The organism is Marinovum sp. E3, assembly GCF_055755275.1.
In genome coordinates this window covers 1-55,518 of record NZ_JBVTQV010000002.1, presented here as the reverse complement: position 1 = coordinate 55,518, position 55,518 = coordinate 1, and the positions used below count along the sequence as shown (strand labels likewise).

At 65.1% G+C, this 55,518-nt stretch carries 55 protein-coding genes and 1 riboswitch (1 of these 56 only partly in view); of the genes, 24 read left to right on the top strand and 31 right to left on the bottom strand.

The genetic code is table 11. From position 1 onward, the window contains the following. The 13 genes from AC0J5K_RS17745 to xylB all read right to left on the bottom strand — a co-directional run. Positions 1-7: the 5' portion of a carbohydrate ABC transporter permease gene (locus AC0J5K_RS17745; RefSeq protein WP_274565361.1), read on the bottom strand. The gene continues 887 nt to the left of window position 1, outside the view; 7 of the gene's 894 nt are visible here — the first part of the coding sequence; the start codon lies at positions 5-7; its stop codon lies off the left edge, out of view. A 2-nt stretch (positions 8-9) separates the two neighbouring features. Continuing rightward, on the bottom strand, positions 10-915 hold the full coding sequence (locus AC0J5K_RS17740; RefSeq protein WP_420398589.1) for a carbohydrate ABC transporter permease: 906 nt from the start codon (positions 913-915) through the stop codon (positions 10-12). 63 nt (positions 916-978) lie between these two features. Continuing rightward, positions 979-2,298: an extracellular solute-binding protein gene (locus AC0J5K_RS17735; protein WP_074839243.1), complete on the bottom strand. Its 1,320-nt coding sequence runs from the start codon at positions 2,296-2,298 to the stop codon at positions 979-981. A gap of 564 nt (positions 2,299-2,862) precedes the next feature. Further along, positions 2,863-4,164, bottom strand: a complete 1,302-nt coding sequence (xylA, locus tag AC0J5K_RS17730) for a xylose isomerase (RefSeq protein WP_074839328.1) — start codon at positions 4,162-4,164, stop codon at positions 2,863-2,865. Positions 4,165-4,178: 14 nt separating this feature from the next. Beyond that, positions 4,179-4,850: a ThuA domain-containing protein gene (locus AC0J5K_RS17725; RefSeq protein WP_074839247.1), complete on the bottom strand. Its 672-nt coding sequence runs from the start codon at positions 4,848-4,850 to the stop codon at positions 4,179-4,181. Beyond that, complete coding sequence (locus AC0J5K_RS17720; RefSeq protein WP_274565364.1) at positions 4,847-5,962, bottom strand: Gfo/Idh/MocA family protein; 1,116 nt, start codon at positions 5,960-5,962, stop codon at positions 4,847-4,849. The genes AC0J5K_RS17725 and AC0J5K_RS17720 overlap by 4 nt, the downstream gene beginning before the upstream one ends. Next, positions 5,959-6,966, bottom strand: a complete 1,008-nt coding sequence (locus tag AC0J5K_RS17715; RefSeq protein ID WP_048534348.1) for an ABC transporter ATP-binding protein — start codon at positions 6,964-6,966, stop codon at positions 5,959-5,961. The genes AC0J5K_RS17720 and AC0J5K_RS17715 overlap by 4 nt, the downstream gene beginning before the upstream one ends. 27 nt (positions 6,967-6,993) lie before the next feature. Then, the gene (locus AC0J5K_RS17710; RefSeq protein WP_274565365.1) at positions 6,994-8,640 is read right to left on the bottom strand and encodes a glycoside hydrolase family 43 protein; all 1,647 of its coding nucleotides are present in this window, start codon (positions 8,638-8,640) and stop codon (positions 6,994-6,996) included. Between the two features lie 4 nt (positions 8,641-8,644). Beyond that, complete coding sequence (locus tag AC0J5K_RS17705) at positions 8,645-9,475, bottom strand: carbohydrate ABC transporter permease (RefSeq protein ID WP_048534345.1); 831 nt, start codon at positions 9,473-9,475, stop codon at positions 8,645-8,647. Continuing rightward, positions 9,472-10,404: a carbohydrate ABC transporter permease gene (locus AC0J5K_RS17700; RefSeq protein WP_274565366.1), complete on the bottom strand. Its 933-nt coding sequence runs from the start codon at positions 10,402-10,404 to the stop codon at positions 9,472-9,474. Before AC0J5K_RS17700 ends, AC0J5K_RS17705 begins: the two co-directional genes overlap by 4 nt. 79 nt (positions 10,405-10,483) lie before the next feature. Then, positions 10,484-11,740, bottom strand: a complete 1,257-nt coding sequence (locus AC0J5K_RS17695) for an ABC transporter substrate-binding protein (RefSeq protein ID WP_274565367.1) — start codon at positions 11,738-11,740, stop codon at positions 10,484-10,486. Positions 11,741-11,857: 117 nt separating this feature from the next. After that, entirely contained in the window at positions 11,858-12,886 is a 1,029-nt protein-coding gene (locus AC0J5K_RS17690) for a LacI family DNA-binding transcriptional regulator (RefSeq protein WP_274565368.1), read from the bottom strand. Between the two features lie 119 nt (positions 12,887-13,005). Beyond that, on the bottom strand, positions 13,006-14,451 hold the full coding sequence (gene xylB, locus AC0J5K_RS17685) for a xylulokinase (RefSeq protein WP_274565387.1): 1,446 nt from the start codon (positions 14,449-14,451) through the stop codon (positions 13,006-13,008). Here xylB and AC0J5K_RS17680 point away from each other — a divergent pair. Next, the gene (locus AC0J5K_RS17680; protein ID WP_274565369.1) at positions 14,417-14,902 is read left to right on the top strand and encodes a hypothetical protein; all 486 of its coding nucleotides are present in this window, start codon (positions 14,417-14,419) and stop codon (positions 14,900-14,902) included. The genes xylB and AC0J5K_RS17680 overlap by 35 nt on opposite strands. A 138-nt stretch (positions 14,903-15,040) precedes the next feature. Here the strand turns inward: AC0J5K_RS17680 and AC0J5K_RS17675 are convergent, their stop codons facing one another. Then, on the bottom strand, positions 15,041-16,183 hold the full coding sequence (locus AC0J5K_RS17675; protein WP_048534341.1) for an alpha-hydroxy acid oxidase: 1,143 nt from the start codon (positions 16,181-16,183) through the stop codon (positions 15,041-15,043). Positions 16,184-16,400: 217 nt separating this feature from the next. On the opposite strand from AC0J5K_RS17675, the gene AC0J5K_RS17670 reads away from it, so the two are divergent. The 6 genes from AC0J5K_RS17670 to thiD all read left to right on the top strand — a co-directional run bounded on the left by AC0J5K_RS17670 (position 16,401) and on the right by thiD (position 22,659). Next, positions 16,401-17,531, top strand: coding sequence for a sugar ABC transporter substrate-binding protein (locus AC0J5K_RS17670; protein ID WP_083416151.1), 1,131 nt, complete (start codon positions 16,401-16,403; stop codon positions 17,529-17,531). Positions 17,532-17,578: 47 nt separating this feature from the next. After that, entirely contained in the window at positions 17,579-19,135 is a 1,557-nt protein-coding gene (locus AC0J5K_RS17665) for a sugar ABC transporter ATP-binding protein (protein ID WP_423135771.1), read from the top strand. Beyond that, positions 19,132-20,136: an ABC transporter permease gene (locus AC0J5K_RS17660; RefSeq protein WP_083416152.1), complete on the top strand. Its 1,005-nt coding sequence runs from the start codon at positions 19,132-19,134 to the stop codon at positions 20,134-20,136. Before AC0J5K_RS17665 ends, AC0J5K_RS17660 begins: the two co-directional genes overlap by 4 nt. 2 nt (positions 20,137-20,138) lie before the next feature. Beyond that, complete coding sequence (locus AC0J5K_RS17655) at positions 20,139-20,909, top strand: SDR family NAD(P)-dependent oxidoreductase (protein WP_074839271.1); 771 nt, start codon at positions 20,139-20,141, stop codon at positions 20,907-20,909. Between the two features lie 13 nt (positions 20,910-20,922). Then, positions 20,923-21,645 (top strand): FadR/GntR family transcriptional regulator, encoded by a 723-nt coding sequence (locus tag AC0J5K_RS17650; RefSeq protein WP_048534332.1) that lies wholly within the window; start codon positions 20,923-20,925, stop codon positions 21,643-21,645. 46 nt (positions 21,646-21,691) lie between these two features. Further along, a riboswitch (TPP riboswitch) is annotated at positions 21,692-21,784 on the top strand. A gap of 59 nt (positions 21,785-21,843) precedes the next feature. Then, entirely contained in the window at positions 21,844-22,659 is an 816-nt protein-coding gene (thiD, locus tag AC0J5K_RS17645; protein WP_274565371.1) for a bifunctional hydroxymethylpyrimidine kinase/phosphomethylpyrimidine kinase, read from the top strand. Positions 22,660-22,694: 35 nt separating this feature from the next. On the opposite strand, the gene AC0J5K_RS17640 is transcribed toward thiD, so the two are convergent. The 4 genes from AC0J5K_RS17640 to AC0J5K_RS17625 all read right to left on the bottom strand — a co-directional run bounded on the left by AC0J5K_RS17640 (position 22,695) and on the right by AC0J5K_RS17625 (position 28,862). Then, the gene (locus AC0J5K_RS17640) at positions 22,695-23,450 is read right to left on the bottom strand and encodes a sulfite exporter TauE/SafE family protein (RefSeq protein ID WP_274565372.1); all 756 of its coding nucleotides are present in this window, start codon (positions 23,448-23,450) and stop codon (positions 22,695-22,697) included. Between the two features lie 96 nt (positions 23,451-23,546). Continuing rightward, entirely contained in the window at positions 23,547-25,553 is a 2,007-nt protein-coding gene (locus AC0J5K_RS17635; RefSeq protein ID WP_274565373.1) for a sensor histidine kinase, read from the bottom strand. Between the two features lie 256 nt (positions 25,554-25,809). Next, positions 25,810-26,334: a hypothetical protein gene (locus tag AC0J5K_RS17630; RefSeq protein ID WP_048534325.1), complete on the bottom strand. Its 525-nt coding sequence runs from the start codon at positions 26,332-26,334 to the stop codon at positions 25,810-25,812. A 137-nt stretch (positions 26,335-26,471) separates the two neighbouring features. Beyond that, positions 26,472-28,862: a GcvT family protein gene (locus AC0J5K_RS17625; protein ID WP_274565374.1), complete on the bottom strand. Its 2,391-nt coding sequence runs from the start codon at positions 28,860-28,862 to the stop codon at positions 26,472-26,474. Positions 28,863-28,973: 111 nt separating this feature from the next. On the opposite strand from AC0J5K_RS17625, the gene AC0J5K_RS17620 reads away from it, so the two are divergent. The 5 genes from AC0J5K_RS17620 (at position 28,974) to AC0J5K_RS17600 (ending at position 35,075) form a co-directional block, all read left to right on the top strand. After that, positions 28,974-29,825 (top strand): MurR/RpiR family transcriptional regulator, encoded by an 852-nt coding sequence (locus AC0J5K_RS17620; RefSeq protein ID WP_274565375.1) that lies wholly within the window; start codon positions 28,974-28,976, stop codon positions 29,823-29,825. Positions 29,826-29,858: 33 nt separating this feature from the next. Further along, positions 29,859-30,827 (top strand): TAXI family TRAP transporter solute-binding subunit, encoded by a 969-nt coding sequence (locus AC0J5K_RS17615; protein WP_048534322.1) that lies wholly within the window; start codon positions 29,859-29,861, stop codon positions 30,825-30,827. Positions 30,828-30,953: 126 nt separating this feature from the next. Beyond that, on the top strand, positions 30,954-33,554 hold the full coding sequence (locus AC0J5K_RS17610; protein WP_274565376.1) for a TRAP transporter permease: 2,601 nt from the start codon (positions 30,954-30,956) through the stop codon (positions 33,552-33,554). Further along, positions 33,551-33,979 (top strand): universal stress protein, encoded by a 429-nt coding sequence (locus tag AC0J5K_RS17605; protein ID WP_048534318.1) that lies wholly within the window; start codon positions 33,551-33,553, stop codon positions 33,977-33,979. The genes AC0J5K_RS17610 and AC0J5K_RS17605 overlap by 4 nt, the downstream gene beginning before the upstream one ends. A gap of 112 nt (positions 33,980-34,091) precedes the next feature. Next, positions 34,092-35,075: an MBL fold metallo-hydrolase gene (locus AC0J5K_RS17600; protein ID WP_274565377.1), complete on the top strand. Its 984-nt coding sequence runs from the start codon at positions 34,092-34,094 to the stop codon at positions 35,073-35,075. Between the two features lie 8 nt (positions 35,076-35,083). Here the strand turns inward: AC0J5K_RS17600 and gspD are convergent, their stop codons facing one another. The 5 genes from gspD to gspG are packed head-to-tail and all read right to left on the bottom strand — an operon-like array spanning position 35,084 to position 39,228. Further along, positions 35,084-37,015 carry a type II secretion system secretin GspD gene (gspD, locus tag AC0J5K_RS17595; RefSeq protein ID WP_048534315.1) on the bottom strand — a complete coding sequence of 644 codons (1,932 nt, stop codon included), beginning with the start codon at positions 37,013-37,015 and terminating at the stop codon, positions 35,084-35,086. 9 nt (positions 37,016-37,024) lie between these two features. Then, on the bottom strand, positions 37,025-37,933 hold the full coding sequence (locus AC0J5K_RS17590; protein WP_074839293.1) for a type II secretion system protein N: 909 nt from the start codon (positions 37,931-37,933) through the stop codon (positions 37,025-37,027). A 13-nt stretch (positions 37,934-37,946) separates the two neighbouring features. Beyond that, a complete protein-coding gene (gene gspI, locus AC0J5K_RS17585; protein WP_053083396.1) occupies positions 37,947-38,279 on the bottom strand; it encodes a type II secretion system minor pseudopilin GspI in 333 nt (110 codons plus the stop codon). Next, entirely contained in the window at positions 38,276-38,746 is a 471-nt protein-coding gene (locus tag AC0J5K_RS17580) for a type II secretion system protein (RefSeq protein WP_048534313.1), read from the bottom strand. Before AC0J5K_RS17580 ends, gspI begins: the two co-directional genes overlap by 4 nt. Then, the gene (gspG, locus tag AC0J5K_RS17575; RefSeq protein ID WP_083416155.1) at positions 38,743-39,228 is read right to left on the bottom strand and encodes a type II secretion system major pseudopilin GspG; all 486 of its coding nucleotides are present in this window, start codon (positions 39,226-39,228) and stop codon (positions 38,743-38,745) included. The genes AC0J5K_RS17580 and gspG overlap by 4 nt, the downstream gene beginning before the upstream one ends. A 106-nt stretch (positions 39,229-39,334) precedes the next feature. Here gspG and gspL point away from each other — a divergent pair, with 106 nt between their 5' ends. The 7 genes from gspL to AC0J5K_RS17540 all read left to right on the top strand — a co-directional run bounded on the left by gspL (position 39,335) and on the right by AC0J5K_RS17540 (position 46,124). Then, on the top strand, positions 39,335-40,480 hold the full coding sequence (gene gspL / locus AC0J5K_RS17570) for a type II secretion system protein GspL (RefSeq protein ID WP_473009889.1): 1,146 nt from the start codon (positions 39,335-39,337) through the stop codon (positions 40,478-40,480). Next, the gene (gene gspM / locus AC0J5K_RS17565) at positions 40,477-40,935 is read left to right on the top strand and encodes a type II secretion system protein GspM (RefSeq protein WP_074839298.1); all 459 of its coding nucleotides are present in this window, start codon (positions 40,477-40,479) and stop codon (positions 40,933-40,935) included. The genes gspL and gspM overlap by 4 nt, the downstream gene beginning before the upstream one ends. Continuing rightward, positions 40,932-42,398, top strand: a complete 1,467-nt coding sequence (locus tag AC0J5K_RS17560; RefSeq protein ID WP_048534308.1) for a GspE/PulE family protein — start codon at positions 40,932-40,934, stop codon at positions 42,396-42,398. Before gspM ends, AC0J5K_RS17560 begins: the two co-directional genes overlap by 4 nt. 3 nt (positions 42,399-42,401) lie before the next feature. Continuing rightward, positions 42,402-43,610 (top strand): type II secretion system F family protein, encoded by a 1,209-nt coding sequence (locus AC0J5K_RS17555; protein ID WP_074839304.1) that lies wholly within the window; start codon positions 42,402-42,404, stop codon positions 43,608-43,610. Between the two features lie 65 nt (positions 43,611-43,675). Further along, on the top strand, positions 43,676-44,743 hold the full coding sequence (locus tag AC0J5K_RS17550) for an ABC transporter substrate-binding protein (RefSeq protein ID WP_274565378.1): 1,068 nt from the start codon (positions 43,676-43,678) through the stop codon (positions 44,741-44,743). Next, on the top strand, positions 44,740-45,270 hold the full coding sequence (locus AC0J5K_RS17545) for a type II secretion system protein GspJ (protein WP_274565379.1): 531 nt from the start codon (positions 44,740-44,742) through the stop codon (positions 45,268-45,270). The genes AC0J5K_RS17550 and AC0J5K_RS17545 overlap by 4 nt, the downstream gene beginning before the upstream one ends. After that, a complete protein-coding gene (locus AC0J5K_RS17540) occupies positions 45,267-46,124 on the top strand; it encodes a type II secretion system minor pseudopilin (RefSeq protein ID WP_274565380.1) in 858 nt (285 codons plus the stop codon). Before AC0J5K_RS17545 ends, AC0J5K_RS17540 begins: the two co-directional genes overlap by 4 nt. A 60-nt stretch (positions 46,125-46,184) precedes the next feature. Here AC0J5K_RS17540 and AC0J5K_RS17535 read toward each other — a convergent pair whose 3' ends face one another. Both AC0J5K_RS17535 and AC0J5K_RS17530 read right to left on the bottom strand, forming a co-directional pair. Continuing rightward, on the bottom strand, positions 46,185-46,397 hold the full coding sequence (locus tag AC0J5K_RS17535) for a hypothetical protein (RefSeq protein WP_139211515.1): 213 nt from the start codon (positions 46,395-46,397) through the stop codon (positions 46,185-46,187). A gap of 15 nt (positions 46,398-46,412) precedes the next feature. Further along, positions 46,413-47,957 (bottom strand): DUF4331 domain-containing protein, encoded by a 1,545-nt coding sequence (locus AC0J5K_RS17530; protein WP_048534300.1) that lies wholly within the window; start codon positions 47,955-47,957, stop codon positions 46,413-46,415. Positions 47,958-48,103: 146 nt separating this feature from the next. Here AC0J5K_RS17530 and AC0J5K_RS17525 point away from each other — a divergent pair, with 146 nt between their 5' ends. Continuing rightward, positions 48,104-48,550, top strand: a complete 447-nt coding sequence (locus AC0J5K_RS17525; protein ID WP_074839313.1) for a prepilin peptidase — start codon at positions 48,104-48,106, stop codon at positions 48,548-48,550. Positions 48,551-48,566: 16 nt separating this feature from the next. Here the strand turns inward: AC0J5K_RS17525 and AC0J5K_RS17520 are convergent, their stop codons facing one another. The 3 genes from AC0J5K_RS17520 to AC0J5K_RS17510 all read right to left on the bottom strand — a co-directional run bounded on the left by AC0J5K_RS17520 (position 48,567) and on the right by AC0J5K_RS17510 (position 50,350). Then, on the bottom strand, positions 48,567-48,953 hold the full coding sequence (locus AC0J5K_RS17520) for a nuclear transport factor 2 family protein (protein WP_274565381.1): 387 nt from the start codon (positions 48,951-48,953) through the stop codon (positions 48,567-48,569). A gap of 78 nt (positions 48,954-49,031) precedes the next feature. Next, on the bottom strand, positions 49,032-49,865 hold the full coding sequence (gene ygiD, locus AC0J5K_RS17515) for a 4,5-DOPA-extradiol-dioxygenase (protein ID WP_274565382.1): 834 nt from the start codon (positions 49,863-49,865) through the stop codon (positions 49,032-49,034). A 59-nt stretch (positions 49,866-49,924) separates the two neighbouring features. Next, a complete protein-coding gene (locus AC0J5K_RS17510) occupies positions 49,925-50,350 on the bottom strand; it encodes a DoxX family protein (protein ID WP_274565383.1) in 426 nt (141 codons plus the stop codon). A gap of 165 nt (positions 50,351-50,515) precedes the next feature. On the opposite strand from AC0J5K_RS17510, the gene AC0J5K_RS17505 reads away from it, so the two are divergent. From AC0J5K_RS17505 to AC0J5K_RS17490, 4 genes are all read left to right on the top strand, one after another. Then, a complete protein-coding gene (locus AC0J5K_RS17505) occupies positions 50,516-51,412 on the top strand; it encodes a LysR family transcriptional regulator (RefSeq protein WP_274565384.1) in 897 nt (298 codons plus the stop codon). A gap of 136 nt (positions 51,413-51,548) precedes the next feature. Further along, entirely contained in the window at positions 51,549-52,235 is a 687-nt protein-coding gene (locus AC0J5K_RS17500; RefSeq protein ID WP_274565385.1) for a phosphatidylserine decarboxylase, read from the top strand. Next, the gene (pssA, locus tag AC0J5K_RS17495; RefSeq protein ID WP_048534292.1) at positions 52,232-53,005 is read left to right on the top strand and encodes a CDP-diacylglycerol--serine O-phosphatidyltransferase; all 774 of its coding nucleotides are present in this window, start codon (positions 52,232-52,234) and stop codon (positions 53,003-53,005) included. Before AC0J5K_RS17500 ends, pssA begins: the two co-directional genes overlap by 4 nt. Next, entirely contained in the window at positions 53,006-53,629 is a 624-nt protein-coding gene (locus tag AC0J5K_RS17490; protein WP_274565386.1) for a class I SAM-dependent methyltransferase, read from the top strand. 21 nt (positions 53,630-53,650) lie between these two features. Here the strand turns inward: AC0J5K_RS17490 and AC0J5K_RS17485 are convergent, their stop codons facing one another. The 3 genes from AC0J5K_RS17485 to AC0J5K_RS17475 form a co-directional block, all read right to left on the bottom strand. Beyond that, positions 53,651-54,352 carry an RES family NAD+ phosphorylase gene (locus AC0J5K_RS17485; protein WP_074839324.1) on the bottom strand — a complete coding sequence of 234 codons (702 nt, stop codon included), beginning with the start codon at positions 54,350-54,352 and terminating at the stop codon, positions 53,651-53,653. Continuing rightward, positions 54,349-54,738, bottom strand: a complete 390-nt coding sequence (locus AC0J5K_RS17480; RefSeq protein WP_048534288.1) for an MbcA/ParS/Xre antitoxin family protein — start codon at positions 54,736-54,738, stop codon at positions 54,349-54,351. The genes AC0J5K_RS17485 and AC0J5K_RS17480 overlap by 4 nt, the downstream gene beginning before the upstream one ends. Positions 54,739-54,822: 84 nt before the next feature. Next, complete coding sequence (locus tag AC0J5K_RS17475) at positions 54,823-55,518, bottom strand: GntR family transcriptional regulator (protein ID WP_420398590.1); 696 nt, start codon at positions 55,516-55,518, stop codon at positions 54,823-54,825.

The window sequence follows — 55,518 nt, the reverse complement described above, 5'->3', positions numbered from 1 at the left end:
CATCCATGGTTATTTGTCTTTCCTGATTTGCGCGCGGATATAGAAGATGCAGATCACGCTGGTCATCAGAAAGACCACACCGCTTGCCGCAGACGCATAATCGAAGCGGAAGAAGTTGAAGGCCTGCTGATAGGCGTATACCGCCGCGACATTGGTCATGTCCTGCGGGCCACCGCCGGTCATGATGAAGTTGATTTCGAAGTGTCCGAAACCGGTGATCAGCAACAGCATCACGATGACACCAAGAACCGGCTTCAGCAAAGGCAGGGTGATATACCTGAAACGCCCGATCAGGCTTGCCCCGTCGATCGAGGCCGCTTCGTACAAGCTGCGCGATATCGACTGCATGCCCGCCAGCAGAAAGATCACCACAAACGGCAGCCCGTTCCACACCCGCACCGCCACAACGGACGCCAACGGCAGCGAAAGCGGTCCGGCTTCAGTGGTATCGGTCAGAAACCGCAGGTTGCCGTCAATCAGCCCCCAATCCATGAGCAAGGCGTTGATCGGACTGCGATCGGTGTCCAGCATCCACACCCAGATGGCTGCGGCCACGACGGGCGGCACGAACCACGGGGCGCAGATCAGGGTTCTGACAATGGCGCGCCCGCGATATTTCGCATTCATGACATGCGCCAGCAGCAGCCCGAGCGCCACGACCAGAGCCATGACCATGACGGTCATCACCACGGTATTGACCAGCGAGGTCACGAACCGTTGGTCAGACAAGACTACCTGATAATTGCGCCATCCCACGAACGTCTCGCCGGCGGTTTCCGCCTGAATCAGATCGTAGTCCAGAAAGCTCCACCATAGCGACGTGACCATCGGCACGATGCCAAGGGCCAACGTAATCAGAAGCGCCGGTGCAACCATCAGATAGCAAAAGAGATTCTTGCGCAGTTCCATCGCCATCACGTCCTGTTTGTCTGGAAATGCGGCGCGAGACCCGGCCAGCCGGGCCCCGCACCAGGGAGGTTACTTGTTGAACGCCCGATCCATTTCGGCCTGCATCCGCTCTTCGGCCCGCTTGATCGTTTCGTCCATGTCGGCCTGCCGGATCACCACGTCATAAACCATGTCGTAGATCACGGCGCCGGCCTCATCCGCGGCAAGCGCATTCCACACCGGCGACGGGTGCTGCGACGTATGGGCGAATTCGAGACTTTCGGTCAGGACCGACTTCCATTCGGTATCGCTCCAGAATTCGGAATTCATCACACCGCGGTGCGGGCTGACATTGCCGCTCGCCTCGCTGAGCACCTGCATGTTTTCTTCTCGGCTCAGGAACTCGATCCATTTGACGCAGGACTCGACGTTTTCGCTGCCGCGCAGGACGCCAAAATATCCTGACCCCGAATAGGCATCGCGCCCCTCCGGGCCGGCCGCAGGCACGGCCAGGGCCCATTTGTCGTTCAGCTCGGGATATTCCACCGTCCAGTTCGAGGGCCAGCCGCCGGGTACGCTGCCGACGATCGACACCTTGCCCGCCAGAAAGGCCTCGCCGGTGTCGTTCCCCTTTTCCATGAAGTCAGGATCAAGAACCTCATGCGTCCAGACAAGGTCTTTCAGGAATTGCAGGGCGGTGCGCATGGCTTCGTTGTCGATGGTCGCGGTGCGGCCGTCTTCGGTCATCATTTCACCGCCGGCCTGCCAGTATAGCGGCGGAAACGATTGTCCGATGTTGTTGTTGCCAAGCCCGAAGCCCCATTGCGTCACGTTGCCGTTTTCGTCGCGCAAGGTCAGCTTCTTGGCATGCTCAACCAATTCGTCCCAGGTATCGGGGGGCGCGGTCAGGCCGGCCACCTCGAAATGATCGGTGCGATACATCATCGGACGCACGTCGCCACGCCAAGGGATGCCGTAGAAATCACCGCTCCACGTCACGTCCTGAAGGCTGCCCGTGAAAAAGTCTGTGTCGAGCGCAGGCCAGGTGCTGTCACGGTATTCATTGAGCGGCAGCGGCCCATGCTCGGTTCCGCCGATGGCGGAAAATGAATGCAGGAAGAACATGTCGGCGCAGTCCGGGGCCGGCCCGCCCTGAGCCACTGTAAGCCACCGCCGAAAGGCGACGCTCCAGTTGATCGGCTCGTAATTGACGGTGATGCCCGACTCGGCCTCGAATTCGTCGGCCAAGGCTTCGATTGACTGTTTCCAAGCAATGAGGTCGCCGTACGGCTGCGTCCAGAACTCGACCTCCTGAGCTTGCGCGGCCACATGAAGCGATCCGATGATCGCACCCAGCGCAACGCTCCGCGCCAATTTTCCCTGCATTTGATGTCCTCCCTGAGTCGCCATTCCACCACCCAAACTATGTGAGCGATGCTTGTGCGTGAGTTAACGTATGCACTAATTTCAACATAGTCAATGACTGATTTGGATCATCCCAAGGCTGTAATGCGTCACGTCCCGTGCGCGAAGCCACGCCGAAGGGCGCGATGAAGATCGCGCGCCACACCAAAGTTAAAAGGATTTTTCCAATCGGCATTGCGCTCACGCGCCTGCTCGCCGCCCTGTCACAGCGGCCTGACCGAAACCGGGGAACACCACGTCTTCGAACACTATCATGAGCAGAAGCGCCCCCATGATCGGCAAACGTCCCGCCGTTCGCGCAGTAATGCGCGGGTCGCGTGGGAGCGATGCACGCGCGTCATTCAGGGTCTGGTTTGCAGACCTGCCCCATCACCGTCAGGATCAACCACGGGTGCCACCCGCTTCGCCGGCAGTTCGGGCATCAAACACTCCGATCCCGTGCCGCGTCACCCTCGGATCGCTGCGGGTCGCGCCGAGAACTTCGGCCTTCCTGATAAATCTGGCCGGAGGTGCAGCGGCGGCCCCGGTCGGGACCGCCGCTGCAAAACCTCAAACGTAACGGTTTACCAGGTTTTCGAGCCTTTCCTGCCGCCCCGAACGCGGAGTCGGGTTGAGGCCTTCGCCCTCGACACGGGCCGCGATCTCGTCCAGCCCTTCGGCGAGCATGGCCTGCACCTCGGCGCTGTCCCAGCCGGCGTAGCGGGCCTGCCGGGCTTCTTCCAGCTTGCCGTCTTCCAGCATCTTCGCCGCCGCCTTGAAGCCTGCGGCACAGGCGTCCATGCCGCCGACATGCGCGAGGATCAGATCCTCGGCATCTAGCGACTGACGCCGCAACTTGCTGTCGAAGTTGGTGCCGCCGGTGGTAAAGCCTCCGGCGCGCAGCACCTCGTAATAGGCCAGCGCCATTTCGGGCACGTTGTTCGGGAACTGGTCGGTGTCCCAGCCCGACTGGTAATCGTTGCGGTTCATGTCGATCGAGCCAAAGATCCCCAGCTCACGCGCCAGCGCCAACTCGTGCTCGAAGCTGTGACCGGCAAGGATCGCGTGGCCCTGCTCGATGTTGACCTTTACCTCCTTTTCGAGACCGAAGTCCTTGAGGAAGCCGTAGACCGTCGCGACATCGTAATCGTACTGGTGCTTGGTCGGCTCCTGCGGCTTGGGTTCGATCAGGATGGCGCCGTCAAAGCCGATCTTGCGGGCGTATTCGACGGCCTGTGTCAGGAACCGCCCGGCCTGCTGACGCTCGCGCCCCATGTCGGTGTTGAGCAGCGTCTCATAGCCTTCGCGCCCACCCCAAAGCACGTAGTTCTCGCCGCCAAGCTGATGGGTAGCGTCGATGCAGGTTTTCACCGTCGCCGCGGCAAAGGCATAGACGTCCGGATCCGGGTTGGTCGCCGCGCCGGACATGTAGCGCCGGTGCGAGAACAGGTTCGCGGTGCCCCAGAGAAGCTTTGTGCCGGTCGCCTCCATCTTGCCCTGGAAGTAATCGGTGATCTCGCGCAGGTTTCGGGTGTTCTCGGCAAAATCCGCGCCCTCGGGGCGAACGTCGACGTCGTGAAAGCAGAAATACGGTGCGCCGAGGATCTCGAACATCTCGAAGGCCACGTCGGCTTTGAGCTTGGCCTTTTCCATACCCTCGCCGAACCAAGGCCGCTCGAAGGTCTGCCCGCCGAAGGGATCGCCGCCCTCCCAGGCGAAGCTGTGCCAATAGGCGACCGAGAAGCGCAGGTGCTCCTTCAGGGTCTTGCCCATCACCACCTCGTCGGGGGCGTAATGGCGAAAGGCGAAATCATTGTTGCTGTCGGGCCCTTCGTGGCGGACCTTTGGGATGCCCTTGAAGAAATCTGTCATGCTTGTCTCGTCTTTCATGTGCCTGTCTCTCGGCTGTCTGTCGTTCGGCTGGCCCAGACCAGCCCGCGGCGAAGGATTTCGCGCATTTGGGGATTGGTGAATTCGGAGGCCTGATGGCCCAGGGCCGAGTAGAAGACCCGGCCGCGCCCATGGCGGCGGGTCCAGACTACCGGCATCACGGTGCCGGCGATCCAGGGCGCATGGCTGCCGTCGAACGTGGTCGTCGCCAGCACCTCGTTGCCGGGATCGACATGCAAGAAATACTGTTCCGAGCGATACTCGAAATCGTCGATCCCCTCCATCAGCGGGTGCTGCGGCTGGGCGATCTCGACGCGGTAGTCGAGGATGTCGCCGGGATGGGCCACCCATTGGCCGCCCGCCATGAACTGATAGGCCGGCGCATCGCGAAAGGTGTCGCCCATGCCGCCGTGAAAGCCCGCAAGCCCGGTGCCGGCCTCGATCGCCGTGCAAAGCCGCTCGAGCGGCACCTGGTCGATGCTCACCTGCGTGCACATCGGCACGATCAGGTCGAAGCGGGCCAGATCGGCCTCGCCCAAGACCGCGACGCCTGCCTCGGACCGGACGTCGAAGCCCTCGGCCTGCAACATCTCCTCGACGATGGCGGCGCAGGCTTCGGGCTCGTGCCCCTCCCAGCCGCCGTAAAATATCAGTGCCTTGGCGCTCATGCCGCCTCCTCCTGCAATGCGATTTCGCCGGTGCCGAGACCGGCTGCCAGCGGCGCGGGCCGCGCACAGCGCGTCGTGATCTCGATCGCCCTGCCCTCTTGGGCCGCACGGTGCATGGCCTCCATCACCTCGAGAGCGTGCAGCGCCAGATCGCCGCTGGCGCAATGCGGGCGCCCCGAGCCGATGGCCTCTGCCATCTGTGCCAGACCGAGCCCGCGGTAATTGCCGTCGCCATGGCCATGGTGCATCGGTTGATCCCGCCATTCGCCGGTCTCGAACAGTTCGACGGTACCGTCGAAGCGATTGGGATCGGGGATCGTCATCGATCCCTCGGTCCCGTAAAGCTCGAGCGGCCCGTGCCGGTGCGCGCGGACATCAAAGCTCGTGGCGATCTGCACCAGCGCGCCCTGGGCGAACTCCAATACCCCCGCGAGGTGTGTATCGACCTCGACCGGCACTTGCGCACCCGCGCGCGGGCCGGTGGCAATCTCGCGGCTGTCGCGGGCGCGGGTGCCCAAGGCGGTCACACGCGCAATCGGGCCAAGCAGGTTCAACAGGGCAGTGATGTAATAGGGGCCCATGTCCATCATCGGGCCGCCGCCGGGCCGGCTGTAGTAGAAATCCGGGTTCGGATGCCAGGCCTCGTGGCCGGGCAGCATCAGGGTCGCCGTGCCCGCGACGGCGCGCCCGATGCGCCCCGCATCGATCAGCACCCGCGCGGTCTGATGCGCGCCACCAAGGAAGGTGTCGGGGGCGCAACCCAACCGCAGACCCGCCGCACCCGCCGCCGCGTTGAGCGCGCGCGCCTCCTCGAAGCTCCCCGCGAGAGGCTTTTCCGAATAGACGTGCTTGCCCGCCTCCAGCGCCCGGTGACCGATCTCGGCATGGGCAGCGGGGATGGTGAGATTGAGCACGATATCGATGTCCTCGCGCGCCAAGAGCGCCTCGACCGTCATCGCCTCGCTGCCGTATTCCTCCGCCTTGGCCTGCGCCGCCTCGGCACGCAGATCCGCGACGGCGCGGATCTCGAACTGCGGGAACACGGCAGCGTTCTTCAGGTAAATGTCGCTGATGACGCCGCAGCCGACGACGCCCACTCCCAAAGCGCTCATGCCGAATGCTCCATGCGGCGTCCATCATGCCCGAAGAGATGCAGGTTCGCCGCCTCCGGGCTCAGCGCCAGCCGCTCGCCCGCCTTGAGGCGTATGTGCCCCGGCAACCGGACCGTAATCTCGCCCAGACCTTCGGCATCCATGTAGGCGATGGTGTCGGCCCCGAGGGTCTCAACAACCTTGGCCACGGCGCGCCATTGTCCCTCGCTCTCGATATGCAAGTGCTCGGGCCGGATGCCGGCGATCTTCACGTCGTCGCGCGCGATGGCACGCCCCGGCAGCAGGTTCATCTTGGGCGAACCGATGAAACCCGCCACGAACTCGGACGCCGGGCGGTCGTAAAGCTCCATCGGCGCGCCGACCTGTTCGATGTGACCGTCCTTCATCACCACGATCTGATCGGCAAGTGTCATCGCCTCGACCTGATCGTGGGTGACATAGATCATCGTCGCCCCGATCGACTGGTGCAGTTGCGCCAGCTCGACGCGCATCTGCGTCCGCAGTGCCGCGTCGAGGTTGGACAACGGTTCATCGAACAGGAACACCTCCGGGTGGCGCACGATCGAACGGCCGATTGCCACGCGCTGACGCTGCCCGCCCGAGAGCTGGCCCGGCTTGCGGTCGAGATAGGCTTCGAGCGACAGAATGCGCGCGGCCTCGCTGACGCGGGCGGCCCGTTCGGCCGCGGGCACCTTGGCAAGGCGCAGGCCGAAGTCGATGTTCTGCGCCACCGTCATGTGCGGATAGAGCGCATAGGACTGGAACACCATCGAGATGCCCCGATCAGAAGGCTCGGCATCGGTCACATCGGTGCCCCCGATGCGGATCCCGCCCGCGGTGGGGCTCTCCAGCCCGGCAATCATCCGCAGAAGCGTGGACTTGCCGCAGCCCGAAGGGCCGACCAGGACCGTGAAAGAGCCGTCGGGCACGCTGAGATTGAGATCGGGGATCACCGTCACCGCGCCGAACGTCTTGGTGATGCCCGTCAGTTGAACGTCAGCCATCAGAGGCCCTCCTTGTCAGGCCCGCCATCAGCGGGGCTCGTATTGAAAATGCAGGAAGTCGGCGTGAAGGCCGCGCCCCGAGGTGTCATGCGCCGCCATTCCGATAAAGGCGCCGGTGAAATTGTTGCCCGGCCCGTTGCCCGCCTCGTCCGAGATCGCGGATTGATCCAACGCGAGACCGAGATCGGTCCAATCGCCGCCTTCGATGGCGTAGCGAAAGCGCAGGGTCATACCGTCGACATCGCAGCCGAGCCGGACCCGGCCCGTCGCAGGCAGATCGATCGGGGCGGCAAGCGGCTGTTCCATGCGCATCATCGGCCAGTCGGCAGGACAGCTCATCACCGTGAGCTGGCGCTGCCCCGCATCGCCCGCCGTCACCGCCAGGTAGTGGAACTTGAAGCCGTTGTACCATGCGACCAGCCCGGCGAACTGCTGGCAGGTCTCGGGGGCATAGTCCAATTCGGTCTCGGCGGCATAGGCGATGTCGGTCTGGCGTCGCGCCACCAGCGCATGTTCGAACAACGATCCCGGTGCTTCGCGGCCAAAGAGCCGCAGCGCGCCGGGACGGGCGTCGAGCGAGAACAGCCGCGCGCTGTCGGGCGTGCGCAGCCATTGGAACGCGGGCGGCAGCGCGCCCGGCGCGAAGTCAGTGCGGCCTGTCTGTGGCGCAAACCGGTGCTCGGGCAGATCCGGCGCGGGGGCAGTCGGCGCCGGCACACAGCCACCATGGGCCAGGCGCGGAAACTCCCCGGCCTCCCAGATCAGCTTCTGGATCGCGGTCTCGCGGCCCAGGGGCGAGCGGCGCGCATCCTCCTCGTGGATGCCCACGACCCGGCCCGGCGCATCCCCGCGCGTCGCGTCGAGCGGGCGCGAACACAGGTGGACGAGGTAATGTTCCCCGGCCTGCGTTTCGACGATATCGGCATGGCCGGCGCGCTGAAGATAGGCTTCCGGCGCGTCCTTGGACGTCAGAAGGTGCTTTTGCGGATCGGTCTCATACGGGCCGAAGAGATCGCGGGAGCGGGCCATGGTCACCGCATGCTCGTAGCCGGTGCCGCCCTCGGCGGTCAGCAACCAGTAATAGCCGTCGCGGCGGTAGAGATGCGGACCTTCGGTGAGCTTGTGGTCGGAGCCGCGGTAGATGTTGCGCACCTCGCCCACGAGCCGCTTCTCGGCGACCGAATACTCCTGGCACAGGACGCCGCCGAACCTGTCGCCGCCCTGCTGGCGGTGGTCCCAGACCATGTTGACCAGCCACTTGCGGCCGTCCTCGTCGTGAAACAGCGACGGGTCGAAGCCCGAAGAGTTGAGGTACACCGGGTCTGACCAAGGCCCCTCGATTGCAGGTGCGGTCACAACGTAGTTGTGGCTGTCCTTCCACGCGCCGTCGCGGCGTTTCACGTCGGTGTAGACGAGCCAGAACAGCCCGTCGGCATAGGTCAGGCAGGGCGCCCAGATGCCGCCCGAATCCGGGTCGCCGCGCATGTCGAGCTGTGCCGCACGGGTTAGCGGCCGGGTGACGAGCCGCCAGTTCGCGAGATCGCGGGAATGGTGGATCTGCACGCCGGGGTACCATTCAAAGGTCGAGGTGGCGATGTAGTAGTCCTCGCCCACCCGCAGGACAGAAGGGTCTGGGTTGAAGCCGGGCAGAATCGGGTTGCGGATTTCAGTCATAGTCTCATCCCTTGACGGCACCGCCGGTGAGGCCGGCGACGATGTATTTCTGAGCGGCGAGGAAAAAGACGATCGCGGGCAGGATCGTCAGCGTCACGAAGGCCAATGTGCGGTTCCATTCGGTGACGTATTCGCCACGGAACTGCATCATGCCCAAGGGCCAGGTGAAGGCCTCGCGCGAGTTCAGCACGACCAGCGGCAGCAGGAAGTTGTTCCAGCTCTGCACGAAAACGAAGACGCCCACGGTCGCGAGGATCGGAGTCGAGAGCGGCAGGGTGATCCGAAAGAAAAAGCGCACGTAACCGCAACCGTCGATCCGCGCCGCCTCGAACAGCTCCTTGGGCAATTGTTCGAAGAACGTCCGGAACAACAGGATCGCCAGAGAGAGACCAAAGGCCGTCTGCGGCAGGATCACCGCCCAGTAGGTGTCGAGCAGGCCGATATCGCGCACCTTGATGAACAAGGGCAGGATCGCTGTCGCAAAAGGAAACATTAGCCCCAGAAGCATGTAGGAAAACAGCATGCGCGAGCCGAAAAAGCGGATCTGCGCGAAGACATAGGCCGCCGCCGCCCCGACCAGCAGCGTCAGTGCCACGGTGCCGGTCGAGATCAGCAGCGAATTGCCGAGGTAGCGCCAGAACGCAGGGTCAGCGAGGATCGCACCGTAAAAGCTGACGTCCCAGTCCTGTGGCAGTGCGAAGGCATTCATGCGGATCTCGGCGTTGCTCTTGAAGCCGCCCAGTGCGGTGGCCAGCATCGGTGCCAGCACGAAGCTCGCCACCACGCACAGAACCGCGACGCGCGCGAAGTTGCGCCAGAAATGCGACCGGCTCATGCCCGTGATCCTTTCATGAAGATGCGCTGGTAGAAGACCGCCACGAGGATCGCGGCAAAGAAGAGCAGCACGCCCACGGCGCTGCCAAAGCCGATCTTCAGTCGCGTCAGGCCGAAGCTGTAGAGATAGGTGACGATGGTGTGGGTCTGGTTCGACGGACCACCGTTGGTCAGCGGAATGATCACGTCAAAGACCTGCAACGCCCCGATGATCGCAAAAAAGGCGCTGACGATGATGGCCGGACGGATCTGCGGGATCTGCACGTAGCGCACGATCTGCGACCGCTTCGCGCCTTCGATCTTGGCCGCTTCGATCAGGTCCTCGGGCACACCTTGCAGGGCCGCGATATAGATCATCATGTGGAAGCCGAAGTATTTCCAGACGATCACCGTCATCACCGCGACAAAGGCCCAGTCGCGGTCGGCAAGAATGAAGAAGCTTTCTTGGCCGAAGGAGCGCGCGATTGCAGCGGTGACGCCATAATTGCCGTCGAAGACGAAGCTCCAGATCAGGCCCGCGGCCACCTCGGCCAGGATGTAGGGCACAAAGAAGATGAGCCGGAACACCGCGTTGGTCGGCGTCTTGCGATAGATCAGCAGGGCGAGAAACAGCGCCAGCGGCATCTGGATGAAGAGCGAGATCGCGACGATCTTTGTGGTATTGCCGATCGCGGTGTGGAACACGCTGTGGCCGGCGATCTGCTCGAAGTTGCGCAGCCCCACATAGTCCTGCGGCGTGCCATAGCCGTTCCAGTCGAAGAAGGCATAGTAGCCCGACTCGGTGAGCGGCAGAATCACGAACAGGCTGAACAGGATCAGTGCCGGCGGCAGAAGGATCGCGATGGCGGTGAAGCGGCTGGAACCGGCGCCGCGCCAGATGCGGCGCGCGGGGCGCGGCGACGCTGGCGAGCGAGCATCGAGCATTTGCATGGAATGCGTCTCCGTATCGGTAAGAAGGTGGCGCGCGCTCCGGGGAGCACCATGGGAACGCGCGCCGGAGGGGGAACCCTCAGCGGAACTCCCAGGCCTCCTGGACCTGCGCCGCCGCGTCCTCGGGCGTGACGGCGCCCTGCGCCAGATCGGCCGAGATGTCGTTCACCGTGGCACCCACCGAAGCCCCAAGGAACTGGTCGAGGAAGATCTGGTGATAGCTCGAGGCGGCGATGTCCTGCGCAACCTGCTGGAAGAACGGATTTTCCAGGGCCTGCTCGGCACCCTTCACGATCGGGATGAAGATACCTTCACGCGCGACCTCTTCCTGGTGGTCGCGGTTGAGCAGGAACGTCAGGAAGTCGACCGTCCCGGGCGCTGCGTCCGAGGTCACGGCCCAGCCGTTCATGCCGCCCAGGGTGACGTTGTCGCCGTCCTCGGACACCGGGTCGGCGACCGCAGGAAAGGAGATGATCGCCAGCTGCTCGTCGGGAAGGCCCTCGCCGCTCTGCGACCGGCCGCGCATTGGCAGGTAATCCCAGTCCCCCATCAGGTGCAGCGCGCCCTTGCCGTCGGCAAACATGCCGCTGGCGGTTTCATAGGTGGTGCCCATGAACCCCGGCTGAAAGGGCTCGAGGTCGGTCAGCTTCTGGAAATCGGCCCCGGCCGCGATGAAGGGTTCGGCTTCGAAACCGCCATCCGCGCCCTCCATGGCCGCAGTCACGACATCGGCGCCACCCTCGCGCAAGGCCAGGTAGCTCCAGTAAAAGTGCAAGGGCCACTTGTCCTGGCCGCCGACAACCATCGGGGTGACCCCGGCGTCCTTCATGGTCTGCACCGCCGCCAGCAGGTCATCCCAGGTCTTGATCGCATTGTGGTCGACGCCCGCCTGCTCGGTCAGCGCGGTGTTGACCCAGAACACCACCTCGGTGGCGTAAAGCGGCAGCCCGTGCAACGCGCCATCCACCGAATAGGCGGTGAGCGCGGCCTCGGGGAAGGTGGCCCGCACCTCTTCGGTGATCTCGCCGGAGATATCTTTTAGAAAGCCGGCCTCGGCCTGCTCGACAAGCGTCTGGCCGCCCCAGCTATAAAAGATGTCGGGCCGGGCATTGGATTGCAGCAACGTCGGCAGCTTGGATTTGTAGGCCTCATTGGCGATGTATTCGAACACCACGTCAACACCGGGGTTTTGCGCCTCATAGGCCGCCTCTGCGCGCTCATAAAAGGCCTGCTCGGGATCGCTCGGCTGAACCCGCAGCACGCGGATCTCCTCCTGCGCCAGAGCCGTACCGCTCCAAGCTGCGATTGCCACCAGGGCAGTTGACATCACTTTCATCGATAATCCTCCCGGAATTTTGCCGATCTCGGGATCCTCCTGACCCCGATTCTGCTGTGTTTGACTAACGTACGTCAAAAAAATGACGTGTGCAACGCTTTCGCTGCCAAACACGCGTCAGGGCAGGTTGTCGCGGAGGAAGATCTCGGTGTGGATGAGGCCGGTGCGCGGATCTGTCGGCACCGCCTCGATCAGGTTGCGCATGATGACGAGCGCGCTCGTCACCTCTTTGTGTATATCTTGCTGCAAAACGGCGTCGAACACCCCGTCTTGCAACGCCGTCCGCGATTGCTCGGTCAGCTCATGCACGACCACGCGGGGCCGGTCAGCAGCGTCGATCCTGTCCAGCGCCTTTCGCAAGCCGCGATTGCCGCCGCCGAGGCTATAGACACCGACAACATCGGGGTATGCTTGAAGCACGTCAGTCAAAAGCCTGTCAACGCGCGCCGCCTCATCGCCGCCCTCGACGGGCGCCAGCACCTCAAGGGTCGGGAAATCCGCATGCATGACCTGCTCGAAGCCGAGCCTGCGCTCGACATGGTCACGTACCAACATCGAACCGGCGACGATGGCAATACGCCCGGGGCGCGCCTGGCAGAACCGGCCCAGAAGCCCGGCGGCGGTGCGCCCCGCTGCGACGTTGTCGATCCCCACAAAATGCCCGCGCGCCGAGGCCGAAAGGTCGGACACCAGCGTGACGACCTGTATCCCGGCAGCGCGCAACTCCAGGACCGCCTGCCGGACCTCTGCCGATTCAGTGGCAACCATCACCACCCCGTCGACCTTGGCCTCTCGGGCGCGCCGCAAGGCCGCAGCCAGACCGCGGCCATCAAAGGGCGGCACCAGCGAGACGCTGATCTCGGTGCGGTCACGCAGGGCGACCTGCGCATGCGTCTCCAGTTCGGCCGCCAAATTGCGCATGAAGCTGTTGGGGCCATCCGGGATCACGAAATGAATATTGTAGTTCCGCTTGCGCGACAGGTTGGCGGCCATGATATCGCGCTCATAACCGAGCTGCTTCATCGCCGTGCGCACCCGCTCCTCGGTCGCTGCGCGCACGCCCGTCCGCCCGTTTAGAACCCGGTCGACGGTGGAAAGACTAACATTGGCGACACGCGCCACGTCATGCACGGTCGGTCGCGACATATGACAGCTCCCTTGGTTTGCTTCGGCCTCCGGATAGACCAGCGCCGACAGATCGACAAATTGCGAGGGGCCCGGGGAACGCGACGCGGCATTGCGTCCCCGCGCGCGCCTCGAACACCTTAGCCGCGGCTCAGCGCCTTGAGCGCAGCGTAGCTCTCCTTGTAGCGGCCGTGCGCCTCCGAGAAGGCTGTGGCCAAGTCGCGCTCGGGCTCCACCACCCGCGAGATCGCAGGCGGCGTCGCGATCTCGGCCCCCTGCCCGCTTGCCGCCATCAACCCAAGGCGCGCCGCGCCGAACGCGCCGCCGAAATCGCCCGCCACCGGCAGTTCGACCGGCAGGTCGAGCGCCGTCGCGATGGCCTTCAGCCAGTACTCCGAGCGCGTGCCGCCGCCGACGCCGATCAACCGGTCAAACCGTGTACCGGTCGAGGCCAGCGCGTCGCGGCTGTCGCGGATCGCGAAGCTCACGCCCTCCAGCACCGCGCGCACCAGCGCCCGACGGTCGGTGTCATGCCCCATGTGCAGGAAGGACGCGCGGACATGCGCGTCGTTGTGCGGCGTCCGCTCGCCCCCGAGATAGGGCAGGAACAGCGTGCGTGACGGCGCGCGAAGTTCCCCCAGATCCGCGGTCAGCGCGGCGGCCGGGCTGCCGAGCACGCCGGAGAACCAGTTCATCGCGTCAGCGGCGGCGAGGATAGCCCCCATCTGGTGCCAGCGGTCCGGCAGCGCGTGGCAAAAGCTGTGGACGGCGCTCTCCGCGTTCGGGTTAAATCCTTGTGTCGCGGCAAAGAGCACGCCGGACGTTCCCAGCGATACGAAAGCCGTGCCCGTCTCCACAACACCCATGCCAACCGCCGAGGCCGCATTGTCACCGCCCCCGCCCGCGACGACGACATCTTCGGCGAGCCCCCGGCGCGCGGCGATCTCCGGCCGCAGCTTGCCGGAGACCTCAGAACCTTCGACCAGCCTCGGCATCTGCGCGCGATCAAGCCCCGTCGCGCCGAGCAGCGGGTCGGACCAATCGCGCGCGGCGACGTCCAGCCAGCCGGTCCCGGCCGCATCCGACATCTCCGAGACATGCTCCCCGGTCAACCAGAGCCGCAGGTAGTCCTTGGGGAGCAGCACCTTGGCGATCTTCTCGAAGACATGCGGCTCGTGGCGGCGCACCCAGTCGAGCTTGGGCGCGGTGAAGCCCGGAAAGACGATGTTGCCGGTGATCTCGCGAAACTGCGGATCGGCATCGAACGCCGCGGCCTCGGCATGGCTGCGTGTATCATTCCACAGCATGCAGGGGCGCAGCACCTTGTCGGAGGCATCAAGCAGCGTCGCGCCATGCATCTGCCCCGAAAGGCCAATGCCCCGTACGGCGCCGGGGTCGATCCTGTCCAGAAGCGCGGCGATTGCCGTTTCGGTGGCGGCGATCCAATCCGCCGGATTCTGTTCGGACCAGCCGTCATGCGGCCGGTCGACCGACAACTCCGCGCTGGCTTCCGCCAGGATCGACTGGTCGTCATCGATCGCCAAGGCCTTGATGCCCGATGTTCCGAGATCCAACCCGATCACTATCATTCTGTCCTGCCCCCTGTCTTTTGCCCTGACTTTGCCGCGCGATGCCCAAAGCCAGGAGCGAACCCAGATTTTGACATACGTACCTCAGAAAATTCTGGGAGAAAAGCAAATTGAGAACGACAGCGCAAAGGACGGCGGGGGAAGGCATCGCCAGCCTGTTGGCCCACGGCCTTTCGCCAAAGTGGCCGGGATGGAGATCACGCCCACGATGCCGCGCCTGCAAGGCTACCGCTGCCCTCCCGGGATCGTCGCCAATGCCGTCTTTTCCTTCCGCCGCTTCGCGGTGGGCAAGGCAGATGTCGAGGAGCTGCCTAAGCGCCTGAAGCGGCCGTCTGACCGTCGCCGAGCTGGTAACTTCCAGCCAAAGGCAAACGGGCTGGCAATGCCCTCCGGGCCGTCTCGAAACGGCGGAATGAAACCGGCACAGGTACTGAGAGCGGCTGCGTGACGATTATGACCACGCCCCCCCCCGAACAAAGTGGAAATTGCCAGGGCAGAGCCCGCCCGGGCAACGATTACGGGGGCTCCGGTTAGCCGGATGCCCCATCACCGGCTGATCCGGCATTCCCAATCATTGGCCGCAAAGCTAAGCCACGGCGAGGATATTGTGCCGTCCGATTTCCTCGATACGGTTGACGCCACACAAACCCATCGTCGTTTCCAGCTCATGCCGGATGAGGTCCAGCGCCTTGACCACGCCGGCCTGTTTCGCGGCGCCCAGCCCGTAGAGCATCGATCGGCCCATCATCACGCCTGACGCACCATAAGCCAGCCCCTTGAACACGTCCTGCCCGCTCGTGAAGCCACCATCGATCAGGATTTCCGTTCGCGCCTTGGCGGCCTCGACCACCGAGGGCAGCGCGTGGATCGTCGACGCGGCGCCATCGAGTTGGCGTCCCCCGTGATTGGAAACGACGATCGCGTCGCACCCGGTTTGACAGGCCAGTTCCGTATCCTCCGGGTCAATGATACCTTTGAGGATCAGCTTTCCCTTCCAGCGATCGCGGAAATACTTGACGTCATCCCAGTTCAACGTCGGATCGAATTGGCTGTCCGTCCATTTTGCCAGGGTTTTGCTGCTGCCGACATCCGCGACATGGCCATGAATATTGCCGAACTGCACCTGTCGGTGGCGCATCATGTCCCAGCACCATTGCGGCTTGGTCGCGAGGTTCAGAAGGTTGCGAAGCGTCGGCGCCGGCGGGGATGACAGCCCGTTGTGGATGTCCTTGTTGCGCTGGCCGACCATCTGCAAATCCAGCGTCAAGACTATGGTGTCGATCCCGACCGCTTCACAGCGCTGCAACAGGCGTTCGATAAAATCCCGGTCGCGGATGACGTAAAGCTGGAACCAGAACGGCGACGTCGCATGTTGCGCCACCTCTTCGAGCGAAGCGATGGAAACCGTCGACAGGCAATAGGGCACGCCGAATTCCTCACAGGCGCGCATGGCATGTACTTCGCCGTTCGGCCAGAACATTCCAGTCAACCCCGTCGGCGCCATCGCAACCGGCATCCGCACATCCTGACCGACCATCCGGCCCTTTGCAGTCCGGGTCGAGACGTCCCTGGCAACGCGCTGCCTTAATTTGATGTCGGCCAGATCCCCGGCGTTCGCGCGATAGGTGCTTTCCGTCCACGACCCTCCGTCGACGTAGTCATAGAACATTTTCGGCACCCTGCGGCGCGCGGCGCGCCGGAGGTCTTCATTGCAAGCAAAACGGGGCATGGCTTTCCTGTTCGGTTGTCAGCCTGAGGTGCGCTGGCGGCGCGGAACAGAACACACATGAGGCGGGCCGTTCTGATCGTCGGCAAGCGACAAAGGTGGAAAGCGCCAGTTCTTCAGGACTTGCTGACGGGTTATCAGTTGTCTGATAACCCTACCACAGAGGCGACGACATTCAAGCTCGAATCTCGACGCTTCAAACCTGAAACGGGAGGACAGAATGACTTGGAATGTATTGACGCGCGCCCTGCGGGGCAGCGCGGTGCTGCTTTGCACCTTGGGGGCACAAGCCGCGGCCGAAACCGCGGTTGAAACGGCTGCAAGCACCTTTTCGACGGACCTTTGCGAGCCGATTGACAAGGCCGCGGTGGCCGACATCCCCGGCGCTGTATCGGGATTCACCGGCTACGCTTCGGCTCCCGGCATGTGGCTGACAGAGCCCGAGGCCAGCGCCCTGACCGGCAAGCGCATTGCCATGAGCGTCATGAGCCTCGGCCATCCCTATTTCCAGGCCATCGCGAACCACTGGGAAACGCTGGCGGAAAAATACGACTTTGAGCTGCGGGTGTTTGACGGCCGGTTTGATGCCGGAACGGTTCAGCGCATGGTGGACGACATCATCTCATATGCGCCAGACGGCGTGGCTTTTGCGCCGCTCGACAGCGCGGCGTCGGTGCCACAGGTCAAGCGCATGCTGGATGCCGGGTTGAAGGTCGTGACCTATAATGTGCAGCCGGCGGAAATGGTTGCGCCCCGCGTTTTCGCCAATGATTTCGACGGCCCGCGTATCGTCGGCTGCAACCTCGCCCGGTACTTCCAGGCCAAGTTTCCCGAACGCGACCCGGTAATCGGCATCGTCGACCAACCCGAGCTGCTTCAGGTTCAGGATCGTAAGAACGGGTTTCTCTATGGCTTTCTTTCCCTGATGCCCGAGGCGCGTGTGGCCCAGGCCGTCAACGGCGGCGGGGTGATCGACAAGGCCAATGCCGCCGCATCGGACCTGTTGCAGGCCCATCCCGACATCAACGTGATCTTCGGCATCAACAACGACAGCTCGTTGGGCACCGTGGCCGCCTTGAAAGCGGTCGGCAAATATTCCGACGAATGGGGCGCGCTTGCCTCGGTCGACGGGTCCGAGCCGATCATGGGCGAGCTTGGCAATCCGGTGTCCCCGCTCAAGGCCGAAAGCGGATATGGCCCCTACGACTTTTCCCTGGCCGCCTTCAACCTGCTGGCCGCGACGATCGAGGGCGAGGCGGATGAGACCACGCAGGTCGTGGTCGGCTATCCGCCCATCATTCCGACCGAGGACGGGATCGAAAGCTGGTTGGCTCAGCAATACCCCCGCTAAGTTATCCAAAGGGGCGGTGTCATTGCGCCGCCCCGCCTTTCAGACATTTGAATGCAGGAGCATTGCCCGTGCAACATTCGGAGCCGGTTGATCCCGGCCTTTCACCATTGCTGAGAGCCACTGGTCTGGGCAAATCCTTTCCCGGGGTACAGGCATTGAGTGGCGTGAATTTCGACCTTTTCGCAGGTGAAGTACACTGCCTTATCGGCGAAAACGGCGCCGGGAAATCCACGCTGGTCAAAATCCTCGCTGGCGTCCAAGAGGCCGATGCCGGGACATTCGAGGTCAATGGCAAGGCGATGTCCTTTGCCAATCCGCAGGACTCCCAGGCCGCCGGAGTGGCCTGCATCTTTCAGGAACTGGCGGTTGTCGATGGCCTTTCGGTTTCGGAAAACATCCTCTTGGGGGATGAACCGGGGCGATTTGGGTTTTTCGACAGCAAGGCGGCGGATGTCCTGGCGCAGGACCTGCTGGACAGCATCGGGTTTTCAGAGCTGCGCGCAGATCAGCCGGCCCGTGATCTTTCGGCGGCCCAGCGGCAAGCGGTGATGATTGCCAAGGCGCTGCGGCAGAACGCGCGCGTGATCATCATGGATGAACCGACCTCCCCCCTGGAAGAAGCCGAAGTCAGGAAGCTCTTCAAGGTCATCGACCGCCTGCGCGCGGCGGGCAAGGGGATCATCTATGTGTCCCACAAGATGCGGGAAATCGACGAGCTTGGCGACCGCATCACCGTGTTCAAGGACGGCCACAGGGTCGGGACCGTCACGCGTGGCGCGGCGACGCCCGAGGACCTGGTCAGGATGATGGTGGGCCGCAAGCTCGACACGCTTTTCCCCGCGCGTGACAGCCAGCCCGGCGCTCCGACCCTGGAAGTGCGCGGCCTGTCCAATCCGCATATCCGCAATATCGATCTGACGGTTCGCCGGAACGAGATACTCGGCATTGCCGGGCTGGTCGGCTCGGGCCGCACGGAAATGCTGCGGGCGATCTTTGGCGCGGACCGGGTCAGCAGCGGCACGGTCACGGTCGAAAACGCGCCAGTGCCGCTCAATTCCATCCCCGCCGCAATCGAGGCCGGGATTGCCATGGTGCCGGAGGAACGCCGCAGTGCCGGGATCGTGCCGGTTCTCTCGGTGGCGGACAATACCGCGATCATCTGGGATCAATATGTCAATCGCAGGGCCCACGACGGCCCGAGGTCGGACGCGATCCAGAAGATCATCGAGATGCTGGGCGTCCGCACGGCTTCGGTCACACAATCCATTTCCGCGTTGAGCGGCGGCAACCAGCAAAAGGTCGTCGTCGGCAAATGGCTTCTCAGCCAGACGCGGGTTCTTTTGCTGGATGAACCCACACGCGGCGTCGATGTCGGCGCGAAAAAGGAAATCTACCAGATCATTCACGACCTCGCCGAGCAAGGGCTCGCGGTTGTCTTTGTCTCGTCAGAGCTGCCCGAACTGCTTGGGCTGGCAGATCGCATTGTCGTCATGAACGGCGGCGAAATCGTCGGCGGGCTTTCCGGTGATGCAACCGAAGAACAGGTCATCGAACTGTCAATGCTTCATGCTGCGACCCCCATTCTGACAGGAGAACATCCATGAGCGATGTCGCAACGCCCCATTCCACCGCTGGAATGGGCCAGAAATTCCTATCGAACCGCAATATGGTGCTGACCGCCGCGACGCTGGCCGTGCTCGTCTTGATGTGCGGTGTCTTTGCCACCCTGACCGACCGGTTTCTGACGGTGTCGAATTTTCAGAACGTGATGCGCAATGCGGCGCCTGTCATCATCGCAAGCTGCGGCATGACAACGGTGATGATCGCCCGTGGGCTCGATCTGTCAGTCGGAAGCGTGTTGGCGGCCTCTTCGGTCATCGCCGGTTCCCTCGCCGTGGCGGGCGTGCCCCTGTATCTCGCATTCCTGCTGGCGGTTCTGTTCGGTGCGGCGGTCGGTGCCGTAAACGGCGTGATCATCGCCGGGCTTGCCGTCAGCCCGATCATCGTGACGCTCGGCATGCTCAATATTGCCCGCGGCGCGGCGTATCTGATCAGCCCCAGTGCCATCCTCGTCGGCCTGCCATCCGGTTGGAGCTTTCTGGGAACTGCCAAGGTCCTGGGATTGCCCATGCCGATCGTCATCGCGGGCATCGTCGTGGCGGTGTTCTATGTGATGACAAGTTACACGACCTTCGGCAAGCGGATCTATGCCATCGGCGGCAACGAAGAGGCCGCGCGCCTGTCCGGGATCAACATCAAACGGACCCTGCTTTGGCTCTATGTCATGTGCGGCATGACCGCCGCGCTCGCCGGTGTCGTGTTGTCCTCGCGCGTGGGGTCCGGGGATCCCAATATCGGTGTGGGATTTGAACTTCAGGTGATTGCCGCGATCATCATTGGCGGCACCAGCCTGTCGGGTGGCGAGGGTCGTATCCTTGGCACGGTCATCGGCGCTCTGATCATCGGTGTGCTGGCAAACGGGCTGAACCTTGCGGGTGTCGAACCCTTCTGGCAGTTTGTGGCTCAGGGCCTCGTCCTTATCGTTGCCATCATCGTCGACCGTTTGGTGCAGGATGGCGTCCTCAAGATGAGAAAGGGCGCGTGATCATGGCCCGATCAGTCGAAAAATACGCCGTTGTCACCGGAACCGCCGGGATAGGTCTGGGCGTGGCCCGGAGGCTTGTCCGGGATGGCTTTGCGGTCACGCTTTGCGGCGTCGACGCTCAGGACAATTCAGCCGCCACGGAGGCCCTGCCCGAGGCAGCTGTTGTCGAACTCGACGTTTCGGATGATCGGGCCGTTGCGCAGTTTGCCGCATCATTGATCGCGCGTATCCCCAAGCTGGACGCCCTGATCAATTGTGCCGGAATTCAACCCTACGGCACGATCGAAACAACCACCCCCGCAGATTGGCAAAGGGTGATCGGTGTGAATCTTGGCGGGTATTTCAACATGGCGCACTTCCTGTACCCGCTGCTGAAAAAGGCCGGCGCCGCGTCGGTAGTCAATTTTGCCTCGGTACAGGGGCACAGGTGTCAGAACAACGTGCTGGGCTACGCGACCAGCAAAGGCGCGATACATGCCTTCACGCGCGCCCTTGCGGTGGATGCTGCGCGTGATGGCATCCGGGTCAACTCCGTTTCCCCCGGCTCAGTTCGGACCCCCCTGCTGGAATTCGCCGCGCGCGAACTGACACCCGCCGATGGCGACCCGGAGGCAACCATGCAGGGCTTTGGTGACGCCCATCCCGTGGGGCGCGTCGGCACCACGCAAGAAATCGCCGCCTTGGTCTCTTACCTGACCGGCCCGGAAAGCGCGTTTCACACCGGGGCCGATTTCGTTATTGATGGGGGGCTTAACATCAAGTTGGGCGTTTAGTCAGGACAGGCGAATGACAGAGGACCCGGGAACCACAAAGATGCCGTTGCGCGCCTCCCGCGCCGATTTGCCGACCATGCTGGCGGATGCCCTGCGTGAACAAATCCTGTCGGGCGAACTCGCTGCCGGGGACAAGCTTCCGACCGAACGCGCCTTTTGCGAACGCTACGATGTCAGCCGCGCCGTGGTGCGTGAAGCGGTGTCGCGCCTGCGCCACGAGGGGTTGCTGTCCTCGCGGCAGGGTGTCGGCGTTTTTGTCAGCGCGCCCGACAAGAACCGGTTCCTGTCCATCACAGAGGAACAAATGTCCCAGCCCGAGGATTTCCGGCATCTGTACCAGGTGCGAAATATCCTCGAGAGCCAGACCGCGCGACTGGCGGCGCAGTTTCGCAGCGAGCAGGATCTGGCCAAGCTGCGCGCCCTGATCGACGACATGGAAAGCGAAACGGCCAGCCCGGAAAGCTATATCGAAGCGGATTTCGGCTTTCACCGGGCGCTTGCCGCAGCCAGCCAAAACCCGTTTCTGGTGTTGTTCATCTCGTACATCGATCAAACCCTCAAGAACAGCATCGCCCTGGCCATAGACAAACAGATCTTTGAAGAGACGACGAAAATCGCAGCGCAAGAGCATCAGGTCATTCTGGACTGCGTCGAGGCGCAAGATGAACAGGGCGCATGTGACGCGATGACCCGCCACCTTGTCGGGTCATCGGAACGCCTGGGGCTGGCAAGCTGAAGCCCCATCACACTTGACCTCACCATGCGTCGATGCGATGCCGCTATAACTGCGACAGGGGCGCCCGGAAACGGGCTGAGATGTACCCTTGGAACCTGACCCGGATAATGCCGGCGGAGGAAGGCGCGCAAATCCCCGGGGTGCAGGTTCCGGCTTTTGCAATCCTCTCTTCTGCCGGTGCAGATGAGGAGCGCTTTGATGATCCCCAACATTCTCTCGATTGCCGGATCCGACAGTTCCGGCGGCGCTGGCATTCAGGCCGATATCAAGGCGATCTCGGCCAATGGCGGCTATGCGATGACCGCCATCACGGCGCTGACCGCGCAGAACACGCGGGGGGTCTCGTCGGTGCATCTCTGTCCGCCCGACATGCTGTTGGCGCAGATCGCGGCGCTGCGCGCGGATGTGCGCATCGACGCGGTCAAGATCGGCATGCTGGGCGACGTGGCGCTGACCCGGGCCGTGGCCGGCGCGCTCGAGGGGCTGGCCTGCCCGATCGTGCTCGACCCGGTGATGGTGGCCAAGGGCGGCGACAGACTTCTGGCCGAAACAGCGGTCATGGCCCTGCGCGAGACGCTGCTGCCACGGGCGGCGCTGGTCACGCCAAATCTGCCGGAGGCGGCCGACCTGCTGGGCCAGGCCGAAGCCCAAAGCCGCGAGGACATGCACGCCCAGGCCCGGGCCCTGCTGGCGCTCGGGTCGGGGGCGGTGCTGCTCAAGGGCGGGCACCTGGCCGGCGAGATCTGTCCTGACCTGCTGGTCACCTCGGCGGCTGACATCTGGCTCGAGGCGCCGCGCATCGCCACCGGCAACACCCATGGCACCGGCTGCACCCTGTCCTCGGCCATTGCCACGCGGCTGGGCCGGGGCCACCCGCTCGAACATGCGGTGCGCCGTGCCAAGGCCTATATCACCGGTGCCATCGGCGGCGCCGACAGGCTCGATGTGGGCGAAGGGCACGGCCCGGTGCATCATTTCCACGCCGTCGAGGCCCAGATCGCCGCAGGCCCGTAAAGACGCCGGGCAAGCCAGTGCGCCGCCGCAAGGCCTTACAACAGCGCGTCGGTCGAGAGCTTGATCGTCAATGCCGCCAACATCAGCAGGATCAGCCGATCAAAGCTCCGGGCCGAGATCGACTTGGCCAGCCAGCCACCGATCCGCATGCCGAGAAACAGCGGCACCAGCGCGGTGACACCGATCAACAGGATCGTCGGGGTCATCACGCCGGCAGCCAGCAACAGCGGCACCTGCACCGCGGTGGTGGCGGCAAAGAACAGCGAGATCGTCGGAATGAAGACCGGTCGCGACAGTTGCATCGCATTGAGAAAGCTCACCGAGACCGGCGCCGAGATCCCGGCAGCACCTTGCAGCACCCCACCGAGCGCGCCCATGGGCGCCGCCAGCCGGTTGGCCCGTGCGGAAGAAAGGGCGAAGGCCGGGCTCAGCAACCGTAGGCCGATATAGGCCAGCACCGCCCCTGACAGGATGAGTTTGAGCGTGTCGGAGCTCAGCCAGACCAGCATGAGCGTGCCAAGGCCCACCCCGGCCGCCCCGGCGCCGGCAAAGACCCAGGGAAATCGCCCCGGAAGCCGCGCCCGGCCGAACGCCCGGAGCTGCCAGACATTGGTGGTGAAATTCGGCAGGACCATCAGCGCCACCGCCAGCTTCACGTCAAAGAACGAGGCCATCACCGGCACCGCGATCACCGGCGCGCCCAAGCCGAGTGCGCCCTTGAGCATGCCACCGGCCAGAAGGGCCAAGGCAATCGCGGCCAGCGAGGCTGGATCGGTAAGCGCTGAAACCATGGCAAGTTCCGTTCAGGTCGTGACGGCACTTTATGGATACATTTTCAGAGTAGTTGCAAGATATTTTGCCAAAAACGTATACGTATTAGCTGAGTTTTACTCGAAACGCCCCGTTTCAGCCCCTTGCTCCAGGGCCGAGCGGGGGCAGCGCAGCTCCCATTCCAATCCCTGTGGCGCATAGTCGATCCGCACTTCGCCCGACATCGACGAGGCGGTCATCGTGTCGAGAACGGTCGAGCCGAAACCCTTGGACCGGGGCGGGCAGACCTCCGGCCCGCCGGTTTCCCGCCAATTCATGCGAAACGTGCTTCCGTCGATCTCCCAGCCGATGTCGACCCGGCCGGCCTCATTGCTGAGACTGCCGTATTTGGCGGCGTTGGTGGCCAGTTCGTGCAGCGCCATGCTCAGGGTCTGGGCCGCCGCCGGCGGCAGAACCACCGGCGGGCCCGAAATCATCACGCGGCTGCCGATGGTGCCGAAATGCCTGAGCTGGCTGGTCACCAGATCGGAGAGGTTGATGCGCTGCCATTCGTTGTTGACCAGCAGATCCTGATTGGCCGCCAGCGCCTGCAACCGTTCGCCAAAGATCTTGACGAACCCCTCGGGCGAATGCGCCGCGGTCTGGCGGGCGATCACCTGGACGATGGACAACAGGTTCTTGCTCCGGTGGTTGACCTCGCGCATCAGCATCTGCCGCGCCTCGTCAGAGCGGCGCCGGGCGGTAATGTCCTGAATGATCTTGATCAGATAGGCGATGCGGCCGTCGGAATGGCGCACACAGCTGACCGTTGTGTGGCCCCAGACCACCGCGCCATCGCGATGCAGGTAACGCTTTTCAAGATCGTATTCATCCGCCGCGCCCGAGGCCAGCCGGCTCCAGGCCTCGTGGTTCAGGGTGAGATCGTCGGGATGGGTGAAATCGTCAAGCGCCTCGCCCTCCATCTCGGACACCTCGCGGCCCAGCATCCGCGCCAGGCTTTCGTTGACGCGCAGCAGCACGCCATTGCCGCCGACGATGCTGATGCCGACGCCGGCATTCTGAAAGGTGGCGCGAAACCGCTCTTCGGCGGCCTCGATGGCGCGGGTGCGCTCGGCCATCCGCACCTCGAGCGCGGCATTGACCTCGGCCAGTTCGGCAACGGCCCGGCGTTGCTGCCTGGTGATTGCGGCGACAATTACCCCGGTCGCGGCGGCGACCAGCAACAGCACCTGCATCCGGGTGTGCGGCAGCACCGGCCCCGAAGGCGAGACCGCGGCGATCTCAAAGGTCTGCGCATGGGCGGCGATGGCCACCGCCAGCGCCAGAACGGCCAGCGTTGCGCCACGGAATTCGAACCGCAAGGCGGCCCAGAGAACCGGCAGCGGCAAGAGAAAGGCATGCGCCGCGCCGGTGCTCATTTCCCACGAGGTGAGCCCGAAAAGCAGCAGGCCGATCACCGCCCCCTCGAGCAGCTGCGCGCTGTCGGGCCGCGGACGCTCGCGCCAGATGTTGTGGGCGGAAATCACCAACGGCGTGGCGATCAGAATGCCGGTGGCATCGCCCAGCCACCAGACGGGCCAGGTGGTGGCAAAAGGATTCTTGCCGACAAGTGCATCAATGGCGCTGCCGAGAGTGGCGCTGATCACCGGCGCGCCCAACACGCCGATTGCCAGCAGCGCCAGGACCTGGCGTAGCGTGTCGATCCGGCGAATCGGTGCGCCGAGATACGGCGCCAGCAACAGGGCCGCCACCAGAACTGCCGCGGCATTCGCCCCGACATAGCCCAGTGCCCAGAGCAGCGGGTTGCCGAACCACAGCGCGTTGCCGGTCAGCTCGCCCAGTGCCGCCACCGCGATCCACCACGGCCAGCTTTGCCGCGGGCTGGTCAGCAACATGGCAAGGATGACGCCATTGGGTGGCCAGACCGTGATCGGGATGTCGGGGATCACCATCATCCAGCGCCCGAAGCCGGCGGCCAGCAGATAAAGCAGATAGACCGCCGCAAGTCCCAAGGCGGTGGGCCGACCCGGGCGCGCCACGGCCGTTGCCGCGGGTGCGGCATTCACCGGCGCGAGGTCGGGGCTCGTATCGACCGAAGCGGCCGCGCGCGCAGATTGGTCCACTCCCATCCCTCTCTCGTTGTGGCTCGGAAAACGACACCACGACCGGCCCGCCCGGTGGCCCGGTTGCCGATCCCGGCGTCCGATACGTAGGATATCACCGCTGGTCATCCTCCTGCGAGCGGATAAGAGTATCAAGGGAAAATCGTCGACTCCGGGCCGAACCGCTCCGGCAGGGAGCCGGGGGCAGCGTCCGGAAAGCGATGCTCCCCAAGGTCTTAGCCAGAAGTTTCCGTGGCGGAACGGATCGCCAGAGCGGTCACTGCGAGAGTTTTTCGAAGACGTCGCGGTGGGCGTCGATGCTGGGCGCCGGGGTCCGGGCCTGTTCGGTCGGCACAGCGATCCTGTTGGCCTGCCAATCCCGCAGAGTGATATTGGCCGGACTGTCCTTGCTGACCGCGAACTGCATGGCGCTGACCCGCCAGCGGTCCTCCTTGCGACGCAAGATGATGAAGCTGAGGTAAGGCTCTTCGGTCAGCAGCTGGCGCTCGCGCACATAGCGGGTTTCATAGGTGGCCCAGATCGTGTCCTCGCCCTTGCGCACCGCATCAAGGCAGCGGCGCACCATATGGGTCAGCCGCTTGCCCTGGATCTCGGCGATGAAATGCGCGCAGAGCGCCCGCATCTCGGCGCGCGTGTTGGCCACGGCGCGGCCCTGAAGACTTTCGAGCGTGCAGGGAATGTCGCAATACTCCAGCGTCGCCTCGACATCGCCAGCCATGGTGGCGTCGCCCTGACGGTCGAGAAAGTCCTGCGTGATAATCCGCGCCTGATCTTCTGTCATCTGAATGCCGGTCCCAAAAACACGCGACGTCAATATGTGATGGCAACAATGCTCGGCTTCCCTTGCCAAGACGTCAATAGCTGCGCGCCAAAATCGGTAAAAAGCGGGGCGAACCCCGCCTTTCCGGCAGGGGCGGCTCAGGGCTTCATCCGTGCGCCTTCCCTGTCAAAGAGCGGCCCGAGGGTGACTGTCGCGTCGAACAGGCGCCGCGCGATATCCACCTGCACCCGCTGCCCGTCGCCGAGGCCCTTGGCATGGCCCAGTGCCACCGGCGCGCCAATACGAAAGCCGAAGGCGGCCGAAGTGGTCTGGCCGACGATCTGGTCTTCGGCGTGGATTGGCTCGTGCCCAAGGGGCACTGCCTCGGCATCGTCAAAGGTGAGCGAGATCACGTGGTTTTCCGCGCCGGCGGCACCACGCGCCGCCAATGCCTCGGCACCAATGAACCCGCCCGTTTTGCGGATGGCAAAGTCGAGCCCGGTCTCGATCGGGGTCACGTCGCCGTCAAGCTCGTGCCCCATGGCGCAGAAGCCCTTCTCGATCCGCATCGCGGTCTGGGCGTAGAGCCCGGCAGGCGTGGCCCCCGCCCCGGTCAGTGCGGCGTAGATCGCCGGGGCGTTCTCGGCGCGGCAGGTGATCTCCCAACCGGCCTCGCCCACATAGGACATCCGCGCCGCGCGCACGTGATGGCCGGCGATATGCGCCGGGCCGACCTTGAAGTACCCCAGATCGTTCAGCTCGGGCGCCCCGCAGTCCGCCGCGATCCGCGCCGCCTCGGGCCCCATCAGGCCGAGCACCGCGTAATCTTCGGTGCTGTCGGTCAGGGTGACGTCGAAGCCCTCGGCGTGCCGGCGGAACCAGGCCAGATCGCGCTTGATCGCCGCGGTGCCGACAAACAGGCGGTAGTGATCTTCGGCAATGCGATGGGCGGTGATGTCGGATTCAAACGTGCCCCGGTCGTTCAGCACGGCGGTGTAGATCACCGAACCGGGCTTGCGCGCCATGTAGCCGGCGCAACTGCGCAGCAGAAACGCCTCGGCGTCGGGGCCCTGCACCTCGATCTTGCCAAAGGGCGAGGCGTCAAAGATCGCCGCCCGCTCATGCGCCGCCGCGACCTCGGCTCTGACCTGATCGAACCAGGGCGGCCGGCCAAAGGTGAGGGCCGGTGTGGCCTCGCCGCCAAAGTAAAGCGGCCGCTCCCAGCCGTAGACCTGGCCAAACCGCGCCCCGGCGGCCACGTAGTCCTTGTGCAGCGGCAGAAGGCGCAGCCCGCGCGCGGTCTTGAGCTGCTTGCCGGGAAAGGCGATTTCGTAATGCGTGCCAAGGATTTCCGGCGCCCGGGCCATCAGATGTTCGACCGAGTTGAACACCGGTGCAAACCGCTTGGCATCGGCCTCTGAGAGATCATAGGCGGTGTGGCCATGCACGATGCAATGCGCCAGGTTCATCCCTGCCCCGCCGCCCGAAGCCATGCCGACCGAATTCATCCCGCAGCCAAGGAAAAGCCCGCGCGTCTCGGCCGTCTCGCCCAGCATGAAGGTGCCGTCGGCGGTAAAGCTCTCGGGCCCGTTGAGCAACGATTTCACCTCCGCCGTTTCCAGCGCCGGCAGCCGGTGCAGGGCGTTCATCATCATTGGTTCGAAGTGATCCCAATCCTCGGGCAGCAGGCGGAACTCGAAATTCTCGTCGAGCACGCCCGGCGCGATCGGCTTGCCCATCGGTTCGAAACACCCCACCAGCAGACCGCCGCTGTCGTCGCGAATGTAGAGATGATTGTCGTGGTCCGAGAGCGTCGGCATGTTGCCGGTGATGCCCTCGACCGGCTTGGTCAGCAGGTAGAAATGCTCGCAGGCCAGAAGCGGCACCTCGGCCCCCGCCATCGCCCCGACCTCACGCGACCAGAGCCCGGCACAGAGCGCCACGGCGTCACAGCGGATCGTGCCGCGCGTCGTCTCGACGCCGCGCACCCTTCCGTTCTCGGTCAGGATGCCGGTCACGCCGGTCTGTTCGAAGATCCTGGCATTGCGCTTGCGGGCGGCCTTGGCCAGCGCCGCGCAGACATCAGAAGGCGACACCCGCCCGTCGTCGGGCGACCAGACCGCGCCCAGCACGTCCTCGGCATTCATCAGCGGCCAGCGTTCCTTGGCCTCGCCGGCGCTGATCGAACGGGCATCGATGCCATAGGCATGGGCCAGCGCCTCCTGCCGCCGGATATGGGTCAGCCGGTCGGGGTTGGTCGCGATCGAGAGCGAGCCTTTCTGAATCCAGCCGACATTCTGGCCGGTCTCTTCCTCGAGCTGGGCGTAAAGATCGACGGAATACTGGATCATCCGGGTCAGGTTGCGCGAATGGCGCAGCGCCCGCACCTGCGCCGCCGAATGCCAGGTGGTGCCCGAGGTGAGCTGGTTGCGCTCGACCAGGACGGCGTCGCCGACCCCCATCCGGGCAAGGTGATAAAGGGTCGAGCACCCCATGATGCCGCCGCCAATGACGACAACTGAGGCGTGTTCGGGCAATGTCTCGGACATGAGGGTCTCCTGCTTGGCCATCGTGAGGCTGACCGCATGAAACACTTGTTTCAGGAGTTGACAACACACAAAACGTTTGAAACGCTCAGTTTCAGACGGAAAGGAGATTCTGTGCCGGACACCATCGAGGATCGTATCAGCGCCGAATATGTCAATCTCAGCGCGCAATTGCGGCGGGCGGCGGATTATGTGGCCTCGAACCCGGTGGATGTGGCCACCCGATCGCTGCGGGCGATGGCGCAGTCGAGCGGCGTCTCTCCGGCCACCTTTTCGCGGCTGGTCCGCATTCTGGGCTTCAAGGATTACGAATCCCTGCGCGAAACCCAGCGTGCCGCCATGGGCGAGCGGTTGGTGCCCTATGCCGATCGGGCCGAGGCGCTGCGCCGAGGCGATCAGGCGCCCGAGACCTTCCTGCACCGCCAGGCCGGGATCTGCACCCAGAACATCGCGCAGCTCGAACGCACGATCTCCGGTGCCCGGCTCGCGGCAGCGGTCGAGGCGCTGCACGGCGCCGACAAGGTTCTGCTGGTCGGGCTGCTGGGCTCGGCCGGAATTGCCGACTACATCGGCTATCAGGCGCAATTCTTCGCCCGCAACTGGTCGGTCGCCGGGCGCAGTGGCGCCTCGACGGCGGCGGCCTTTGCCAGCATGTCGCCCGGCGACGCGGTGATCGTTCTGACGAAATCGCCTTATGCCGAGGCCAGCGTTCGCGCGGTGCGTGTGGCGCGGACCAATGGTTTCACCACCATCGTCCTGACCGACAGCCACGCCTGCCCGGCGCTTGAAGTTGCCGACCATCCGTTTATCGTACCTTCACAGACAGCAAATTTCTTTTCTTCCTACACGGCAACCCTTGTGCTGATTGAAACAATGATGTCGATGCTGGTGTCCCGCGTCGGCCCCGAAGCCGAAGCGCGAATACGTGCAACGGAGGAACAGACCCGGAAACTGACCGAGGTCTGACAACTCAAAGAAGACTGAACAGAGGAGACCATAATGTTTGCACATCTCAAATTCACTGCGGCCGCGGCCGCGGTGGCGGCCATGGGCACTGCGGCCCAGGCTCAGGATCAGACATTCATCACCATCGGCACCGGCGGTGTCACCGGGGTCTATTATCCCACCGGCGGCGCGATCTGCCGTCTGGTGAACAAGGACCGCAAAGAGCACAACGTGCGCTGTTCGGTCGAATCGACCGGCGGTTCGGTCTACAACACCCGCACCATCCGAAATGGCGAGCTCGACTTCGGCGTGGTGCAATCCGACGTGCAGACCGCCGCGATGGAAGGCGCCCGCGCCTTTGACGGCGACGAGCCTTATGGCGACCTGCGTTCGGTGTTCTCGATCCACCCCGAGCCGCTGCACGTCATGGTACGCGCCGGCACCGGCATCTCGTCGGTCGCCGACATGAAGGGCAAGGCGGTCAATATCGGCAACCCCGGCTCGGGCACCCGGGCGCTGGCCGACGTGCTGATGGCCGCCAACGAGATCACCCCCGGCGACCTCGGTCTCGCCGCCGAGCTGAAAAGCTCGGAACAGGCGGCCGCGCTCTGCGACGGCAACATCGACGCCGCGATCTGGGCCGCCGGCCTGCCCAATGGCTCGACCATGGAAGCGACCTCGACCTGCGACATCGAACTGCTTGACCTGAGCACCTCCAACCTCGAGCGGGTGCTGGAGCAGAACAAGGCCTATGCCAAGGCGAACATTCCCGGTGGCATGTATCCGGGCAATGATTCCGACGTGGTCTCCTGGGGCCCGAAAGCCACCATCGTGGCCGATGCCAATACCCCCGACGAGGTGGTCTATGTGCTGGTGAAAGCGGTCTTCGACAATTTCGATGACTTCAAGAAGCTGCACCCCGCCTTTGGTGCCCTGACCAAGGAAGAGATGGTCAAGGACGGTCTCTCGGCCCCGCTGCACCCGGGCGCGGAGAAGTACTACAAGGAAGCCGGCCTGATGTAAGCCGGCGCGCGGGGCACGGCCCCGCGGCCTGACATTGACCGGCGGCGCCTCGACGCGCCGCCGGCAACCAACAAGCGGCGCGCGGCCCTGCGGGGCCAGCGCATCCGCAGCCAACAGGGGATACCGATGGAACAAAAGCGCGGACAGCCGGGGCCCGATCCGGCGCTCGACGATATCGTGGCAGATGCCGACACGGGGGGCCGGGCACCGCATGACGCCCTTGGGCGGCGCGCGCTCTGGGTCATTCCGCTCTGTTGGTCGATCTATCAGCTCTGGATCGCCTCTCCCCTGCCCTTCATGGTCGGCTTCGTCTGGAACGACACCCAGACCCGCGCCATCCACCTCGGCTTTGCCGTGCTGCTCGCCTATCTCGCCTTTCCCGGCTACAAGGGCGCGCCCCGGCACCATATTCCGGCGCTGACCTGGGTCATCGCCATTGTCGCCGCAATCGCCGCCTCTTACCTGTGGTGGGATTATCGCGGCGTCGCCAACCGCACCGGCAACCCCAACACGGTCGATCTGATCATGGCCGGCATCGGGTTGATCCTGCTGCTCGAGGCCGCCCGCCGCTCGCTCGGCATTCCGCTGATGGCGGTGGCGCTGTTCTTCCTGTCTTATGTCTTCTTCGGCTCCTGGTCGGGCCTGCCGGAAGTGGTGCAGTGGAAAGGCGCCTCTTTCGAAAAGGCCATGTCGCATATGTGGCTGACCACCGAAGGCGTCTTTGGCGTGGCGCTCGGGGTCTCCTCGGGCTTTGTCTTTCTCTTCGTGCTCTTCGGCTCACTGCTCAACCAGGCGGGCGCCGGCAACTATTTCCTCAAGCTCGCCTTCGCGGCCCTGGGCCACCTGCGCGGCGGTCCTGCCAAGGCGGCGGTGATCGCCTCGGCGGCGACCGGGCTGATCTCGGGCTCGTCGATTGCCAATGTGGTCACCACCGGCACCTTCACCATTCCGCTGATGAAGAAGGTGGGCTTTCCCGCCACCAAGGCCGGCGCGGTCGAGGTCTCCAGCTCGATCAACGGCGTGCTGACGCCGCCGGTGATGGGCGCCGTGGCCTTCCTGATGACGGAATACGTCGGCATTTCCTATGTCGAAGTGGTCAAGACCGCCATCGTACCGGCCGCGATCTCCTATTTTGCGTTGGTCTATATCGTGCATCTCGAGGCGCTCAAGATGGGCATGACCGGCACCAGCCGCATGCACCCGGTCAAGTTCATCCTCGGCGCGATCTTCATCATCGCCATTTCCATCGTCATCGCCGGCGGCACGCTGTTCCTGACCGGGGTGATCGTCGGTGCGATCGGCAGCGCCTTTGGCGGCGCCTCGCTCTGGGTGATCGTCGCGATCATGCTGGCGGCCTATGTGGCCGCCGTGCGTTATGCGGCCCAGGGCGAAGACCTGGCGATGAGCCTTGAATCGATGGAGCATCTGCCGCCCACCAAGGAGATCTTCAAGACCGGCATCCACTACCTGATGCCGATTCTGCTGCTGATGTACCTGCTGATGATCGAACGCAAATCGCCGGGCCTCTCGGCCTTCTGGTCGACCATCGCCATGCTGTTCATCCTGCTGACGCAAAACCCGCTCAAGGCGTATTTCCGCGGCGAGGGCAACATCGTGGGCCATATCAGCGAAGGCATTTCCGACATCGCCGAAGGCATGATCGCCGGCGCGCGCAACATGATCGGCCTGGCCGCCGCCATGGGCGTCGCCGGCATCATCGTCGGCGCCGTGACCCTGACCGGCATCGGCCAGGTGATGGCGGAATTCGTCGAGTTCCTGTCGGGCGGCAACCTGCTGGCGATGCTGTTCTTTGTCGCGGTGATCTCGATCATCCTCGGCATGGGGCTTCCGACCACGGCGAATTACATCGTGGTCAGCTCACTGATGGCCGGCGTCGTGGTCGAACTGGGGTCGCAGGCCGGGCTGATCGTGCCGCTGGTGGCGGTGCATATGTTCGTCTTCTACTTCGGGATCATGGCGGATGTGACGCCACCTGTCGGGCTGGCCAGTTTCGCCGCCGCCGCGATCTCCAAGGGCGACCCGCTGAAGACCGGCTTCCAGGCCTTCTTCTACTCGATCCGCACCGCGCTCTTGCCCTTCCTCTTCATCTTCAACACCGACTTGCTGCTGATCGATGTCGGGCCGGTCCAGGCGATATTCGTCTTCATATTCGCGCTGATCGCCATGCTGCTCTTTGCGGCGGGAACGATGAATTATTTCATGGTCAAGTCGCGGCTCTATGAAAGCGCCATCCTGCTCATCGCCGCCTTCGTGCTGTTCCGGCCGGGGTTCTTCCTCGACCAGATATCACCCGAGTTCGAAACCCGCCCGGCAACGGAAATCTTCCAGATGGCCGAGGTCGCGCCAGACGATGCCTCGCTCCGGGTCAGGCTGGTGGGCGAGAACCTCAACGGCGATCCGATCGATGCCCGCTTCCTGCTGCCGCTCGGCCCCGCCGGAGAGGAGGGCATCGCCCGGCTGTCTTCCGGCGCCGGTATCGAGTTCCGTCAGGAGGACGACGGCGGTATCTTTGTCGACAACCTCGAATTTGGCGGGCCGTCGGAACAGCTTGGCATTGACTGGGATTGGGAGTTGGTCGAGCTGGAAGTCGCTGCCGACCGCATGCCGAAGGAAATCTTCTACATCCCGGCGCTGCTTCTGGTGCTGATCGTCTTCCTGTTGCAACGCAGACGCCAGACCGACCAACCCGAGGAGGCCTTCGCATGAGCAAGCGGTTTCTCTGCGCCATCGACCTGACCCACGAGGACGACGCAAAGGCGCTGTTGACAGAGGCGGGCCGACTGGCCCGGCTCGAGGGGGCGGCGCTCAGCGTCGTCACCGTGCTGCCGGATTACGGCTCCACCTTCGTCGGCTCTTTCTTCAAGCAGGGCACGCTCAAGAATGCCTCGGAGTCCGCGCAGGAGGCGCTGCACCAGATGGAGCGGGAGCTGCTGTCGGATCTGGCGCCGGTGCAGAGCATCGTGGTGGTGGGCTCGGCATACGAAAAGGTGCTCGAGGCGGCCGAGACGGTTTCGGCCGACCTTGTCATCGTTGGCGCGCACAAGCCCGATTTCGCCACCCGTGTCATCGGCCCCAACGCCGCCCGCATCACCCGCTACGCCCAGACCTCGGTGCTCGTGGTCCGGCTGTAGGCCGCAACATCCTTGCCCGTTGCAATCGCACGCTATCGGCGTTTGCGCGGGCGCGGCCGTGTGAAATTTACGCGGGCCTGTGGTATCCTGTCCCCGTCAGGGAGGGATCACCATGGAACTGAAACCTGTAGATGCCTGCGACGTCCTCGTTCTTGTCGACAATGTCAGCGATATCCTATCGACGGTCCCGGACAATGTTACGGCGGAAATTCCCAATGTTCTGCGCGCCGGCGCGCAGGAATTGTCGGGGCGGTGCCTGTGCTGCGCACAATGGGGGCTGTCGCTGATCGTTTCGGCCCGGTCGGGGGACACGCAACGAACGATGCTCTTTGATTCCGGGCCCGAAGATTATGGCGTCGACCGGAACAGCAACCGGTTGGGCGTGGATCTGGCGGTGATCGATGCGGCGGTCTTCTCGCATGGCCACTGGGATCACGTCGGCGGCATGATCGCGGCCTTGCGGCTCATTTCCGATGCCAAGTCCGGCGGCACAACCCCGATCTACGCCAATAGGGGCATGTTTGTCGATCGCGCCATGCAGCGCGCCGACGGCAGCCTTCTGCCGTTTGCCAAGGTGCCCTCGACCGAAAAACTCGAGGCGGCCGGCGGACAGGTGTCGTTGAACGATGATCCACAGCTGCTGTTGGACGACCTGTTCTACCTCAGCGGCGAGATCCCGCGGGTGACGTCATACGAAAAGGGGTTGCTGGGCCAGGTCCGGCTTGCCGCCGATGGCAGCTGGCAGCCGGATGAGCTGATCCTCGACGAACGCTTCGTTGCGGTGCATGTCCGAGATCGCGGCATCGTGGTTTTCACCGCCTGTTCACATGCCGGCGTGGTCAATGTGCTGCACCACGCCCGCGAGGTCTTTGACCCGGTGCCGCTTTACGGCGTCATGGGCGGATTTCACCTCTCCGGCCCCTATTGCGAATCCATCATTCCGCAAACCGTCGAGGACCTGCGCCAGTTCGACTTGCAGATTTTCGTGCCCGGGCATTGCACCGGCTGGCGGGCAACCCACAAGCTTGTCGAAGCATTTGGCGAAAGCCGGGTCGTGCCGTCGGCGGTGGGCCGGCGTCACATGTTCGCCGCCTAGACCGGCGCTCAGTACAGCCCGTCGATCTCCAACGGGATCCGCTTGACCTTGCGCGATTTCAACAGATTGCGCGGCAGTTCGTCGGCATCGGCCTTGCGCAGCCGTTGATAGCGCTTCTGCGCCACGTCTTTCATCTTGTATTCGCTGTCGATCACCGTCGGCCGCATGAAGACAAACAGCGTGCGGCGGGTCTGCTGACGGTTCTTCGAGCGGAACAGACGCCCCACCAGCGGCGCATCCCCCAGCCCCGGCACCTTGCTGTCGAGCGCCTGGCTGTCATCGGTGATCAACCCGCCCAGCACCACCGTGCCGCCATCGCGGGCCTGCACCGTGGTTTCGATCACCCGTCGGTTGGTGATCAGATCGGCGGCGCCCTGCACGTTGGTATTGACCAGCGACGACACCTCCTGGGTGATGTCCAGCCGGACAACCCCGCCGGCAGTGACCCGCGGCAGCACCTCCATGGTGATGCCGACATCGCGGCGTTCGATGGTGGTAAAGGGTTCGGCGGTATTGCCGTCGGTGGCGAAAGAGCCGGTGCGGAACGGCACGTTCTGCCCCACCACGATCGACGCGGCGCGGTTGTCCATCGTGGTGATCGACGGCGTCGACAGCAGGTTGGCGCGCGAGGATTGCGACAGCGCCTGCACCAGGATGCCGAAATCATCGACCGTGCCGGCCAACGTCAGGCCAGAGGCCAGCGCCCCGGCCGGCGCCACGCCAAGCGCGGTCAACACCGCCGAAAGCGGCGCACCGCCGCTGTCGAAGGAGGTGCTGGCAAAGACCCCCTGCGGCAGATCCGGCCCGATGCCAAGCTGGGTGCCGATCCGGTCGGCGACCTCGCCCGAGACCTCGACGATTGCCGCCTCGATCACCACCTGCGCCCGCCGCTTGTCGAGCGCGTCGACGAGTTGCGTCACCTCGGCGACCTGGCGTTCCGTGCCGCGGATCACCACCGCGTTGGTTTCCGGCGAGGGCTGCACCGAAACCTCGGTAACCGCCCCGGGCTGCACCGGCGCGCCCGAGGCCTCGGCATCGGCCACCGGATTGGCCAGATCGGCGCCGCCGCGGATCGTGTTGGTGACGATCTCGGCCACAGCTTCGGCATCGGCGAATTTCAACTGATAGATATGAGTGCGCAACACCTCTTGCGGGCTCGAACGCGGCGCCCGGTCAAGGCTCTCGGCCAGCAGCCGGATTTCGGTGAGTTCGGCATCGCTGCCGCGCACCAGAAGCGCATTGGCCTGCGGATCGACCGAGATCCGCGCACCGGTGCCGGCCGAGCCAAGCACTTCGGTGATCGCCGTCGCCACCGTCGCGGCCTCGGCAAAGGTAAAGCGGACCACCTCGGTCTTGAGGCTCTCGGGGCTGTCGAAGGTGGCGGCGATGGCGGCGATCCGGTCGACATTGGCACGGGCGTCGGACACGATGATCGCATTCGGATCGCTCAGCGCCTCGATATAGCCGCTCTCGGCCACCAGCGGCCGCAGCACCCGCACCGCCTCCTCCGAGGGCAGACGGTCGAGCGGCAGCAGCCGGGTCACCACATCCTGCGAACCGGCCTCGTTGGCGCCGCTCAGCGTGCCGCCTTTGGCGCGGGCCTCGGCCTCGGGGATCACCTCCCAGATGACGCCGCTTTCGACGGCGGTAAAGCCGCGCACCCGCAGGATCGACTGAAACAGCGCCCAGACCCCGGCCCGGGTCAGCGGTTCGGCCGAGACCACGGTGACCGGCCCCTGAAGCCCCGGATCGATGACCAGGGTACGGCCGGTGATCTCGGAGACCTGTTCGGCAAGAACGGTGATCTCGGTATTGCGAAGGTTGACGACGAAGGTCTCGCCATCGTCCTCCTGAGCCATCAGCGGCCCACCGGCGAGCAGCGCCACGACCAAGGTCGAGACAAGCGCCACCGCGTAAAAAACCTGCCAGACTGCCCGCATTGCCTTCCCTTATCTCAGCGAGAAGGTCATCAGCAGCGTTTCTCCTGAACGCTCGACTTCCAACCGTGCCACTCCCGCCGCTGCTACTTGGTCATAAAGTTGGCGGTCTTTGTCAATGTTACCGACCGCTTGACCGTTAAGCCGCGTGACAATGTCACCCGGTTGCAACCCTGCCAGCGTCACCCCGATGTCGGGATCGGGCTTGATGCGATAGCCGCGGTCGGTGCGTTCGACGCCGATGGTCTCCATCACCTCGGCCGGGTCGCGCTGTATGCGGCCACGCCACTTGTCGATGTAATCGTCGATGGTTTCCGGCGGCGGCGCCTCGCGCAGATCGAGCGAGCCGCGCCCGGCAGTCAGCGAGGCGGCCAGCCGCGCCAGCGGATCGTTCGGCGCCTCGGCAACCTCGGTGACATCGGCCGTCGGCGGGGCGGTCTGGCCAGCGATCAGGTCGTCGCGGATAAAACCGTCGAATCCCAGCTCGTGCTCGGTGCCGTCTATCTTGAGAATCACCGAAGCCGCCAGCACGTCGGTCAGCACAACGTCGTCTTCGACGCTCTCGCCGATGCGATAGGCATTGGTGTCGGTGCCATCGTAGATAAAGGCCCGCGACACCGCCTTGTCGGCATAGGCGAGGATGCCGCGCAGGGCGAAGTTCACCTTGGTCGGCGCCGGTTTCGCCGGGGCGTCGCTCTCGGCCACCACCCGGTCGGGCCGGCCAAAGGGGGCAAAGGCGAGGATCGCGCCGATATCGGGCGCCACCGCAGAGCCGGTGTCGAGCGGGCGCAGGATATCCGCCGGCAGGGTCGAGACCCGCGCAAGGCGCAGCCAGCCGCGCTCGTTGGCTTGCCAGCCCAGGCTGGCCAGGGCGGCGGCAAAGACAAGGGCGGTCATGGCCCAGAGCTGTCTTGCGGTCATGTCGTTCCCTTTCCTACCAGGTATAGCCGCGCAGCACGACGCCGCCGCGCGCGCCCTCGACCGTCACGATCCGTTCGGTAAGGCCGGCGTCGGTCAATGTCCGCTCGGCCTCGGTCACCGCGGCCCGGCGGCCAAAGACCGCATCCCAGGCCGGCTGCACCTCGAGCCCGAGATGGCGCGCCGCCAGCCGGTTTTCGGCCACCCAGCGCAGGGTGACCCGGTCTTCCAGCCCGGCGATCCGGCCGGTGTGATCCTCGACCACCCCGAGAAGCGCCACCGCGCCGGTGGCCAGAACTGCCAGCGCAACCAGCGTCTCGATCAGGGTAAAGCCGTCGTCACGCCTCATGTGCCGGCCTCCAGCATTGCCGCGAAGCCATCAAACCGCAACACCGCCGGGGCGCCGCCACGCAGGGTCAGGCGCAGCGGCCCGTCCTCGGGGGGCAGCAGCTCCGGGGTGATGCTGAGCGTGCCCTCCCCCTCGAGCGAGACGCCGCCGGGAAAACCGTGCCGCGCCGCCAGCACCGGCGCCGGATGCGCCTGCCAGCCGTCATCCTCCCAGACCTCGAAAACGTAACCCGTCGGATCCCAGAGCATCCGCACCGGCGCCAGCGTCTCGAGGCTGGCATCCACCGCCCGGGTCAGCCGCGCCTGCAACAGCCGCGCCTCGCGGGTGGCACCGGGCGCCTCGGTGCCCCGTGGGATCGCCAGCATCGCCGCCCCGACTGCCGTGCCGATGATCGCCAGCACCACCAGCGTCTCGATCAGGGTGACGCCCGCGTCGGGGCGGCGTGTCTGGGGGGCCGTCCGGGTCATTTCGCGCTCACTTGCACTCCATGTGCGATATCCGCGTTCACGCCGTCGCCACCGGTCTGGCCATCGGCGCCGAGGCTGATGAGATCGAAGGCCCCGGTTTCGCCCGGCGAACGATACAGGTAGTCGTTGCCCCAGGGATCGGCCGGCATCGCCGCCAGATATCCGCCCTGCGCCCAGTTCTGCGGCACCGGCGCCGCCGTCGGCCGCTCGACCAGCGCCGCCAGCCCCTGCGCGGTCGAAGGATAGACCCGGTTGTCGAGCCGATAGAGTTCCAGCGCGCTGGCGATCGAACGGATGTCGGTTTCGGCCACGGTGACCCGCGCCTCATCCGGGCGGCCAATGACATTGGGCACCACCATCGCGGCCACCACCGCGATAATTACCAGCACGACCATCATCTCGATCAAGGTGACGCCGGCGTCGGACGCCCGGCCCGGGCGGCGCTTTGGTCTGCGGCGACGCATATTGAGCACTACAAACATGCAACTTTTCTCCCCGATAAGCGTATCTATAATTGGGTGTTAGAAAAACCGTGCGGAGGAGATACAGTAGAGCATAGCACGCTCGAAGGGTGGAGAGAACCGAAAAATGCTGGCTTCACAGGACGTTAATCCTGAAATCTCCGTCAATCCGGCGGCCGATGAAGCTATGCCTGCCGCCGCTGGCGGCTCCGGGATCGGCATTTCCCTGCCGCGCACCATCCTGCCGGACGCAATAATTTCAAAGCGATTGCACGGCAAAACTGCATTCGTAATTCCAGCACTCAGCGTCACGTTGCATACGGTGCATTTGCCGGTGCGCGGACAGGCACAAAAGCTCGCGGCGTTGCCCTATGCGCTCGAGGAAGACATCGGCCGCCCCGAGGCCGAAATCCATCACGCGCTCTGCGGGGCGTCTGCCGATGGCGCCATGCTGGCCGCGGCGGTGTCGCGCGAGGCAATGACGCTGGCCGTCGATGCCGCGGACGGCGCGCTGGTGACACCGGAACATTTCCTGTTGCCGGTGCCGGCGCCCGCCGAGGGCGAGGGCGGCGGCTGGATCGCCTGGCGCGAGGGCGATCTGGTGCTGGTGCGGGCCTCGGACGGCACCGGCTTTGGCGCCCGGGCCGACATGCTGGCGGCACTCTGGGCCGCTGCCAGCCGACCGGCGATCGACAGCTATGGCGCCGCGCTGCCCGCCGGTCTTCCGGCGCAGCGCCGCAGCGTCGAGGATCTGCCGGCGCCGGGCCCCTTGCCCAATCTGCGCCAAGGCGATTTCGCCCCGCCGCAACGGCTGCGCGCGCCCGCCATCGCGCTGGCGCTTACCCTCCTGCTGGCGCTCGCCGGGCACCTCGGCCTCGCCTTTGCCGATCTTCAGCGCCAGCGCGCCACCGTCGAGACCCTGCGCGCCGAGGCGTCCGAGCTTCTGGCCCGCAATGTCCCCGGCGCCCGCGTCACCGATGACCCCCGGCTGCTCTATCGCCGCCTGGCGGCAGGCGGGCAGGAGGCGCCCGGCTTTCTCGCCGTTCTGGCGCGGGCGTCAGAGGCACTGGCGGCGACGCCGGTGCAGCTCTCCAATCTCAACTGGTCGGGCCGCGACGCAGCGCTCACCCTCGAGGCCGAGGCCCAGGGAATCGACGTGTTGCAGGCCGCCGAAGCCGCCCTGCGCGCCGCCGCTCTCGATGTGGCTGCCGGGGCCGTCACCGCCGGCGGCGGCAGCGCCCGCATGACCCTGACCGTGAGGAGCGCACAATGATCTCCGCTTTCGCTTCGCTCTCGCGCCGCGAACGGCTGCTGATCGGACTGGCCGCGGTCGTGCTGCCGGCGGCCTTGATCTGGCAAATGCTGTGGAAACCGCTCGAGGCCGAACGCGCCGCCACCGCGGCCGAGATTGCCCGCCTCGACGCGCTGATCCATGTCGCCGCTCAGGCAAATACCACCGCCAGCCAGGACAGCGCCCCGGTCGATACGCGCCCGCCCAGCCAGCGCATCACCCAGAGTGCCGCCGCCGCCGGCATCGCCCTCACCCGGCTGGAACCGGAGGGCCGGCAATTCCGCGTCGCGGTATCGGAGCTGCAATTCGACGATGCGCTGCAATGGATTGCCGCCCTGCGCGACGAGCACGGGTTGAAGGTGGCCGAGCTTGACATGGCTCGCCGCCTGACCCCCGGCGCCGTAACCCTGACCCTTGCGCTGGAGCCGCTGCAATGACCGCCCGCCTCGATTATGGCTTTGCCCGCCGCCACGGCGTGATCCTGCTGGACACCGACGACGGCGCGCCGGAATGCGCCCATCTCGCCAAGGCGCCGCTCTCGGCACTGCTCGAGGCGCAGCGCTGTGCCAACCGCGCCATCGCCTTTCGCCAGATCGACGCCACCGCCTTCGACACTGCGCTCTCGGGGCTCTACAGCAATTCCGCCACCCAGGCGGCGCAGATCGCCGCCGAGGATGACACCGATCTGACCGCGCTGGCCGAGACTGCCGCCTCGGTCGACGATCTGCTCGATCAGAAGGACGATGCCCCGGTGGTGCGGCTGATCAATGCGCTGCTGCTCGAAGCGGTCAAGGAAAACGCCTCTGACGTGCATATCGAGCTGGAAGAAACCCGCCTCGTGGTCCGGCTGCGGATCGACGGCACTCTGCGCGAGGTTCTGGAGCCGCGCCGCGCGCTGGCGCCGCTCTTGACCAGCCGGCTCAAGATCATGGGCAAGCTCGACATCGCCGAAAAGCGTCTGCCGCAGGATGGCCGGGTGTCGCTCAAGGTTGGCGGCTATGCGCTTGACGTGCGGATCTCGACCCTGCCGTCGCAATATGGCGAACGCGTGGTGCTGCGACTGCTGGACCGGGGCCAGACCCGGCTGGGCATTCCCGCACTGGGCCTGTCCGAGGATGACCGGGCGCGCTTCGAACGGATGATTTCTTCGCCCGAAGGGCTGGTGCTGGTGACCGGGCCGACCGGTTCGGGCAAGACCACGACGCTTTATGCCGCGCTCTCGCATCTCAACGACCGGGCGCGCAATATTCTGACGGTCGAGGATCCGATCGAATATGCCATGGACGGGGTCGGCCAGATGCAGGTCGAGGCCAAGACCGGGCTGACCTTTGCCCGCGGGCTGCGGGCCCTGCTGCGGCAGGATCCCGATGTCATCATGGTGGGCGAGATCCGCGATGCCGAAACCGCCAAGATCGCGGTGGAATCGGCAATGACCGGCCACCTCGTCCTGTCGACCCTGCACACCAACACCGCCGTCGGCGCGGTCTCGCGGCTGCTCGACATGGGGGTCGAACGCTATCTGCTGGCGCCGATGCTGCGCGGGCTGGTGGCGCAGCGGCTGGTGCGCCGGCTCTGCCCCGACTGCCGCGAACCGCACCCGCTCAGCGCCCGTGATGCGGCACTGCTGGGCCATGCGATGCGGGAAGGCGCGCCGGCCTATCACGCGCCGGGATGTGACGCCTGTTCGCAAGAGGGCTATCGCGGCCGGCTGCCGATCTACGAGGTGGTCGAAGGCACCACGACCCTGGAGCAGATGATCCACGATGGCGCCTCGGAGGCCGATCTGATCGCCGAGGCCCGCCGCGCCAGCACCAGCATCCTCGACGACGGCATCGCCAAGATCAAAGCCGGGCTGACCAGCGCCGAAGACGTCGCCCGCGCCGTGCGGGACAGGGTCTGACCGATGTCGGCCTTTCTCTATACCGCCGTCGACCAGGCCGGCAAACGTTCCAAGGGACTGCTGGACGCCGCCAGCGCCGCCGAGGCCCGCGCCCAGTTGCGCGCCCGCGCCCTGCTGCCGCTCAGCGTCGAGGCGACGCGGGCGCGCGCCGGTGTCAGGACCTCGCTGTTTCGCCACAAGCTGTCGCTGCGCCGGCTGACGCTGATCACCCGGCAACTCGCCACGCTGATCGGCGCCTCAGTGCGGATCGACGATGCGCTGCGCATCACCGCAGACCAGCAGGTCAAGCCGCGCGACGCCTCGTTCCTTCTGAACCTGCGCAGCGCGGTGCAGGACGGTCAGAGCCTGGCCGATGCGCTGGATGCCGAACCGGCCAGTTTCAGCCCGGCGTACCGCGCCTCGGTGCGCGCGGGCGAACGTGCCGGGCGGCTGTCGGACGTGATGAACCAGCTCGCCGATCATATCGAGGCGCAATCGCGCAATCGCCAGAGCATCCAGCTGGCGCTGATCTATCCGGCGCTGCTGGCGGTGGTCTCGATCGGGGTGATCCTGGCGCTTCTGGGCTTCGTGGTGCCCGATATCGTGCGGGTCTTTACCGCCCGCGGCGCCGATCTTCCGGCGCTCACCCGCTCTCTGATCGCCCTGTCCGAAGGATTGCAACGGTTCGGCCCGATGATCGCCGCCATCGCCCTGCCGCTTGTTCTGGGCACGCTGGCGCTGCTGCGCCGGCCAGGGCCGCGCGCTGCCTGGCACCGGCTTTTGGCCACCGGGCGCCTGACCCGACGGCTGGTGCAGCGGGTCAATGCGGCGCAGTTCACCGGCACCCTGGCGATGCTGTTGCAAAGCGGCGTGCCGCTGGCCGATGCGCTGCGCGCCGCCGCCGGCACGGTGTCGAACCTGCATTTGCGCGCCCGCATCGCCACCATGACCCGCGAGATCGAGGATGGCGCCGCGCTCTCTTCGGCGGCAAAACGCGCCGGCATCTTCTCGCCCATGTTGATTGCGATGATTGCCAGCGGCGAGGCCGGCGGTACGTTGGGGGCAAGCCTCGACCGCGCCGCCAGCGATCAGGCGCGCGAGCTCAAGGCCTCGGTGGCGACGCTGGTGGCGCTGGTCGAACCCGGCGTGCTGCTGGTGATGGGCGGCATCGTGATGCTGCTGGTGTTGGCCATCCTGATGCCGATCATGCAGCTCAATTCGCTGGTCGGATGAGGCCGCGCATGGCCCCGCCACCTTCGATCTGATAGCAAGGCCGCAACCCCTCAGGAAAATCCCGAATGCCCGATCCCCTTCGCCCCTCCCGCCGCCGCTTCCTCGCCCTGACCACAGGCTTTGCCGGGCTGGCGGGCTGTGCCTCGCTCGACGGGCTGGGCGAAATCGGCGGCACCACCGAGGGCCCCGGCAAGGCCGCCATCTTGCTGCCGCTGACCGGCGAACAGGCGCAGCTCGGCAAGCGGCTCGAGGCGGCGGTGCGGCTGGGGGGCGGCCCCGGCATCGGCATCGAAATCCGCGACAGTGGCTCGTCGCCCGATACCGCCGTCATCGCCGCCAAGGCCGCCGAGGCGGCCGGCGCCAACATCCTGATCGGCCCGGTATTCTCGGCCCAGACCAAGACGGTGGCCGCGGCTGTCAACATCCCGATTGTCACCCTGTCGAACGACACCACGCTGGCCGGTCGCAACACTTTTGTCTTTGGCGTCACCCCGGCACAATCCGCTCGCGCGGTCTTTGCCCTCGCGGCACAGCGGAATATCCGCGAAATCGCCCTCGTCGCCCCGCCCGGACCGCTTGGCGCCCGCAGCGCCGCCGAGGCGGTGCCGATCGCCCAGGCGCTCGGCATCACCCTGCGTCCACCGGTCATCACCGACACGCCGGGCACGGCGCTGGCCGAACTGCAAGCCGGCGGCGGCCTGCCCGACGGCGTCTACCTGCCTTCGGCCGGGGCCAGCCTGATCCCCTTCGCCGAAGCCCTGGCGGGTCAGGACACGCGGATCCTCGGCTCCACCCAATGGGCGGCCCGCGATCTCGAAGCGGTGCGCGCCCTGCGTGGCGCCTGGTTCGCCGCCCCCGATCCGCTGCGCTTCGCCGCGTTTACCCGCGCCTATGAAGAACAGACCGGCGAGCCCGCCGGCATCATCTCCGGGCTCGCCTATGACGGGGCCGAACTGATGCGGATACTGGGCCAGACCGGCAAGCAGACCCAACGGGGCCTGACTCGAAAGGAGAGCTTTACCGGTGTCCTCGGCCCCTATCGCTTCCTCAGCTCGGGCCTGGTCGAACGCGGCCTCGCGGTGCTCGAGGTGGGCGCAGGTGACATCAACCTGATCGGTTCCACCTCGATATGAGGCCGCGCCCAGACGCCGGCATGACGCTGATCGAAATGCTCGTGGCGCTGGCGATTCTGTCGGTGATCGGCGTCGCCGGGTTGACCATGCTCGACACCACCCTGAACGTGCAGCGCCGCACCGAAGGCCGGCTTGACCGGATCGAGGAGATCGACCGCGCGCTGACCGTGCTGCGCCGCGATCTGGCCACCGCCGCACCGGGCTTTGCCGTGCTGGACGAGGACGGGCTGACTTTCCTGCGCGCCACGACCGACGCTCCGCTTTCGCTGCGCATCGCGCTGGCGGAGGGCACCCTCACCCGGCAGGTGCATCGCGGCCCCGAAACCCCGCCGCAGCACCTTCTGACCGGCGTGCGCGAGGCCCGCTGGCGGCTGCTCGACGGCGCCCGCCGCTGGCAGACCGCCTGGCCGGAGCCCTCGGCCAGCCCGCGGGCGGCGGAACTCACGCTGCGGCTCGAACTCCCGCAGCGGGGCGAGGTGGCCGAAGTCACCCGGCTGTTTCCGATGCCGGCGGGAGCCACCCGATGAGGCGCGGCGAGGCGGGGGTCACCCTGGTCAATGTGCTGGTGGTGCTGGCAATCACGTCGGGGCTGGTGGTGTTGTTGCTGCGCCAGCAGGAAGACGGCCAGGACATCGTCGCCCGCCACGCCGCACTGGCGCAGGCCGAACAGATCGCGCTTGGCGCCGAGGCTTCGGTGCTGGCGGCGCTGCGTCGGGATCTCGACACCGGCCCGGAGGAGGATCACTTTGCCGAACCCTGGGCCGGCGTCATCCAGGAGGAGGTCGCGTTGCCGGAAGGACGGTTCTCGGTGAAGGTGCGCGACCGTCAGGCGAAATTCGATATCAATCTCCTCACCGCGCCGGCCGTCGGCCCGCAGACGCTGTTCCAGCGCCTCGCCACGCGGCTCGACATCGACGCCGCCGAAGCCCGGCGCATTGCCGAACTCGTGGCCCTGCTCGGCGCGGTCCGCGACCTCTCCGATCTCGAAGCCCGGGGCATCGCGCCGGATACGCTGGCCCGGCTCGCGCCGCATGTCACCGCCCTGCCGGTGCCGTCGACGATCAACCTCAACACCGCCGACCCGCTGCTGATGGAGGTTCTGTTCCAGAACCCCGGGATCGCCTCGCAGTTGCTGTTCCGCCGCCGGTCGCAGGGCTTCGTGTCCCGCAAGTTGCTGACCGATCTTGGCGCGCTGCGGCCCGGGCTGACTGGTTTCGGCTCGCATGCCTGGGAGGTCGAGATCCTGGCCGAGAGCGGCGCCGCGCGGGTGCGGCTTCTGAGCCTGATCCAGCGGCGCAACGATCTCGAGGGCAAGGCGGTCGCGCTGATCTCGCGCCGGTTCGACGCGCCGCTGCCGACTGAGGCGCCGGCCGAACCATGAAAAACCCCCCGCGCCGGGGCGCGGGGGGTCTGGCCTGACGGATCAAGGGGGGCTGTTCCGTCAGGGATTGAAAGGCGTCTTCTTCGGCGTCAGCTTCAGATTAACGCTTTGCGCATCAACAGGCGTGGAATTGCGGATCTGATTGAAGGCATCCACAAAGGCCTGTCCGAGGGTGGCAATGCCCCTGGGGCTGTCGCCGCCTCCGCCATCGCCTTCACAGGCGGCGAGAAGCAGCACGGCACCAAGTGCCACGCAGGTGAGTTTACGTCTCATCATCACTCACCCCGCTCAATTCTCGGCGCCGGGAAGCGGCGTGTTCAGATAGGGGAACACGGCCTGCATCTCGGTCGCGTCGATTGGCGCCCCGTCGATGAACGGCTCGTCACCCACCGGCGCATCCGACGGCTGGCAATAGCCGAGGTTGACGAAATCGCTCGGCTGGTCTTCGACCGCACCGGCAACGCCCAGTTCGGCGCCCAGCGGCACATCGTGACACAGCGCACCCATCGCCACGCGCAGCGCGACATCGACCACGTCATCACCCGGACGGCGACCATTGGGGAAGCCGGCAAGGTCTTCGGCCACAACGCCATAGGGGTGTTGCGCGCTTTGTGGTGTCGGCGGCACGGCGGTGTTCAGCCGCAGCATTTCCGACGCGGTTACCGTGGCCTGTTGGTTGAAGCCCGGCAGACCGGTGAGGAAGGTGGCGACAAGGTCATCGCGCGGAATGTTCGACGGTGCGATATTGCTCGAGGCACCCAGCGCCTGACGGAACAGGATATCGATCAGTGCCGGCAGCGTCGGGTTGGTCACATAGACTGCCAGCGCGCCGTCTTGGGTGGGCTCTGCCGCGTTGAACAGATCCTTGTCAGGCAGACCGATGACAACTTCGTTGACCAGCGGGTTGGACAGCCGCGATTGCTGCACCCAGGCACCGCCATAGATCGAGGGATCCTCATAGGTCGGCGAGGGATCTTCGATTTCGGCCTGCGGCAGGCTCGAGGTGGTCCAGGCGCCGATCACGCCATTGCCCGATCCGACCAGACAGTCGATCGGCACTTCCAATGCCAGCGAGGTGATGTTGAACCGGTCGACCAGATCGTCATTGGCGCGATCATTGGGGATCGAGCCTTCCAGCGGCACCATGTTCACCAGGTCGAAGATTTCGCCCAGGTTCACCGCAAAGGCCTCTTCGCGCTGGCCGGCAAAGGCACGACCGGGCGTGGCACAGCCGGGAATGTCGATGTCATAGACAAAGCTGTTGGCATAGGCCTCGTAATCGGGAAAGGTCTTTTCGCCGATGTAATCCAGCGGTTTGACAAAGGTGTCATTGCCGCCCGAGGTGATCGATCGGATGGTCCCGGAACGGCGGTCGCCGGTGACGACGTTGAGCGAATACCGCTCCTGTTCGTTCACCGTGGCATCGCCGGCGCCGGACACCTGCCCCGCCGTCTTCAGCGGAATGGCGACATCGACATTGCCGATGGTCAGCGCGATGCCGTTGCCGCCGGCGCCCAGCATGTTGTCGAAATCGAACTGGAACGTCAGATCTTCGACCGCATCACCATCATTGTCGACGTGGATCTCATAGATCGCATCCTCGTCCATGGTGAAATAGTTCGGGCCACCGTAAGGGGCCTGAAGCGGCTGATAGTTTGCGATAAAGGTCACATAGCCCTGCCGGCCGGGCTCGTAACTGCGAAACATGTAAAAATCAGTACCATCAACCTTGGGTGAATGCGTGATGGCGGGCGCTTCGCGGTGCGAGGCACCCATCGCGCCCGTGGCGGCGACCGCAAGAAGGCTGATTGCCACCCCCGTGCGGATCGTCATATTATTGCTCTTCATAATTCACTCCCTAATAGTTATGGTCCGCTGCGAAACGCGCGGAGGGATGCGCGGGCAAATTGTCGCGCACAAAAAGGCTACGTAGGGCTGCGCAAAAAAGTTTCAAAAACTGCGGGAATTATTTCCGGACTATGCCGCCTGTTCTCGTCAGCCTGATTTCCGATGTCGTTTTGCTGATCTGCCTCGCCGCGCTCGCCTGGATCGATCTGCGCCAATTCCGTCTGCCCGATGCGCTGACCCTGCCGCTTGTGCTGCTCGGCCTCGGTCTGTCGCTCACCGGTCACGGGCCGGCGCCGCTGGATGCCGCGATCGGTGCGGCGGCAGGCTTTGCGGTGTTCTGGGCGCTTGGCGCGACCTATTTCCGCCTGCGGAAGATCGACGGGCTGGGCCTCGGCGATGCCAAGCTGATGGCCGCCGCCGGCGCCTGGCTCGGTTGGCAGATGCTGCCGTGGCTGGTGCTGGGCGCCAGCCTTCCGGCGCTGGTTTTTGCCCTGGTCACAGGTCAGGGCCGCCATGACAGGATCGCTTTCGGGCTCTGGCTCTGCCTCAGTTTCGCGGTGCTGCGTCTCGCGACCTGAGAAGACGCCCGTCGGGTCAGAACAGGCCGTTGTCGTTCTTCGATCCGGCTCCGATGACCTGCAAGACATCCCAATGCTCGATCACCTTGCCGTCGTCATCAAAGCGGAAGATGTCGATACCCGCATAATCCTCGCTGCCCGGCCAGAGCTGATGGCAATGCAGGACAACAAGGTCATCCTCGGCGATGGCCCGTTTGAAGCTGACCGATTTGCCGGGATACTCGGCCGCCATCCGCTCGAAATAGGCGATGAAGGCATCCTTGCCGTCGCCGACATGCGGATTGTGCTGGATATAGACGTCGCCGACATAGCGCTCGATCGCCGCGCGCGGCTGGCACCGGTTGAACATCAGGTCGTAAAACGCCATCGCGTTGGCCTTGTTCTCTGCGGGCGTGGTGGGCATCTCGGGGCTCCTTCTGAGGTATTCTCCGCGCCGAGCATCGGATCGCGGCGGGCGCTGCAAGCGGGGGTCTGGGCGGCGTCAGGCTGCGGTCTGCCGAGGGTGAAAGAGGAACGACCGCATCGAGACCGACCCCAGATCGATCGCATCGGTCATATAGGTCAGATCGTCGTTGCTGTCCGACGCGCCGGCAATGGTCAGCGCCGGCAGGTAGTGATCCACCGTCGGATGCGCCTCTGACAACAGCGGGCCAAGACCCGGGGCATCGGCAAGCGCGGCGAAATCGCGCTCGGTGAGACGGTCGGCGAAGAGCCCGTCGAAGGCCTCGGCGAAATCGAGTGGCGCGCCGCCGGGCCGCATGGCCCGCAGATTGTGCACCACATTGCCCGATCCCAGGATCAGCACGCCGCGATCGCGCAGCACCGACAGGATGCGGCCAATCTCGAGCTGATGCGCCAGACGCGCCTCCATGTCGATCGAGACCTGAAACACCGGCACATCGGCATCAGGGTAGAGGAATTTCAGCACCGCCCAGGCACCGTGATCGAGGCCCCAGCGGTCATCTTCCTGCGCGCGATGGCTCTTGAGAAGGGTCACCACTTCGGCCGCCAGTTGCGGCTGGCCCGGCGCCGGGTAGCGCTCGGCGTAAAGCGCCTCGGGGAAGCCATAGAAATCATGGATCGTCCGGGGCATGGCCGAAACATCCACCAGCGTCGTGCCGCGGGTCATCCAATGCGCCGAGACCACGAGGATTGCCTCAGGCCGTGGCAGGCTCTGGCCGAGGGTCTTCCAGGCGCGACTGAACGCGGTGTCTTCGATGGCATTCATCGGGCTGCCATGGCCGAGAAACACCACCGGCATCCGGGCGCTCGGGGCGAAACGGTCGGCAAGCGACGCAAGGCTGTGGGTTTGCATGGGTTGTCTCCTGTGTGACGCCGGGCCGCCACGGCGGCCGCCCGGCCTTGGCTGCCGGATCAGGCGAATTTGCCGAGGCCGCGTTCCAGCACCGGCAGTTTCAGGGCCAGCGCACCGGCACCGAGCAGCGCGATGGCGCCCTGCGCGACGGCCCAGAACAGCGGGAATTCCCAGCCGCCGCCTTCGTTAGAAAACGTCCAGCCATTGCCCGCATGCGCCCAGATCGCCCCGATCAGGATAGCGATCAGCGGCAGCGAGACCAGCCGTGTCGCCACGCCGAGAATGAGCGCCAGGCCACCGCCCAGCTCGCCAAGGATGGTGAGATAGGCAAAGACCCCGGGCAGGCCGAGACTTTCGAAAAAGGCCACCGTGCCGGGGATTGTGAACAGGCTGACCTTCATCCAGCCATGGGCGATGAAGAGCGCGCCACTGGTGACGCGCAAAAGAAGTGCCGCATAATCGGCCGAGACGGTGTTGGGGGTCATGTCGAGATCTCCGAAAGTTTCGTTGGCAAGGTTGGGCTGGCCGGGCGCGGGGCCCGTCAGCGCGTTGTGATGCAAGGATAAGACTTGCCCCACACCCATGAAATGGCGAAGGTATGGAATGACCATCCACAAAATGTTCTGAATTATGCTGGGAAACTCGCTGCCTTGGATCTGATCGATCAGCTTCGCGCCTTTGTCGCCACCGCGCAGACCGGATCCTTTACCGGTGCGGCAGAGCAGCTTGGCATATCGAACCGGCTGACCTCGAAATACGTGGCCGAGCTGGAGAGGCGCCTGGGCATCCGGCTGTTTCAGCGCACCACGCGCAAGGTCGGGCTGACCTCGGCGGGCGAGGATCTCCTGTCGCGGACACCGGCGCTGCTCGACGATCTCGATGCCGTGCTGAGCGCGGTGTCGGAGACCTCGCGCGGGCTGTCCGGCACGCTGCGGATCTCGGCGCCGGTCACGTTTGGCGAGGTCTATGTCGTCGACATGCTCAGCCGCTTCATCGCGGCGCACCCCAGTCTGACCGTGGATCTGCGGCTGGACGATCGCTACGTCGATCTGGCGACCGAAGGCATCGATGTCGCCTTTCGCCTCGGCCGGTTCGACATGGCCTCGCTCAAGGTCCGTCGGTTGGGCGCGTTTCGCAGCGTGCTGATCGCCAGCCCCGATTATCTCGCACGATATGGCACGCCGCGTCGGCCCGAGGATCTGCCGGATCACACCTGCATCGTCGACACCAACCGCCGCCTGCCCCGCCGCTGGCTGTTTCACGACGCCGGCTCCGAGATCGCGGTCACGGTGACCGGCCGGTTCTTTGTCAATTCCGCCAAGGCCGCCGTCACCCTGGCCGGGCGCGGCTTTGGGCTGGCCTATGTGCCGCGTTTTGCCCTCGGCGCCGCGCTGGAGAGCGGTGAAGTGGTCGCCGTGTTGCAAGATCATGTCGGCGAAAGCGGCCAGGTCGGGGCGGTCTACCTCGAAGGCCGCGCGCTGCCGCGCAAGGTCCGGGCCCTGATCGATTTCGCCGCCAGAGACCTGTCTGGCCGGCAGATCCTCTGATCGCCCACACCCCTGAAATCCGGCGGTTGCGCGCGCGATTCCACGACGCGCTAGGGCCGCGCCGCCCGGAAGACGCTTGTACTCAGGCACAATCACCCTAAAAGAAGGGCCTCGGATTGCCGCGAGGGAAATTGCTATGAACATGCTTGGTACCTTCATCAAGCCGATGCACCCGGAAGGCCTCAAATTTGTTGCGACCTTCGGCCTCATCACCGCCGGCCTGTTTCTGCTGACCCCGATTCTCGGGTGGATCGGCGTCGGGCTGACGGTCTGGTGTTACTACTTCTTCCGCGACCCGGAGCGGGTGACGCCTGACCGGCCCGGGCTGATCGTCAGCCCGGCGGATGGCATCATCTCGCTGATCGAACCGGCGGTGCCGCCGAAGGAACTGGGGATGAGCGACCGGCCGCTGACCCGGGTCAGCGTCTTCATGAACGTCTTCAACTGTCACGTGAACCGGGCTCCGATCGCCGGCGAGATCACCGCGGTCGCCTATCGCCCGGGCAAGTTTTTCAACGCCTCGCTCGACAAGGCCAGCGAGCACAACGAACGCAACAGCCTGTGCATCCGCCTGTCCGATGGCCGGGAAATCGCGGTGGTGCAGATCGCCGGGCTGGTGGCACGGCGGATCGTCTGCTTCGTGGCACCGGGGGCGCAGACCGCGACCGGCGAACGCTTTGGCCTGATCCGCTTCGGCTCGCGGCTCGACGTCTATCTGCCGCCGGGCGTGACGCCGCTGGTCAGCCTTGGCCAGACCATGGTCGCCGGCGAAACCGTGCTTGCCGAACTGCCCGCCGCCGAAGGTGCAGGTGACCCGCAATGAATGCCCCCCGGGGCAAGACCGGCACCGACATGCCGCTGTTACAACTGTTGCCCAATATGCTGACGATTGCCGGTCTCTGTGCCGGGCTGTCGGCAATCCGGTTCGGGGTGGAGGGAAATTATGAGCTGGCGGTACAGCTGATCCTGGCGGCCGGTGTGCTGGACGGCCTTGACGGCCGGATCGCGCGCCTGCTGCGCAGCGACAGCAAGATGGGGGCAGAGCTCGATTCGCTGGCCGATGTGGTAAACTTCGGCGTCGCGCCGCCGCTTGTCCTCTATTTCTGGGCGTTGCAGGACACCCGCGCCGGCTGGATCGCCGTCCTGGTCTTTGCGGTCTGCTGCATCCTGCGGCTGGCCCGGTTCAACGTCAGCAGCAATGCGGATCGCGATGCCGGCATTGGCGGGCCCAGCGCCTATTTTACCGGCGTGCCCTCGCCGGCGGCGGCGCTGCTGGTGCTGCTGCCGATGTCAGTGTCCTTCGCCTTTGCCGGCTCGGCGCTGCTGCCGGATTTCGTTGTCGGCGCGCATATGGTAGTGATCGGGTTGCTGATGATCAGCCGGATCCCGACCTGGTCGTTCAAGACCGCGCGGGTGTCACGCAGGAAGGCCAAGTTCTTTCTGCTGGGCGTCGCCATCGCCGGCGCAGCGGTGCTGACCTATGCTTGGGTTACGCTGGTCGCGCTCTGCCTGGCCTATATCGCAACCATAATATGGTGTCTGGCGACCAAACGGCCGCCAAAACGCGGGCCGGGCACCGAACAGGAGAAGTAAGTGGATATCGAGTCGGTTCAATCCTCATATGCCCGGTGGGCACCGGTCTATGACACCACCTTCGGCGCCGTGACCAATGTGGGCCGACGCCGGGCAGTGGAGTTCATCAACACGCTGACGGGAGCGGTCCTCGAAGTCGGGGTCGGCACCGGGCTCTCCCTGCCGCTGTACAGCGACGATCTACAGGTCACCGGCATCGATTTCAGCGACGACATGCTGGCCAAGGCCCAGGCCCGGGTCGAGCGGATGCGGCTGGACCATGTGGCGGCGCTGCGGCAGATGGACGCCCGCGAGCTCGATTTCCCCGACGAGACCTTCGATACCGTCGCCGCCATGCATGTGCTCTCGGTGGTGCCCGAGCCCGAACGGGTGATGGCGGAAATTTCCCGCGTGCTCAAACCCGGCGGGCGGGTCGTCATTACCAATCATTTCGTGCGCAGCCAGGGGGTGCTGGCGCATCTCGAACGGATCGTCGCGCCCTTTGCCAATACCCTCGGCTGGCATTCCGATTTCGAGATCGAGACCGTGCTGAAAGAGCCGGACCTGGCGCTGGAGGTGCAAAAATCCCTGCCGCCGCTTGGCATGATGACCTTCCTCGTTCTGACCAAGACCAAGGCAAGCTGATCCCGAGGTGCGCCGGCGCCCTCAGGCGACCGCGCGCACCGAATATTCCGGCGTTCCGCCCCAGACCAGATCCCAGGAGGCCCCGGGCCTGACATTCTGGATCGCATTCGGCTCGAAACAGACCAGACAGTTTCCGCCCGGCGACGGCGCCCGGACCGACGGATAGATCAAGCCGCGCGAGCCCTGCCGCCGCAGGCGCTCTGCCAGCGCCTGCCCCTCCGGATAGCCCCGCGCCGGATCCCCCGCCAGCGACGGATGGTCGGGCTGATCGGTGATGTCGTCGAAGCCGCCGATGAAATCCGCCAGCAGTTCGACATACCGCGCGCTGTCCTCGAAACAGCCGGTGTAGCCGAGCTCCCGGGTGCGGTGCCAGGCCACTTCGCTGACCGACACCATGACATCCCAGGCACAATACCAGGCGCCGCGTGTCTCCGAATTGAAGCGGTTGCCGCCGGCGCGGGTATAGGTAAAGGCCGCGTTGACATGGGTGTCGCCATAGATCCGCAGGTCGCGGCTGCGCCGGCGCCAGGCAAGTTCGCGCGGATCGAGATGCGGGTTCCTGCCTCGTTCGGCTTGCAGCCGACCGCTGGTCAACCCCTCGATCTCGGCCAGGATCTCGAATTCATCGTCGCTGTCGACAAGGCCGCGCAAGGCCGGCGGCTTGTGATAGGTGGCGGGCAAGAGACGGGTGAGGCCGCGGTCGGAAATCTCCCGCCGCCTCATGCGCCGCCCCGCAGCGCGTCGAGATAGGTCCGGATGGCAAGGATCTGCGGCAGCCCGCCCTCGATCGCCGCCTCCAGCGGCCGGCGGCCGCCAAACAGCGGCCCGGTGTTCGGCCGTGTCATCCAGGCTCGCGCCAGAGGCTCGGAAAAATAGAGTTCGAGCGACTTGTAGATGCCGATTACCGCACTCAGGCGCAGCAATTGATCCTTGGTCAGATCGCCGGCAAACCCCGGTTTCCGGGCGCGCTTCCAGGTGCTCTCGGACATATCCGCCAACCCGGCGGCATCCTTCTGGCTCAGCCGCCAGTGATCGACGACGCGGGCATAAGCCTTCAACGCGACGGCGTTGATCTCGGCGGGTTCGCGGATACGGTCTGCAACGGCCATCTCATTCTCCTTAGAACCGAATCTATATCATATGACCCAATTGTAAAGCCCATATGAGCTAAACATGCCTGACGGACGGCCCTGTCACTTTTCATTTTCGAAGTATGAAGCGTTGTCTTTGGTTATTTTTTCGAGGGTGGAGTCGAGTCTTTTGAGGTGTTTCATTCCGTTGGCGACGGCGGTTTCGGGGTCTCCTTGGAGGATGGCGTTTGCGATGGCTTCGTGGTCTGCGAGGAGCTGGGGCATGCGGTCCTGTTTGGCGAGGCCGAGCAGGCAGAGGCGGTCGACCTTGGCCTTTTCGGCGGCGATCACCTCGAAGGCGAAGGCGGCGCCGGCGATGGTGCAGAGGGCGTGGTGGAAGGCGTAGTCGAGGGCGCTGAAGCCATGGGCGTCGCCGGCGGCGAGGGCGGCGCGCTGGCGGGAGAGTTCCTGGGTCAGGGCCTGGCGGGCGGCGGCCTGGGTCTCGGCGGCGGCCAGGGCGGCGCGGCGCAGCACCTCGGCCTCGACGGCGGCGCGGACAAAGCGCGACTTCTCGATCTCGCGGGCCGAGAACCGCTTCACCTCGGTGGCGCGCTGCGGCCGGATCAGCAGCAGGTCGAGATTGGCCAGCCGGGTGAAGGCATCGCGCACCGGCTGGCGCGAGACGCCGAAGCGGGCGGCGATCTCGGCCTCGGAGATGCGGTCGCCGGGGCGCAGGCGCAGGGCGTCGATCTCGGCGCGCAGGTGGTCGAAGATCTCGTCGACGGCGGTGCGCCGGTCGCTGGACAGGCTGTGTGGCAT

What these genes read in the sequence shown, in the direction of transcription:
- AC0J5K_RS17740 (WP_420398589.1), bottom strand. Translation starts at nt 915, where the DNA reads ATGGCGATGGAACTGCGCAAGAATCTCTTTTGCTATCTGATGGTTGCA.
- AC0J5K_RS17735 (WP_074839243.1), bottom strand. Translation starts at nt 2,298, where the DNA reads ATGGCGACTCAGGGAGGACATCAAATGCAGGGAAAATTGGCGCGGAGC.
- xylA (WP_074839328.1), bottom strand. Translation starts at nt 4,164, where the DNA reads ATGACAGATTTCTTCAAGGGCATCCCAAAGGTCCGCCACGAAGGGCCC.
- AC0J5K_RS17725 (WP_074839247.1), bottom strand. Translation starts at nt 4,850, where the DNA reads ATGAGCGCCAAGGCACTGATATTTTACGGCGGCTGGGAGGGGCACGAG.
- AC0J5K_RS17720 (WP_274565364.1), bottom strand. Translation starts at nt 5,962, where the DNA reads ATGAGCGCTTTGGGAGTGGGCGTCGTCGGCTGCGGCGTCATCAGCGAC.
- AC0J5K_RS17715 (WP_048534348.1), bottom strand. Translation starts at nt 6,966, where the DNA reads ATGGCTGACGTTCAACTGACGGGCATCACCAAGACGTTCGGCGCGGTG.
- AC0J5K_RS17710 (WP_274565365.1), bottom strand. Translation starts at nt 8,640, where the DNA reads ATGACTGAAATCCGCAACCCGATTCTGCCCGGCTTCAACCCAGACCCT.
- AC0J5K_RS17705 (WP_048534345.1), bottom strand. Translation starts at nt 9,475, where the DNA reads ATGAGCCGGTCGCATTTCTGGCGCAACTTCGCGCGCGTCGCGGTTCTG.
- AC0J5K_RS17700 (WP_274565366.1), bottom strand. Translation starts at nt 10,404, where the DNA reads ATGCAAATGCTCGATGCTCGCTCGCCAGCGTCGCCGCGCCCCGCGCGC.
- AC0J5K_RS17695 (WP_274565367.1), bottom strand. Translation starts at nt 11,740, where the DNA reads ATGAAAGTGATGTCAACTGCCCTGGTGGCAATCGCAGCTTGGAGCGGT.
- AC0J5K_RS17690 (WP_274565368.1), bottom strand. Translation starts at nt 12,886, where the DNA reads ATGTCGCGACCGACCGTGCATGACGTGGCGCGTGTCGCCAATGTTAGT.
- AC0J5K_RS17680 (WP_274565369.1), top strand. Translation starts at nt 14,417, where the DNA reads ATGCCCGATGTTCCGAGATCCAACCCGATCACTATCATTCTGTCCTGC.
- AC0J5K_RS17675 (WP_048534341.1), bottom strand. Translation starts at nt 16,183, where the DNA reads ATGCCCCGTTTTGCTTGCAATGAAGACCTCCGGCGCGCCGCGCGCCGC.
- AC0J5K_RS17670 (WP_083416151.1), top strand. Translation starts at nt 16,401, where the DNA reads ATGACTTGGAATGTATTGACGCGCGCCCTGCGGGGCAGCGCGGTGCTG.
- AC0J5K_RS17660 (WP_083416152.1), top strand. Translation starts at nt 19,132, where the DNA reads ATGAGCGATGTCGCAACGCCCCATTCCACCGCTGGAATGGGCCAGAAA.
- AC0J5K_RS17655 (WP_074839271.1), top strand. Translation starts at nt 20,139, where the DNA reads ATGGCCCGATCAGTCGAAAAATACGCCGTTGTCACCGGAACCGCCGGG.
- AC0J5K_RS17650 (WP_048534332.1), top strand. Translation starts at nt 20,923, where the DNA reads ATGACAGAGGACCCGGGAACCACAAAGATGCCGTTGCGCGCCTCCCGC.
- thiD (WP_274565371.1), top strand. Translation starts at nt 21,844, where the DNA reads ATGATCCCCAACATTCTCTCGATTGCCGGATCCGACAGTTCCGGCGGC.
- AC0J5K_RS17640 (WP_274565372.1), bottom strand. Translation starts at nt 23,450, where the DNA reads ATGGTTTCAGCGCTTACCGATCCAGCCTCGCTGGCCGCGATTGCCTTG.
- AC0J5K_RS17630 (WP_048534325.1), bottom strand. Translation starts at nt 26,334, where the DNA reads ATGACAGAAGATCAGGCGCGGATTATCACGCAGGACTTTCTCGACCGT.
- AC0J5K_RS17625 (WP_274565374.1), bottom strand. Translation starts at nt 28,862, where the DNA reads ATGTCCGAGACATTGCCCGAACACGCCTCAGTTGTCGTCATTGGCGGC.
- AC0J5K_RS17615 (WP_048534322.1), top strand. Translation starts at nt 29,859, where the DNA reads ATGTTTGCACATCTCAAATTCACTGCGGCCGCGGCCGCGGTGGCGGCC.
- AC0J5K_RS17610 (WP_274565376.1), top strand. Translation starts at nt 30,954, where the DNA reads ATGGAACAAAAGCGCGGACAGCCGGGGCCCGATCCGGCGCTCGACGAT.
- AC0J5K_RS17605 (WP_048534318.1), top strand. Translation starts at nt 33,551, where the DNA reads ATGAGCAAGCGGTTTCTCTGCGCCATCGACCTGACCCACGAGGACGAC.
- AC0J5K_RS17600 (WP_274565377.1), top strand. Translation starts at nt 34,092, where the DNA reads ATGGAACTGAAACCTGTAGATGCCTGCGACGTCCTCGTTCTTGTCGAC.
- gspD (WP_048534315.1), bottom strand. Translation starts at nt 37,015, where the DNA reads ATGCGGGCAGTCTGGCAGGTTTTTTACGCGGTGGCGCTTGTCTCGACC.
- AC0J5K_RS17590 (WP_074839293.1), bottom strand. Translation starts at nt 37,933, where the DNA reads ATGACCGCAAGACAGCTCTGGGCCATGACCGCCCTTGTCTTTGCCGCC.
- gspI (WP_053083396.1), bottom strand. Translation starts at nt 38,279, where the DNA reads ATGAGGCGTGACGACGGCTTTACCCTGATCGAGACGCTGGTTGCGCTG.
- AC0J5K_RS17580 (WP_048534313.1), bottom strand. Translation starts at nt 38,746, where the DNA reads ATGACCCGGACGGCCCCCCAGACACGCCGCCCCGACGCGGGCGTCACC.
- gspG (WP_083416155.1), bottom strand. Translation starts at nt 39,228, where the DNA reads ATGTTTGTAGTGCTCAATATGCGTCGCCGCAGACCAAAGCGCCGCCCG.
- gspL (WP_473009889.1), top strand. Translation starts at nt 39,335, where the DNA reads ATGCTGGCTTCACAGGACGTTAATCCTGAAATCTCCGTCAATCCGGCG.
- gspM (WP_074839298.1), top strand. Translation starts at nt 40,477, where the DNA reads ATGATCTCCGCTTTCGCTTCGCTCTCGCGCCGCGAACGGCTGCTGATC.
- AC0J5K_RS17560 (WP_048534308.1), top strand. Translation starts at nt 40,932, where the DNA reads ATGACCGCCCGCCTCGATTATGGCTTTGCCCGCCGCCACGGCGTGATC.
- AC0J5K_RS17555 (WP_074839304.1), top strand. Translation starts at nt 42,402, where the DNA reads ATGTCGGCCTTTCTCTATACCGCCGTCGACCAGGCCGGCAAACGTTCC.
- AC0J5K_RS17550 (WP_274565378.1), top strand. Translation starts at nt 43,676, where the DNA reads ATGCCCGATCCCCTTCGCCCCTCCCGCCGCCGCTTCCTCGCCCTGACC.
- AC0J5K_RS17545 (WP_274565379.1), top strand. Translation starts at nt 44,740, where the DNA reads ATGAGGCCGCGCCCAGACGCCGGCATGACGCTGATCGAAATGCTCGTG.
- AC0J5K_RS17540 (WP_274565380.1), top strand. Translation starts at nt 45,267, where the DNA reads ATGAGGCGCGGCGAGGCGGGGGTCACCCTGGTCAATGTGCTGGTGGTG.
- AC0J5K_RS17535 (WP_139211515.1), bottom strand. Translation starts at nt 46,397, where the DNA reads ATGAGACGTAAACTCACCTGCGTGGCACTTGGTGCCGTGCTGCTTCTC.
- AC0J5K_RS17530 (WP_048534300.1), bottom strand. Translation starts at nt 47,957, where the DNA reads ATGACGATCCGCACGGGGGTGGCAATCAGCCTTCTTGCGGTCGCCGCC.
- AC0J5K_RS17525 (WP_074839313.1), top strand. Translation starts at nt 48,104, where the DNA reads ATGCCGCCTGTTCTCGTCAGCCTGATTTCCGATGTCGTTTTGCTGATC.
- AC0J5K_RS17520 (WP_274565381.1), bottom strand. Translation starts at nt 48,953, where the DNA reads ATGCCCACCACGCCCGCAGAGAACAAGGCCAACGCGATGGCGTTTTAC.
- ygiD (WP_274565382.1), bottom strand. Translation starts at nt 49,865, where the DNA reads ATGCAAACCCACAGCCTTGCGTCGCTTGCCGACCGTTTCGCCCCGAGC.
- AC0J5K_RS17510 (WP_274565383.1), bottom strand. Translation starts at nt 50,350, where the DNA reads ATGACCCCCAACACCGTCTCGGCCGATTATGCGGCACTTCTTTTGCGC.
- AC0J5K_RS17500 (WP_274565385.1), top strand. Translation starts at nt 51,549, where the DNA reads ATGAACATGCTTGGTACCTTCATCAAGCCGATGCACCCGGAAGGCCTC.
- pssA (WP_048534292.1), top strand. Translation starts at nt 52,232, where the DNA reads ATGAATGCCCCCCGGGGCAAGACCGGCACCGACATGCCGCTGTTACAA.
- AC0J5K_RS17485 (WP_074839324.1), bottom strand. Translation starts at nt 54,352, where the DNA reads ATGAGGCGGCGGGAGATTTCCGACCGCGGCCTCACCCGTCTCTTGCCC.
- AC0J5K_RS17480 (WP_048534288.1), bottom strand. Translation starts at nt 54,738, where the DNA reads ATGGCCGTTGCAGACCGTATCCGCGAACCCGCCGAGATCAACGCCGTC.
- AC0J5K_RS17475 (WP_420398590.1), bottom strand. Translation starts at nt 55,518, where the DNA reads ATGCCACACAGCCTGTCCAGCGACCGGCGCACCGCCGTCGACGAGATC.